Annotated in this window: 37 protein-coding genes and 9 tRNA genes; 4 read left to right on the top strand and 42 right to left on the bottom strand. The window is 40.8% G+C overall.

Going from position 1 to position 41,135, the window contains the following annotated elements; translation table 11 throughout:
* Window positions 1-207: 207 nt before the first annotated feature.
* The 8 genes from spx to QRD39_RS09765 all read right to left on the bottom strand — a co-directional run bounded on the left by spx (window position 208) and on the right by QRD39_RS09765 (window position 7,284).
* Window positions 208-606 carry a transcriptional regulator Spx gene (gene spx / locus QRD39_RS09800; protein WP_008536290.1) on the bottom strand — a complete coding sequence of 133 codons (399 nt, stop codon included), beginning with the start codon at window positions 604-606 and terminating at the stop codon, window positions 208-210.
* A 178-nt stretch (window positions 607-784) separates the two neighbouring features.
* A complete protein-coding gene (recA, locus tag QRD39_RS09795; RefSeq protein WP_008536291.1) occupies window positions 785-1,924 on the bottom strand; it encodes a recombinase RecA in 1,140 nt (379 codons plus the stop codon).
* A 35-nt stretch (window positions 1,925-1,959) separates the two neighbouring features.
* Window positions 1,960-3,231, bottom strand: coding sequence for a competence/damage-inducible protein A (locus tag QRD39_RS09790; RefSeq protein WP_008536293.1), 1,272 nt, complete (start codon window positions 3,229-3,231; stop codon window positions 1,960-1,962).
* 94 nt (window positions 3,232-3,325) lie between these two features.
* Window positions 3,326-3,880 carry a DNA-3-methyladenine glycosylase I gene (locus tag QRD39_RS09785; RefSeq protein WP_008536294.1) on the bottom strand — a complete coding sequence of 185 codons (555 nt, stop codon included), beginning with the start codon at window positions 3,878-3,880 and terminating at the stop codon, window positions 3,326-3,328.
* Window positions 3,881-3,888: 8 nt separating this feature from the next.
* Window positions 3,889-4,479, bottom strand: coding sequence for a Holliday junction branch migration protein RuvA (gene ruvA / locus QRD39_RS09780; RefSeq protein ID WP_008536295.1), 591 nt, complete (start codon window positions 4,477-4,479; stop codon window positions 3,889-3,891).
* A 157-nt stretch (window positions 4,480-4,636) separates the two neighbouring features.
* Window positions 4,637-4,858, bottom strand: a complete 222-nt coding sequence (locus QRD39_RS09775; RefSeq protein ID WP_021151323.1) for a hypothetical protein — start codon at window positions 4,856-4,858, stop codon at window positions 4,637-4,639.
* Window positions 4,859-4,988: 130 nt separating this feature from the next.
* Window positions 4,989-6,932, bottom strand: coding sequence for a DNA mismatch repair endonuclease MutL (gene mutL / locus QRD39_RS09770; RefSeq protein WP_285956367.1), 1,944 nt, complete (start codon window positions 6,930-6,932; stop codon window positions 4,989-4,991).
* Between the two features lie 46 nt (window positions 6,933-6,978).
* A complete protein-coding gene (locus QRD39_RS09765) occupies window positions 6,979-7,284 on the bottom strand; it encodes a hypothetical protein (RefSeq protein WP_285956366.1) in 306 nt (101 codons plus the stop codon).
* A 178-nt stretch (window positions 7,285-7,462) separates the two neighbouring features.
* Between QRD39_RS09765 and QRD39_RS09760 the strand changes: the two genes are divergently transcribed.
* Both QRD39_RS09760 and QRD39_RS09755 read left to right on the top strand, forming a co-directional pair.
* Window positions 7,463-7,900 carry a LytTR family DNA-binding domain-containing protein gene (locus tag QRD39_RS09760; protein ID WP_285956365.1) on the top strand — a complete coding sequence of 146 codons (438 nt, stop codon included), beginning with the start codon at window positions 7,463-7,465 and terminating at the stop codon, window positions 7,898-7,900.
* Window positions 7,897-8,352 (top strand): DUF3021 domain-containing protein, encoded by a 456-nt coding sequence (locus tag QRD39_RS09755; RefSeq protein ID WP_008536303.1) that lies wholly within the window; start codon window positions 7,897-7,899, stop codon window positions 8,350-8,352. Before QRD39_RS09760 ends, QRD39_RS09755 begins: the two co-directional genes overlap by 4 nt.
* Before the next feature lie 33 nt (window positions 8,353-8,385).
* Here QRD39_RS09755 and mutS read toward each other — a convergent pair whose 3' ends face one another.
* From mutS to argR, 3 genes are read right to left on the bottom strand one after another with little or no spacing between them, the layout of a single operon-like run.
* A complete protein-coding gene (gene mutS / locus QRD39_RS09750) occupies window positions 8,386-10,917 on the bottom strand; it encodes a DNA mismatch repair protein MutS (protein WP_434556766.1) in 2,532 nt (843 codons plus the stop codon).
* Window positions 10,918-10,936: 19 nt separating this feature from the next.
* Complete coding sequence (locus QRD39_RS09745) at window positions 10,937-11,296, bottom strand: YlbF family regulator (RefSeq protein ID WP_285956363.1); 360 nt, start codon at window positions 11,294-11,296, stop codon at window positions 10,937-10,939.
* Window positions 11,296-11,724, bottom strand: coding sequence for an arginine repressor (gene argR / locus QRD39_RS09740; RefSeq protein WP_192805705.1), 429 nt, complete (start codon window positions 11,722-11,724; stop codon window positions 11,296-11,298). The genes QRD39_RS09745 and argR overlap by 1 nt, the downstream gene beginning before the upstream one ends.
* 154 nt (window positions 11,725-11,878) lie before the next feature.
* Here argR and argS point away from each other — a divergent pair, with 154 nt between their 5' ends.
* Complete coding sequence (gene argS, locus QRD39_RS09735) at window positions 11,879-13,570, top strand: arginine--tRNA ligase (RefSeq protein WP_285956362.1); 1,692 nt, start codon at window positions 11,879-11,881, stop codon at window positions 13,568-13,570.
* 876 nt (window positions 13,571-14,446) lie between these two features.
* Here argS and purB read toward each other — a convergent pair.
* The 8 genes from purB to purD all read right to left on the bottom strand — a co-directional run bounded on the left by purB (window position 14,447) and on the right by purD (window position 21,438).
* Window positions 14,447-15,745, bottom strand: a complete 1,299-nt coding sequence (gene purB / locus QRD39_RS09730; RefSeq protein ID WP_002886310.1) for an adenylosuccinate lyase — start codon at window positions 15,743-15,745, stop codon at window positions 14,447-14,449.
* A gap of 20 nt (window positions 15,746-15,765) precedes the next feature.
* Window positions 15,766-15,984 (bottom strand): hypothetical protein, encoded by a 219-nt coding sequence (locus QRD39_RS09725; RefSeq protein ID WP_070439566.1) that lies wholly within the window; start codon window positions 15,982-15,984, stop codon window positions 15,766-15,768.
* A 6-nt stretch (window positions 15,985-15,990) separates the two neighbouring features.
* On the bottom strand, window positions 15,991-17,235 hold the full coding sequence (locus tag QRD39_RS09720) for an SNIPE associated domain-containing protein (RefSeq protein WP_070439563.1): 1,245 nt from the start codon (window positions 17,233-17,235) through the stop codon (window positions 15,991-15,993).
* Between the two features lie 9 nt (window positions 17,236-17,244).
* Window positions 17,245-17,472, bottom strand: coding sequence for a hypothetical protein (locus QRD39_RS09715; RefSeq protein WP_002886306.1), 228 nt, complete (start codon window positions 17,470-17,472; stop codon window positions 17,245-17,247).
* Between the two features lie 8 nt (window positions 17,473-17,480).
* Entirely contained in the window at window positions 17,481-18,431 is a 951-nt protein-coding gene (locus tag QRD39_RS09710; protein ID WP_285956361.1) for a ketopantoate reductase family protein, read from the bottom strand.
* Window positions 18,432-19,523: a 5-(carboxyamino)imidazole ribonucleotide synthase gene (gene purK, locus QRD39_RS09705; RefSeq protein WP_285956360.1), complete on the bottom strand. Its 1,092-nt coding sequence runs from the start codon at window positions 19,521-19,523 to the stop codon at window positions 18,432-18,434.
* A complete protein-coding gene (gene purE / locus QRD39_RS09700; RefSeq protein WP_285956359.1) occupies window positions 19,510-19,998 on the bottom strand; it encodes a 5-(carboxyamino)imidazole ribonucleotide mutase in 489 nt (162 codons plus the stop codon). Before purE ends, purK begins: the two co-directional genes overlap by 14 nt.
* A gap of 177 nt (window positions 19,999-20,175) precedes the next feature.
* Entirely contained in the window at window positions 20,176-21,438 is a 1,263-nt protein-coding gene (purD, locus tag QRD39_RS09695) for a phosphoribosylamine--glycine ligase (RefSeq protein ID WP_285956358.1), read from the bottom strand.
* 308 nt (window positions 21,439-21,746) lie between these two features.
* On the opposite strand from purD, the gene QRD39_RS09690 reads away from it, so the two are divergent.
* A complete protein-coding gene (locus QRD39_RS09690) occupies window positions 21,747-22,586 on the top strand; it encodes a CHAP domain-containing protein (RefSeq protein WP_285956357.1) in 840 nt (279 codons plus the stop codon).
* Between the two features lie 187 nt (window positions 22,587-22,773).
* Here the strand turns inward: QRD39_RS09690 and purH are convergent, their stop codons facing one another.
* From purH to QRD39_RS09575, 23 genes are all read right to left on the bottom strand, one after another.
* Window positions 22,774-24,321 (bottom strand): bifunctional phosphoribosylaminoimidazolecarboxamide formyltransferase/IMP cyclohydrolase, encoded by a 1,548-nt coding sequence (purH, locus tag QRD39_RS09685; RefSeq protein ID WP_021151314.1) that lies wholly within the window; start codon window positions 24,319-24,321, stop codon window positions 22,774-22,776.
* A 74-nt stretch (window positions 24,322-24,395) separates the two neighbouring features.
* Window positions 24,396-24,944: a phosphoribosylglycinamide formyltransferase gene (gene purN, locus QRD39_RS09680; protein ID WP_285956356.1), complete on the bottom strand. Its 549-nt coding sequence runs from the start codon at window positions 24,942-24,944 to the stop codon at window positions 24,396-24,398.
* 184 nt (window positions 24,945-25,128) lie between these two features.
* The gene (gene purM / locus QRD39_RS09675) at window positions 25,129-26,151 is read right to left on the bottom strand and encodes a phosphoribosylformylglycinamidine cyclo-ligase (RefSeq protein ID WP_008536319.1); all 1,023 of its coding nucleotides are present in this window, start codon (window positions 26,149-26,151) and stop codon (window positions 25,129-25,131) included.
* Between the two features lie 170 nt (window positions 26,152-26,321).
* A complete protein-coding gene (purF, locus tag QRD39_RS09670; protein ID WP_285956355.1) occupies window positions 26,322-27,761 on the bottom strand; it encodes an amidophosphoribosyltransferase in 1,440 nt (479 codons plus the stop codon).
* Between the two features lie 162 nt (window positions 27,762-27,923).
* Window positions 27,924-31,649: a phosphoribosylformylglycinamidine synthase gene (locus QRD39_RS09665; protein ID WP_285956354.1), complete on the bottom strand. Its 3,726-nt coding sequence runs from the start codon at window positions 31,647-31,649 to the stop codon at window positions 27,924-27,926.
* A gap of 56 nt (window positions 31,650-31,705) precedes the next feature.
* Window positions 31,706-32,413, bottom strand: a complete 708-nt coding sequence (gene purC / locus QRD39_RS09660; protein ID WP_002888608.1) for a phosphoribosylaminoimidazolesuccinocarboxamide synthase — start codon at window positions 32,411-32,413, stop codon at window positions 31,706-31,708.
* Between the two features lie 284 nt (window positions 32,414-32,697).
* On the bottom strand, window positions 32,698-32,943 hold the full coding sequence (locus QRD39_RS09655; protein WP_285956368.1) for a phosphopantetheine-binding protein: 246 nt from the start codon (window positions 32,941-32,943) through the stop codon (window positions 32,698-32,700).
* Window positions 32,943-33,947 carry a phosphate acyltransferase PlsX gene (gene plsX / locus QRD39_RS09650; protein ID WP_285956353.1) on the bottom strand — a complete coding sequence of 335 codons (1,005 nt, stop codon included), beginning with the start codon at window positions 33,945-33,947 and terminating at the stop codon, window positions 32,943-32,945. Before plsX ends, QRD39_RS09655 begins: the two co-directional genes overlap by 1 nt.
* A gap of 215 nt (window positions 33,948-34,162) precedes the next feature.
* The gene (recO, locus tag QRD39_RS09645; RefSeq protein ID WP_285956352.1) at window positions 34,163-34,936 is read right to left on the bottom strand and encodes a DNA repair protein RecO; all 774 of its coding nucleotides are present in this window, start codon (window positions 34,934-34,936) and stop codon (window positions 34,163-34,165) included.
* Window positions 34,923-36,098, bottom strand: a complete 1,176-nt coding sequence (locus QRD39_RS09640) for a pyridoxal phosphate-dependent aminotransferase (RefSeq protein ID WP_285956351.1) — start codon at window positions 36,096-36,098, stop codon at window positions 34,923-34,925. The genes recO and QRD39_RS09640 overlap by 14 nt, the downstream gene beginning before the upstream one ends.
* A 91-nt stretch (window positions 36,099-36,189) precedes the next feature.
* Entirely contained in the window at window positions 36,190-37,155 is a 966-nt protein-coding gene (locus QRD39_RS09635; protein ID WP_008536329.1) for a ribose-phosphate diphosphokinase, read from the bottom strand.
* A 211-nt stretch (window positions 37,156-37,366) separates the two neighbouring features.
* Window positions 37,367-38,836: a PcsB-like coiled-coil domain-containing protein gene (locus QRD39_RS09630; RefSeq protein WP_008536330.1), complete on the bottom strand. Its 1,470-nt coding sequence runs from the start codon at window positions 38,834-38,836 to the stop codon at window positions 37,367-37,369.
* Between the two features lie 84 nt (window positions 38,837-38,920).
* Window positions 38,921-39,448, bottom strand: a complete 528-nt coding sequence (mreD, locus tag QRD39_RS09625; protein ID WP_008536332.1) for a rod shape-determining protein MreD — start codon at window positions 39,446-39,448, stop codon at window positions 38,921-38,923.
* A 1-nt stretch (window position 39,449) separates the two neighbouring features.
* Window positions 39,450-40,280: a rod shape-determining protein MreC gene (mreC, locus tag QRD39_RS09620; RefSeq protein ID WP_285956350.1), complete on the bottom strand. Its 831-nt coding sequence runs from the start codon at window positions 40,278-40,280 to the stop codon at window positions 39,450-39,452.
* A gap of 62 nt (window positions 40,281-40,342) precedes the next feature.
* Window positions 40,343-40,430 (bottom strand) — tRNA-Ser (locus QRD39_RS09615).
* A 4-nt stretch (window positions 40,431-40,434) separates the two neighbouring features.
* A tRNA-Ile gene (locus QRD39_RS09610) sits at window positions 40,435-40,508 on the bottom strand.
* A gap of 33 nt (window positions 40,509-40,541) precedes the next feature.
* Window positions 40,542-40,612 (bottom strand) — tRNA-Gly (locus QRD39_RS09605).
* Between the two features lie 9 nt (window positions 40,613-40,621).
* Window positions 40,622-40,694, bottom strand: a tRNA-Phe gene (locus tag QRD39_RS09600).
* A gap of 3 nt (window positions 40,695-40,697) precedes the next feature.
* Window positions 40,698-40,771: transfer RNA gene (locus QRD39_RS09595), tRNA-Met, on the bottom strand.
* Window positions 40,772-40,781: 10 nt separating this feature from the next.
* A tRNA-Ser gene (locus QRD39_RS09590) sits at window positions 40,782-40,871 on the bottom strand.
* Between the two features lie 19 nt (window positions 40,872-40,890).
* A tRNA-Ile gene (locus tag QRD39_RS09585) sits at window positions 40,891-40,964 on the bottom strand.
* Between the two features lie 19 nt (window positions 40,965-40,983).
* A tRNA-Met gene (locus QRD39_RS09580) sits at window positions 40,984-41,057 on the bottom strand.
* Between the two features lie 5 nt (window positions 41,058-41,062).
* Window positions 41,063-41,135: transfer RNA gene (locus QRD39_RS09575), tRNA-Pro, on the bottom strand.

The following is a 41,135-nucleotide window of genomic DNA, read 5'->3' as shown; positions in this document are numbered from 1 at the left end:
GCTTCATCCTCCGATGTAGCCTATTCATATTATCATCTCTTGCTTACCTTGTCAATAACTTTTTTAAAGTTTTAATTACTTTGTTACTTAGTTGTACGCTTGAGACCTTAATAGTCTATCAAGTTTACGAACTAAAGTCAATACCTTTTCTTTTCTTTATCATGAATTTCATTAAAAAAGAAGATCTAGGCAATCTTCTTTTTTGTTTTAAAGTGCTGCACGCATACGTGCTTGTGAATTTTCGACATTACGTATTGAGCGTGGTAAGAAAGCACGAATATCATCTTCTTTATAACCCACTTGCAATCTTTTATCGTCAATTAGTATTGGACTTTTTAAGATTCTAGGGTTTTCCTGAATCAAATCAATGACTTCACTAACACTTAGCTCATCAATATCACAATTCAGAGCTTTTGCATAACGATTTTTTGATGAAACAATACTTTCAACACCGTTCTCCGTTTTTGAAAGGATATTGAGGATTTCTTTTTTTGTAAGTGGTTCTTTACCAAGGTTTTGTTCTTTATAAGGAAGTTGATGGTTATTCAACCATGTTTTTGCTTTTTTACAACTTGTACAACTTGAAATTGTATAAATTTTAATCATGTTAATTCTCTCTTTCTGTCACATGATACTATAATCTTATCACTGTCCTTTATTTTAGAAATCGGTCTAGCGACCTATTTTATACTTAAGGGATATCTTATTGAGTTATTAAACATCTCTTTTATTTTCAAAAACTACACTTGGACAAAGAAAAAGAGCCTTTCAGCTCTTTTTCGACTTATTCTTCAATTTCGATTGTTGAGTCAAGGTTTAGAACGAGTTCATCTGACGTTTCGTCAACCTGCTTTTCTTCAACAACATCTTCTTCATCTGGCTCAATTAAACCATAGTGCACACGTACCTTATGGTCGATTTCTTCAAAAATTTCTGGGTGGTCTGCTAAATATTTTTTAGCATTTTCAGATCCTTGACCAATCTTCTCACCATTGTATGAGAACCAAGCTCCTGCTTTTTGAATGATACCTAAATCACTAGCAATTTTAACAAGCTCACCTGTTTGTGAAATACCTTCACCATACATAATTTCAACAAAAGCTTCTTTAAATGGTGGAGCAACTTTATTTTTAACAACCTTAATTTTGGTTTCTTTACCAACATTCTGATCTTTCTTATCACCAGTTCCTTTGATTTGTGTATTTCCACGGACATCAAGACGTACTGACGCATAGAATTTTAGGGCACGTCCGCCAGGTGTAGTCTCTGGATTACCAAACATGATACCAACTTTTTCACGCAACTGGTTAATGAAGATAGCAATTGTCTTCGTTTTATTGATAGATGCAGAAAGCTTACGCATAGCTTGACTCATCATACGTGCTTGAAGTCCGACATGACTGTCACCAATATCTCCATCAATTTCTGCACGTGGTACCAAGGCCGCAACTGAATCAACAACAACCAAATCAACTGCACCAGAGTCAATCAGCTTACCTGCAATTTCGAGACCTTGTTCACCTGAATCAGGTTGTGACAAAAGGAGCTCATCGATATTAACACCTAGGGCTGCCGCATAAGCAGGGTCAAGAGCATGTTCGGCATCAATAAAAGCTGCGATGCCACCTTCTTTTTGTGTCTGAGCTACAGCATGAAGGGCCACAGTTGTTTTACCTGATGACTCTGGTCCGTAAATTTCGATAATACGACCTTTAGGATAACCACCTGCACCAAGAGCAATATCCAAAGCTAGTGAGCCTGAGCTCATCACCTGAACCTTTTGCTCTGCACGCTCACCAAGGCGCATTACAGCACCCTTACCAAAATCTTTTTCAATATTTTTCAATGCATCATCAAGGGCCTTACGACGCTCATCACCGAATTTCTTAGTAATTTCTTCTGTTTTTTTTGTTTTCTTAGCCACTTATTTTCCTCTTCTTTCTATAGTTAAAGACAAATTTAAATCAAGTTGTCTTCTTGTAATAAAGCTTGGCGAACTAGGTTAAAGGCATAGAGGGTACTAATATATCTAACATCAGAACGACTTCTTCCACCTATAACAACCTTGATTGATCTTACTTGATTCCTATCAGCAATACCAATAAATACTGTGCCTGCTGGGTGTCCTTCTAATGAATCTGGTCCAGCTACACCGGTAAGTGCAATTCCGTAATCGCTATCTGTTTTAGCTCGAGCACCTTCTGCCATTTTTTCTGCAGTAAAATGACTAACAACACCATGTTCTTCTAATTGAGACAAAGAAATACCCAACATTTTAGATTTTTCTTCAATGCTATAGGTAACAAATCCACCTTTGAACACTTGCGAAGCTCCTGAAAAATCAGCAATACTAGCTTGAAATAAGCCAGCTGTCAAACTTTCAGCTGCAGTAATGGTTTTGCCATATTTCTTAAGCAATTGAAATGCTTCATAAGCTAAACTATTTGATTCTCCATATCCATAAATGAGATCGGATAGGGACTTACCATCTAAAGTTTTAGTAGAACGAATTTGTTTTTCTAAAACATCTAATTTCTGATCTGCTTCTTCTTGCGAGGAAGCCTTGGTTGACAAGCGCAGTGTCACCTCGCCCACTTTAGCGTATGGAGCTATGGTTGGATCTGTTTGGTTAACAATAAAATCCTTCAGGATAGTAACCAATTGACTTTCTCCAACACCAAAAAATCTTAGAACTCTAGAATAAAGAGTAGTATGATTCTCTGTAAGCGCTGGAATAAGCTCTTGGTTCACCATTGGTTTGAGTTCACTTGGTGGACCAGGCAAGACGACATAAGTCACTCCTTTAGCAGTGATAATCCCCCCAACTGCTAAACCTGTGAGATTTTGCAAGGGCACAGACCCCTCAACAATTTGCGCTTGGCGTTCATTATTAGGTGTCCGTGTATGTTTAGGACGAGTAGCAAAGAAACTATCCAGTTTTTTACTTGCCTCCTCGTCAAAGACAAGTTTTTTCCCTAGAAACTTAGCCAGTGTTTGCTTGGTTAAGTCGTCCTCCGTAGGGCCAAGTCCACCACAAAGTATGACTAAGTCACTACGTTTACTAGCTTGATTTAGAACTGAAAGAAGACGGTTTTCATTGTCCCCTACTGCTGTGTGAAAATACACATCAATTCCTAGTTCAGCTAGTTTTTCAGATAAAAATTGGGCATTGGTATTGGTGATTTGCCCTGTAAGAATTTCAGTTCCTACTGCAATCAATTCAGCTTTCATTGGTTCACCTATATTATTATTCGTAAAAAATCTCAAAAATATGTTTGTTTATAAACTAACACGTTTTTGTCATATTGTCAATCAAATATACTCATTATTTAAAGTCGCAATCATTTTCATGATCGTTCACAAATCCTGTAGCTTGTAAAAATGAGTAAATGGTAGTCGGGCCTAAAAATTTAAACCCTCGCTTTTTTAAATCCTTTGCTATTTGTTTAGAAAGGTCTGTTGATGATGGGACGTCCTTATATGTGGGAACGTTATTTATCAAGGGCTTCCCGTCAAAGAAATGCCAAAAATATTGGGATAGGGAGCCAAATGCATCTTGGAGTTTAAGTACTTGTTTGGCATTATTTACAGTTGCTTCTAGTTTAAGTTTGTGACGAATGATATCCGGATTTTGAAGCGCTTCTTCAAGTTCACTTAGGCTAAACTGGGCAACACACTCAATATCATAGTTATGAAAAACACGATTAAAAGCCTGACGCTTATTTAAAACCGTTAACCAGGAAAGCCCTGACTGATAACTTTCTAAGCAAAGAAGCTCAAAAAGTTTTTGATCATCACCAATAGGCTTTCCCCATTCCTTATCATGATAATCACAATAGAGTTTGTTGTCGGTTGGAACCCAACGACATCGATTGACCATTGCTTACCTCACTTCATCAACATTTTAAGAGCTGACTTAATATATTGCTCTGCCGTTTCATTGGTACCATCAAAGAAGGCTTTTACTTTCTTAAGCTCTGTGGCTTTGTAACCAAGAGCAAGCAAGGCTTCCATAGCTTCATCCAACTGATGATTTCCTGCAGGCTGATTTGGTGTGGTTTTGGTCGTTTCTGATGGTAACTCTGCAAATTTTCCTGCCAGATCCAGAACCATTTGTTGAGCAGTCTTTTTACCAATCTTCGGAAACTTCATCAAGTACTTGATGTCACTATTATCAACAGCAGCAACCAAGCCTTGATTATCATCTACGGCAACAATAGCTAGAGCTGTGGTCGGCCCTATTCCAGAAACCGAAATAAGCTTAAGGAAAACTTCTTTTTCATCTTCAGTATGGAAACCAAAAAGAAGGTGGGCATCATCTCTAATAACCTGATGAAGGTAGACTTGGATAGTCTGATTCATTTGGTCAGAAAAACTATATGGATTTGCTACAGTGACAATGTAACCTAGACCGTTTGCTTCTATAACAATATACTTAGCAGTAATTTTTACTAGAGTTCCCTTGATGTAATCATACATAGTGTGTGATTTCCTTTCTCGTTCGTATCTTCAATGGATTACTTTATCATTTTATATTTGTAAGATAATTGTCTTGAGTGTTTATCTTCTCATCTCAAGTACTGCTGTACTATTGTAACAAAAAATCCACTCGAAAGTGGATTCTGTTTGCTCTATTTTAAGGATGACTACTCGTCTTTAAAATATCAATAATCATCTTCAAGCCTAAGAGAACATATGTTGAAATGCCTAAGGTGAGGGCAATGCTAGACACGTTTACTAGAGTATTCTCAAAACTTGGTCGACCTAACCAAGCTAAAATGTAGAAAATCAAGCTAGTCGCTAAAAATGTTAAGCCAACAAGTAAAAAGTATTTATTAGTTTTTGTTAGGTGTCTCATCACTCTACCTCCTAACTTAAAAATCAGGCAATCATCCTACAATGATATGCTAAAACATTAGAAGATTCCTTATCTTCACCACTATTATAAATCTAACATGCCTATTCGTAAAGCAAGACCAAAAAAAGTTTTAATACTTACCTAGGTCACGTAGACTCGTATGATTTTCTTGGATACGACGGAACATTTTTTCCATATCGGACTTTGTAAAGTTGACAAGAACTGGACGTCCATGAGGGCAATTGTAGGGATTTTTACACTGGGCAAGCTGTACTAGTAGGTCACGCGCAGAGTAATCATCCAGAGCATGATTGGCCTTGATTGAACGTTTACAACTCATCATGATGGCTAACTCAGCACGGTAGGTCTTAACAGACACTTTATTCGTCAAAAGAAGCATGTCGCACATCTCATAGACTGCAGATTCAATCTCTTCTTCCTTCATCCAGATAGGATGTTCACGAAGAATGAAGGTGTTATTTCCATAAGGCTCTAGATAGATACCAACCTGGTTAAGAAGGGGCATTTTTTCTTGTAAACTAATGTAATCTGAACCTGAAAATTCAAAGAGATAGGGAACCAAGAGCTGTTGTAAACTACTGTCAACCTCACCAATCTTTTCGCGATAGTACTCATACTTGACACGTTCTTGGGCAGCATGCTGGTCAATGATGTAAAGTCCACCTTGTCCTTGTGCAAAGAGATAGGTTCCATGCATTTGACCAAAAAACTCCAACTCAGGGAAGGTTGATGTTTCCTCATTGTCCAGATTTTCAAGCATACGCTTCATTTTCGACTTATTTTTATAATCGAGTTTTTCGTGTTCGTTATCACCTTCATCTACCGAACGCTGTGCCTGTTTTACAGTTAGCTTCGCCTTGTTTTCATCCGGTGTTGCTGTAGATTTAGACTCTGATACTAGAGGTTTAATATCTTCTTGGACAGTCTCTGGTTTGACAAAGAAATCATTACGACTGCTATCATAATAAAGATTGGTTTGTTTGAGTGGTAAACTCGTTTGAACTGGCTTAGTTGCACCTCTAGTACTAGACTTGGCTAGATTTTCAAGGGCATCAGGAATCAAATCCTGCTCTCTAAGGCTTTGGGCAATGGCAGAGCTGATGAGAGCCATGAGCTCTTTTTCTTTAGAGATACGTACTTCCTGCTTTGTTGGGTGAACATTGACATCAGCCAAATAAGGATCAATTTGAATATCAATAACCGCAATAGGGAAGCGTCCCACCATAAGTTTAGAACCATAACCATCAAAAATAGCACGGTTAAGCAAAAAGTTTTTAATATAACGTCCGTTAATGAGAATCGTGATGTAGTTACGATTCGCACGAGTTAATTCAGGGAGGCTAACATAGCCAGAAACTTCAAAATCAAGGTCAGAATTTGAAATTTCTACCATTTTTTTAGCCGTTGTCAAACCATAAATCCCTGCAATGGCTTGACGGAGGTCTCCGGTACCTGATGTCTGTGTCAACTGACGACCGTCATTAAGCAAGGTGAAGGCTACTTCAGGATGAGCTAAACTCAATCGATTGACAACATCGACAATGTGAGCCAACTCAGCCTGTAAACTTTTCATATACTTGAGACGAGCTGGGGTGTTATAAAATAAGTTTTCAACGGTAATCTTTGTTCCCACTGGGGTTGAAATAGGATCCTGACTCTCAATTTCTCCACCTTTGGCAACCAGTTTAGTCCCGTAGGCTTCTCCATCCGCTGCGGTCACAATAGTTAGGTGACTGATAGAAGCTATAGAGGGGAGGGCCTCACCTCGAAAACCAAGGGTTCGAATACGAAAGAGGTCTCCTTGATTTTTGATTTTACTTGTTGCATGACGGCGCAAACTCATGGCTACATCAGCTTGAGCCATTCCTTCGCCATTGTCTGTGATTTGAATTTTTGAGAGGCCTGATTCTTCAACTTCAATGGTAATCTGGGTGCTACCTGCATCAATAGCATTTTCCACCAACTCTTTGACAACACTGGCTGGGCGCTCTACGACCTCACCAGCAGCAATCTGATTGGCTAGCACCTCAGGCAATTCGATGATTTTTGGCATAATTATTTTCCCTTCTAAAAAGTTGAGAGACTACTGTTTCTAACTGTTACTGATGCTTACTATACAACCATAACTCACACACAACTGTTAGCCAAGATAAGGCTGTGGCTATAACAATCATATCTCCATGACGAAGGTTGAACCAAATGAGTCCAGAAAAAATCAAGAGGTAGATGACTTGGAAAATCCATTGATAGGTTTTAGGAGAGCTTGTCGAATCCAGAAACTGCTTCACGAAGAAATAAAGCAAGAGCAAGTTCAGTGTTAGTGACTTTTCAAAAGGTGTAAAAAAGCTCAAAATTAGACTACAGGCAAGAAAAATTCCTGCTAGCCACTTCATTATAGATTTCATGTGATTACCTCGTCAGTACGTTTTCATTAAGTATAGGGGTTTTCGAAAATATTTTCAACCACTTAGACACCATATAGGACCACATAGACAAGTGCTATTGCTGTGGGATAGTAAATAGTGTTTAATAAAGGTGTGAAAGGGAGGAGGCATCCTCAATTACAAATAAGAAAGGAACGTTATGAAAATAAAAGTTCATATTGACTCAGCATTTCAAGAAGAAATGTTGCAGATTCAGGCTCCTAGTCGGACGCCTAAGATTCAGCAAGTCGTCGAGTTTGTCGAAAGTTTGGATAGTAACCAGCGACTCAAGGGAAAAAGAGATGGCGAAACTTACCTCATCGAACCTAATGCTATTTCCAGAATTTACATCGAAAATCGTCAAGTTCTAGCTGAAACTACTCAAGGAGAGTATCACTTAGGCCTACGTCTCTATCAAGTTTTAGAAAAACTGCCATCACATTTTCTCAAAATCTCACAATCAGAGATTGTCAACCTCAAAGAAATTGAACGTTTCAACATCACCCCTAACGGCCTCGTTGAAATTCACCTTAAAAACAAGGAAACCACCTACTCATCACGCCGTTACCTCAAATCAATAAAGGAGAAATTACAATGAAAAAACAATTTTTTAAATCAGGCACAGTTGGTATCCTTATTGGACTAGTCGTATCCATGGTTATGTCTCTTATCTGGGCGCCAAGCTACATGCCCCTAAATCCTCACTCAGCCATTGGACAATGGATGACCTCACATCAGATTCACGGATCCTTCGTATTGGCCTACTGCCTTATCACTTGGTTTGCTATCGGTATTCTTTTTGAAGTCGCTAGTTATATTTTCCGTAAGGCTGAATGGAGTTTGCTTCGTGCAACCCTCACTCACTATGCCTTGACTTGCCTCGGTTTCATTCCACTAGCTACCCTCAGCGGATGGTTTCCTCTACGTTTGACTTTCTACTTGGAACTCGTCATTGAATTCAGCCTTATCTATCTCATCGTTTGGGTCATCTCTTATTGGAAAATGAAAAAAGAAATTGAGGAACTGAATCAAGAATTAAAACATCTATAAAAGACAAGAAGCCTGTCAATTGACAAGCTTCTTTTATAGTTTCTGTTTTAAATCGGCTACAGCCATCATGACTTGCATCGGTGTCATATTGTAAATGTCTAAATCACGTAACTCTTGAAGAACCGGATTTTCAGTAAAATCATCAAAGAGAGAGATTTGCTCGTTGACATGTGTTTCAGTGATAGTCTTCTCTTGAGGCGATACCTTTTCCTGAGGTTGGATGGTAACTGTCTCGCCCTCTAGTTGTGTCAAGATGGTGTCAGCACGTTCCAGTAAATCTGTTGGTAAACCTGCAATCTTAGCTACATGAATACCATAAGATTTATCGGCTGGGCCATCGACAATCTTGTGAAGGAAAGTCACCTCGCCGTCCTTTTCAAGTGTCGCAACATGGACGTTGACAAGGTGTGTCAAACTGTTTGACAGGGCTGTCAACTCATGATAATGGGTAGCAAACATGGTTTTAGCCCCCACCTTGTCGTGAATAAACTCAATAATAGACTGGGCCAGAGCCATACCATCATAGGTGGCTGTCCCACGTCCCAACTCATCAAAAATAATCAAGGAATTAGGTGTCGCCCGCTTAATAGCCTGGTTAGCCTCCATCATCTCAACCATAAAGGTCGACTGACCCGAAATCAAATCATCTGCAGCACCAATACGTGTATAGATGGCGTCAAAAACTGGCAAATCAATACTATCTGCTGGCACATAAGAACCCATCTGAGCCATAACGACTGACAATGCCAACTGACGCATATAGGTAGATTTACCACTCATATTTGGCCCTGTAATGAGCTGAACATTGGTCTGACTGTCAAAGGTAATCGTGTTTGGAATATATTCCTGAACGCCCATAACTTTCTCAACCACTGCATGACGGCCTTGATCAATAACGATACGATGCTCATCATTGAAAATAGGTCGGACATAATGATTGGTCTCTGCTACAACAGCTAGACTCTGAAGCACATCAACTGTAGCAATAGCCTTAGCCAAAGATTGCAAACGGTCAATATAGCATTCAACCTGCTCACGGACACGTATGAAAATATCATACTCTAGCGTTGATGACTTTTCACGCGCCTCGAGCATTTCACCTTCAATTTTAGCCAACTCAGCAGTTCCAAAGCGCTCTGAATTTTTCAGGGTTGCCTTGCGGAAGAAATGGTCAGGAACCAAGCTAAGGTTAGAGTTGGTCACATGGAAGTAATAACCATCTTTACGGTTATAATCAATCTTTAGTGTTGTAATACCAGACGCTTCACGTTCCTTGGCTTCGATATCCGCGATCCATGACGTCCCCTCGCTCATCACCTTGCGATACTTGTCCAAGGTCTCATCAAAACCAGCACGGATAATGCCACCTTCTGTAATGGTTGCAGGAGCATCTGGATCAATAGCCGACCGAATCAAACTCTCTAATTCTGGCAGAGTATCTAAGTCTTGTAAAAGGGCTGACAAGGCATCGTCATTAAAAGACTCCAAAATCGCCTTAATGACCGGAACCTGAGCTAGGGTATGACCTAGTTGAATCAAATCTTTAGGATTAGCCTTGCCAAAGGAAACACGACTGGCCAGGCGCTCAATGTCATAAACGCCTTTAAGACTCTCGGTCAAGTCACTACGCTCAAAGAAATTGTCCAAGAAAACTTGGATAATGTTCTGACGCTCCATGATGGTGGCTTGATTCACTAAAGGACGGTCAATCCAAGTTCGCAAGAGACGCATTCCCATAGCTGTCTTAGTTTCATTCAAGAGCCAGAAAAGTGAACCATGTTTCTTGCCCGTTCTAGCATTTTCCAGTAAATCCAAACTTGACTTGGTCGCATAGGACATCTGCAAGTAATCCTTAATCTCATAGTGCTGAGCTTTTTGTAAATGACTGAGCTCACGCATCTGAGTACGGTGAACATACTGGAGAAGTTTACCCGCTACACTGCTTTCCAAATCTGTCAAGCTCGTGTCAATCAAGTGGACATCATCGTAAACCTCTGTTTCCTTGGAGAGAAGCAGGTTGAGTTGCTTCACCAAAACTTGTTCGTCAGTTTCAGGTAGATCATATCCAACCACTACTTCACGTGCCTTAAGATTCTGAATTTCACTACAAACTGAACTAAAATCATCCAACTCTGTCGCAAAAAATTCACCCGTTGACACATCCATATAGGCAAGACCAAAACGACTTTCAACCTTGTCAATGGCCACCAAGAAATTGTTGGCATTATCAGGTTTAGAGCTGTCAACAACTGTACCTGGCGTGATAACCTGAACGACCTCACGCTTGACCACACCGACAGCCTGCTTAGGATCCTCCATCTGCTCAGCAATGGCTACCTTGTAGCCCATCTCAACCAAGACATCAATGTAAGCTTGTGCTGAATGATAAGGCACACCTGCCATAGGAATGGGATTATCTGCATTCTTATTACGACTGGTTAGGCTAATTTCCAAAATCTGAGCAGCCTTAACGGCATCATCGTAAAATAATTCGTAAAAATCCCCCATCCGAAACAGCAAAAAAGCATCTGGATAATTTTCCTTGATATCCAAATACTGTTGCATTCCTGGAGATATTTTTTCCTTAGCCATGTCTTAACTCCTCGTTAATCCTTTCTTCGATAGACTTGGTCACATATTGGATCAAGTCACTGGCATCTTGCATCTTTTGTCGGTAGTCCTGAACAATGGGTAAATTTTCCAACTCATGCTGAATTAAATATGCCTGCTCACCTGCCTCCTCATAAGCACGCTGTTTCTCAATTTTTTGAAAAAGCACGGCTTCTTGTTGGTAAGCCTTCATCTGTCCAGCCAGATGACTGATTTGAGGGACCTGCCCGATAGCTTCCTCAGCCTCTTGAAAAGCAAGAACCGCCTCATGGTGTTTGAGGAGGTCAATTAACTCTTCTTTGGCTTTTTGGAGGTCCTGATGAGGAGTCTTCATCAGTGAAACTCGCTTTCCAATTTTTCAGCAACCATAGCGTCCTTACAGATGACTAAAAGGGTATCTGCGCCAGCAACAGTTCCTAAAATTTCAGGATTTCCATCACTGTCAATCAGATTCGCCAAAACATCAGCTTCACCCAACTCTGTGTGAAGGACCAGCATAAACTGGGCACGGGAAACGGATTTGACATAGTCCTTAACTGTAGGGTCTAAACTTGGAAGAACATGTTCAGACAGACTGTAGTAAAGTCTACCTTCCTCATCACGAAGCTTCAAGAGGCCAATCTCACGCAAATCACGTGATAAGGTAGCCTGTGTAACCGTGATACCTTCCGCCTCTAGACGTTGCTTAATTTCCTCTTGTGTCCCAATCTTCTCTCTTGAAATCATCTGTTTGATAACAGCTTGGCGATCTCTCTTCATTATCTTTCCTCTTTTTATGTATATTCCTTGCATATTATAACAGAATTTTTGTATTTTTTCATGGAATACTTCCTAAGAGATAGCTTCTTGTCCCTACCCTATTAACTGAAATAATGGTAAAATAGAAGTTAATGACAAGATTTGAAATGGAGTACCTATGAATACTAAAGAACTCATTGCAGCAGAGATTGCCAAAGTTGTTCCCGAATTGGAACAAGAAAACATTCAAAATCTGCTTGAAACCCCTAAAAACGCTGACATGGGGGACCTCGCCTTTCCTGCCTTCTCATTGGCAAAAGTCTTGCGCAAGGCTCCTCAAATGATTGCAGCAGACATCGCTGAAAAAATCGATGCCTCAAACTTTGAAAAGGTTGAAGCTGTTGGTCCTTACATCAACTTCTTCCTTGATAAATCAAAAATTTCAGCGGACGTTCTTGGACAAGTTATTGCTCAAGGTAACCACTACGCTGACCAAAATATCGGCCACGGACGTAACATTGCCTTTGATATGTCTAGTCCTAACATCGCTAAACCTTTCTCTATCGGTCACTTGCGTTCAACGGTTATCGCTGATGCCCTTGCCAATATCGTGGCTAAACAAGGCTACAAACCAGTCCGCATCAACCACTTGGGTGACTGGGGTAAACAGTTTGGTATGCTGATTGTTGCCTATAAAAAATGGGGTAGTGAGGAAGCTGTCAAAGCCAACCCAATCAACGAACTCCTTCAACTTTATGTACGTATCAATGCTGAAGCTGAAGAAGACCCATCTGTAGACGAAGAAGCTCGTGAATGGTTCCGTAAATTGGAAGCTGGTGACGAGGAAGCAACTGCCCTCTGGCAATGGTTCCGTGACGAAAGCTTAGTAGAATTCAACCGTCTCTATGATGAACTTGGTGTTTCTTTTGATAGCTACAACGGTGAAGCTTTCTACAATGATAAGATGGATGAAGTCGTTGACATCTTGACAGAAAAAGGACTTCTCCAAGAATCTCAAGGTGCCCAAGTGGTTAACCTTGAAAAATACGGTATCGAACACCCAGCCCTCATCAAAAAATCAGATGGTGCGACACTCTACATCACACGTGACTTGGCTGCTGCCCTCTACCGTAAACGTACTTACGACTTTGCCAAAGCCATCTATGTGGTTGGTAATGAACAATCTGCCCACTTCAAACAGTTGAAAGCTGTCCTTAAAGAAATGGGCTACGACTGGTCTGACGACATGACTCACGTTGCCTTTGGTCTTGTCACTAAGAACGGTAAAAAATTGTCAACTCGTAAGGGTAATGTTATCTTGCTTGAGCCAACTATCGCTGAAGCTGTCAACCGTGCCCAAGCTCAAATTGAAGCTAAGAATCCAAACTTACCTAACAAGGAAACTGTTGCTCATGCTGTCGGTGTTGGAGCTATCAAGTTCTACGACCTTAAAACAGACCGTATGAATGGTTACGACTTCGACCTTGATGCTATGGTATCCTTTGAGGGAGAAACTGGACCTTACGTTCAATATGCACACGCTCGTATCCAATCTATCTTGCGCAAGGCTGACTTCACGCCATCTGCAGATGCTACATACAGCCTAAACGACGTTGAAAGCTGGGAAATCATCAAACTCATCCAAGACTTTCCACGCATCATCAACCGTGCATCAGACAACTTTGAACCATCTATCGTTGCTAAATTTGCTATCAGCTTGGCTCAAGCCTTTAACAAATACTATGCGCACACACGTATCTTGGATGAAAGCCCAGAACGTGATAGCCGTTTGGCTCTTTGCTACGCAACAGCAACAGTCCTCAAAGAAGCCCTTCGCCTTCTCGGTGTCGAAGCTCCAGACGAGATGTAAGTCATATTCAAAACGCCTAAGGGCGTTTTTTTAGTGACCAAAAAAAGAACCCAACACATGGTGTTGAGCTCTTTTGGAGATTATGAAAAAGAAAAGTTCGTTGTTCTACAAAAAGTGTAAGCCAACGAGATTCACTGAACTACGTTCAGTAAAAGTTATTTAGGAGACTTAGAGTATAACTTGCCTTCCTTAAAGAAACCTTAAATCGCAGAAAAAAATCCCCTAAGGGATTTTCACAGCAGTTCAAAGACCACTGAAAAGATACGATTGTACAGGCTTCCCAACCTCTTCTTCCTAATCCTCCAAGGTGACCGCTTGTCCAATAGAATCTTTATATAACTATATTACCTTGTTTTGGAAGGGTTTTCAAGTATTTTCTTAAAATTCCCTAATAAAAGCTCAAAAAACAAGAAAAAAGCCTAGATTTCTAGACTTTCTTCGGGGAGATTAGTTATGAAAAAGTTTTTTTTACTACTAGCTCACCAAAGCTAGTTGTTTTATTAGGATGGTTATAATATAAACTAATAAACTTAAAACTTGCTTAAAGTTTTATTCTCTTGCTTCACTTTTTAAAATAATAAGCAAAATAAGTAATAGTAAGGACCCACTAGGGATATCCATATCTAAAAACCAAGAGGGGGCTTTGATACTTCCAAGATCATTCATGATGCGGATGATATTATAGGCAATGCTTACTATTAAGAGGCTAAGTTCCGGTAAATAGTTAAGTCGTCCTTTTAAGATTGCTAACTTCTCCTTTCTGATAGTTTTCTTACGATGACCCTATTATAAGGCTGAAAAAGAAACAAAACTAGTGACATAAATGTCACCATCAAAAAAAGCAGGGCAAACCTGCTTTCTGTTATTTTGTTTAGATTAGTCACCCAAACCAATGCGTTCGAAGATTTCATCAACACGTTTAGTGTAGTAAACTGGGTTGAAGATTTCGTCGATCTCTTCTTGAGTGAGACGAGATGTTACCTCTGGATCTGATTCAAGAAGTGGTTTAAAGTCTACTTGGTTATCCCATGATTGGGCAGTCTTAGGTTGAACAAGGTCGTAAGCTTGCTCACGTGTCATACCTTTTTCAATCAAAGTAAGCATGGCACGTTGGCTGAAGATAAGACCAAATGTAGAGTTCATGTTGCGGATCATGTTTTCTGGGAAGACTGTCAAATTCTTAACGATGTTTCCGAAACGGTTGAGCATGTAGTCAATCAAGATAGTTGTATCTGGTGCGATGATACGCTCAGCTGATGAGTGAGAGATATCACGTTCGTGCCAAAGGGCTACGTTTTCATAAGCTGTTACCATGTGACCACGGATAACACGCGCAAGACCTGTCATATTTTCAGAACCGATTGGGTTACGTTTGTGAGGCATTGCTGAAGATCCTTTTTGACCTTTGGCAAAGAACTCTTCCACTTCACGTTGTTCAGATTTTTGAAGACCACGGATTTCAGTTGCCATACGCTCGATAGAAGTTGCGATGCTAGCAAGAACTGCAAAGTACTCAGCGTGAAGGTCACGAGGAAGGACCTGTGTAGAGATTTCTTGAGCACGGATACCAAGTTTGTCGCAGACGTATTTTTCAACGAATGGTGGGATGTTGGCAAAGTTACCAACCGCACCAGAAATCTTACCAGCCTCCACACCAGCAGCCGCATGCTCGAAACGCTCAATGTTACGTTTCATTTCGCTGTACCAAGTTGCCAATTTAAGACCAAAAGTTGTAGGCTCAGCGTGCACACCGTGCGTACGACCCATCATGATAGTGAACTTGTGTTCTTTCGCTTTGTCAGCGATGATGTTGAGGAAGTTTTCAAGGTCTTTGCGGATGATGTCGTTAGCTTGTTTGTAGAGGTAACCATAGGCAGTATCTACCACGTCAGTAGAAGTCAAACCATAGTGAACCCACTTACGCTCTTCACCAAGCGTTTCAGAAACCGCACGTGTGAAGGCAACGACATCGTGACGTGTTTGCTGCTCAATTTCCAAAATACGGTCGATGTCAAAGTCCGCTTTTTCACGAATCAAAGCCACATCTTCCTTAGGAATTTCTCCCAATTCAGCCCATGCTTCATCGGCCAAGATTTCCACCTCAAGCCAAGCACGGTATTTATTTTCTTCAGTCCAAATGTTCGCCATTTCTGGGCGAGAGTAACGTTCGATCATGTTGTTGTTTCTCCTTTAAATTATCTAAAAAATGCAAATATCAAAAATAAAACTAGAAATACTGCCGTAGCAACTGCCCACTTTAGCCTTTCTTCCTTAGAGGTCTGAGGTTTTTCTGCAGAAGTTACATTTGAATAAAATGTTTCGTTTTCATCTAATTCATCTTCATTATCATCAGAAGATAAACCTAATGCATTTACCCCACACCCAATAAATAATACTAAAAATAACCACTTCATCTATAGCTACCCCTTCAGTAGAGTCTGTCTATATTCGAATGCTTCCGCGTTCTCATTTAATTCTATAGTTAACTCTTCGTGTTTATCCAAAAGTGCCTTAATTTTTTCAAATGGAACCTTGAAGTATTCTTTACGGTTATTTACTTTATTAACCTTATACTCACTTAGTTGATTATGTAATTCAGTCTCTAATGCAAAGGCTTCCTCACTAAAAATCAAAGCATGAACATCAAATTGAAAAGGTACAGACGCACTACTTAATTCCCTGATGCGTTCGAGAGGTTCTAAACGACGAGTAACTCCAATTTTATAAACATCTTCACCAAAAGAACCAATGTTAGAGATTACATATACGTAGCCGGCAGTTGCATGACCTTCACGATAATCAATATCTTCTTCGATTTCATCTAATTCAGATAATTTATCTTGGTACTCAGATAACTGTCTCTGAAGTTCTTCAAACTCTTCACCAGTAGCATTTTTCAAAAGTTCCTCAACCTTAGAAACCATATTTTTAAAGTGAGTTCTATCTTTTTCCAATTGCTTTCGGCGTGCTTTAATTTCAGCCTGAAGTTTTTTGTCCTCACGCTCTTTTGCTCTTTGCTCTCGAAGTAATTCTTTTTCTTCTTGCTTCTGTAGCTCAAACTCAGCAGCTAGACGTAATTCTTCAATTTTCAAATTTAGATAGGGTATCGTAATTTCAATTTGATTACGTGAATACATTCTATTCAGTTGTTGGAATGCTTTCTTCAATGCCTGAATTTTCTTTTCAACATTCGAAACAGAAACTTTTACTAACAAGGCATCCGCTTCACCATTAAAGCCACGAATAGCTGCTTTAATAAGCTGATTCTGCATTGCCCTTCCCTTGCTTTGATTATTATCTAAAAGCATAGGTACTATAATTCTACCAGCCTGACCAGATTTAACTAAGTCTTTCTGCTGTTTTCTCAAATTATCTAAAGCTTCCTTATATTTTGTGCTATCAGAAAACTTATACTGTCTTTCAAAAAATCCAAACTCTTGTAATCCAAGTGTGTCATTAGCTAAGGAAATCTCGTTCTGAATAGCAAATAATTCTGACCGTTTCTGAGATAACTCAGTATTTAACGAGACTATATCGTCTGCTATCTTTATTTGAGCTTTTAAATCTGTCAATTTTGCTTTTTGAATTGCAATCTCTTGATTTAATCTCTGAATTTTATTTTCTAAAGCTTCATCTTTGGGTTTTCCAAAATTAAATATCGCCATTAAGGTCTCCTATTCAAACTCCTCTTTCCCAATCCACACTGATGGATAGTGATCGAGTGTATTCAAATCAGTATCCATCGGCAAATCATAGATAGCTAAATAGTTTTCAGGATATTGAGCAACCAACTCTTCATACTTAGCTCTCACTTTTTCGTGATTGCTACTAGCATACAAGACTTCGACGACTGCTCCAGTCTTATCTTTTTCAACAAATGCGTTGACGATGAGTTGAATCATAAAACCTCCTAAATCGAAATTCCCTTCATATTTGCTTCAAGAATGGGCATTTCAACACCTAATTCCTGACCGGTCTGATAGACACTTTGACAACAGTAGAAAATATCCTGTTTATCATTGTGTAAGGTCATGATTTTTCGGGTTAGCTCATTTTTCGCAAACATGACTTTCATAGCTTTTCCTGCAATCCATGCGGGAATTTTGTAAGGTAAGAGCTCTGCTTTGTAAAGCTTCAAATTAACACCACGCGCTTCTACGACTTTCAAAGCCTCTCGAATGGCCTGGATGGCCAATGATAATTCCGAAGAACTATTCATCAAGTTCAGAGCCAGCTCTTCTGGATTTTCCAGATTTCCTGAACGTGCAGCTGTCGAAGTGACACCTGCGTTAATCGCCATGTGAATCCAAATCCACTCGACCATATCATGAGGAACTTCCCACTTCAAATCTGCAGAAGTCAGTAAAACCGTCAGATCAGCATAGTTAGAAATCTGTGCTCTTTGCTCACCTTCTAGCATTAAATGGTCAAACAAGACACCATCTAAATGGTCCTCCTGCATATGACCACCCGCTGTCGGAAAAGCCAGAATATAGTCGTAATCTCCTGCCCACTCTTGGACCTCTTTTCGAGTATTCCAGAAATTACAGAAGAAAACGAGAGTGCCTTTGATATTATTTTTTCGCAAGGTTTCCACAGCTTCTTTGACAAAGCCATGACGCACACTGAGAAAAATAAAATCATATTCCGAATCAGCTTCCGCCAGACGAACCTCATAGGTGTCGTGTTTGTTCTCACCTTTGGAATGATAGCGACCATCTAGCAAATCAACCGAGAGGGATTTTGGAGCATTGTTTCGCTTACTGTCTCTAAGTACGTGTTCTATTTGATGACCTGCTTTTTGAAAAGCGTAGGCGTAAGTGGTCCCGATAACTCCGAGTCCTAGGATTGCTATTCTCACCTAAAAATCAATTCCTTTTCCAAACTCAACCACATTGTCTGGTTCATCACTAAATAAAGTCACATGCCCCATTTTGCGGTTGTGCTTCGCTTCTAGTTTACCATACATGTGGAGGTGGGCGCTTGGATTTTCTGTGACATAACGCTCAGCTACTTCGACGTGTTGACCGAGGACGTTGAGCATGACAGCAGATGTATGGAGGTGAATTGCTGGGAGCGGCGCTCCGAGAACACCCAAGATATGTGTGTCAAACTGTGAAAAGTCACAGGCTTCGATTGAGTAGTGCCCTGAATTGTGTGGGCGTGGTGCGATTTCGTTGACGATGATGTCATCAGCTGTCGCAAACATTTCCACACAGAGGGTACCAGAGAGGTTAAGTTGCTCAGCAATCTTCACTGCCATAGCTTTCGCTTTCTCAGCTAGACTGTCAGAAATGCGAGCAGGAACGATAGTTTTAGATAGGATGTTGTTGCGGTGGATATTTTCCTGAACTGGGAAAACTGTCACATCCTTGCCATTACCAGACACGATGACTGAAATTTCAAGGTCGAAGTTAACGAACTCTTCCAAGACACATTCGGCTGAGTTAGCAAGGGCATTTGCCTCTTCCAAATCGTCGGCTGATGTGATGACTTTTTGACCGTGTCCATCGTAACCACCGGTCGCAGTCTTGAGGACATATTTTTTAGAAAGGTCAATATCTTCCAAATCAAGACTAGATGTCACGACCTTGTAAGGAGCAACTCTCACTTGAGCCTTGTTTGAGAGAAAGTCCTTTTCAAAGATACGGTTTTGTGAAATACGAAGCAGGTCTGTCCCTTGTGGAAGCTGACCGTCTTTGATAACAGCGTCAAGGCCGTCAGCGTCGACATTTTCAAATTCATAGGTAAGAACATCACAGCGGTCTGACAACTGACGAAGGGCATCTACGTCGTCGTAAGGTGCCACGATAACCTCAGACACACGAGAAGATGGACAATCTGCTGTAGGATCAAGGGTGATAACCTTGTGGCCCATGTAAATAGCTGAGATAGCCATCATTTGACCGAGTTGGCCACCACCGATGATACCAATGGTTTTAGTTGAGCTCATTTGTAGACTCCTCTGCGATTTTTCCTTGTTCTTCAGCAAAGTTAGCAAGTGCCTCTGCAATGGCCTTGTCTTCTACTGATAGGAGACGGAGGGCAAAGAGGGCAGCATTGGTAGCTCCTGATTCACCGATAGCCATGGTTGCGACGGGAACCCCACCAGGCATCTGAACGATAGAATAGAGCGAATCTACACCGCTAAGAGCACGTGATTTGACTGGCACACCGATGACTGGAAGGGTTGTTTTAGCAGCAACCATACCTGGCAAGTGAGCAGCGCCACCTGCACCAGCGATGATGACCTTGATGCCACGACTACGTGCTTCTTCGGCATGTTTGAACATGAGGTCTGGTGTACGGTGTGCAGAAACAACTTTCTTTTCGTAAGAGACACCGAAGTTGTCGAGGACTTCAGCGGCTTTTTGCATGGTTGCCCAGTCAGATTTTGAGCCCATGATAATGGAAATTACTGGTTTCATTTTTTCTCCTTTTTTGATAATTGTCTTAGGTGGTGGGGACGGAAGTAAACCTTCGGTTTCATTCCTAAACTTTGAGCCTAGGGTCTCAAAGTTTCCCTCGACCAGAACAGAGACTGTTCTGGTCTTTTCACCACGGCGACCATTATCGGATTTGGCGACTTGGTCGCTTTTAAAATTTTATTTATTTGCTTTGCTACCAATATCATTTCGGTAGAAGAGGCCTTCTGTGTTTTGTTTGTCGAGTTCGTTGTAGATGATGTTTTGGCCGTCTTTGACGGTGTCTGCTGTTGTGACCAACATGTAAACACGTCCTCCGTTTGAGAGGAGGTCTTGACCATTTTCAGCAAATTTAGCTCCAGCATAGTAAGTGATGATATCTCCCTCTGTCTTGGCTGGAAGCTTGACACCCTTCTCATAAGCGAGTGGGTAGCCGTTTGAAGCTACAACCACACCAAGTGTCACACCCTTATCCGTCCAAGTAATAGCAGGCTCTTTGCCATCCAAAATGTCAGTGATATTTTGCGCAAAGTCAGATGTCAAACGAGGCAAGATAATTTGCGTTTCAGGATCGCCAAAACGTGAGTTGAACTCGATGACTTTAGGGCCGTCAGCTGTCAAAATAAGACCAGCGTAAAGGACACCAGTGTAAGGACGACCTTCTTTAATCATACCTTCAAGGACTGGCTTGACAATAGCGTCAACCGCTGTGTCAACCACGCTCTGTGGCAAGTGAGGAACCGGCGCATAGGCACCCATCCCACCAGTGTTGGGACCCTTGTCACCATCATAGGCACGTTTGTGGTCCTGAGCCGTTGGCATAATGTAGAACTTGTCACCATTAACAAAGGCAAAGAGAGAGAACTCTTCCCCGTCAAGAAATTCCTCGATGACCACACGCGCACCTGAGTCACCAAATTTATTGTCCAATAGCATCTCGTGAGCCGCTTCTACTGCTTGCTCGACTGTCTCAGCAACGACGACACCTTTACCAAGGGCCAAGCCGTCTGCTTTGACGACGATTGGAGCGCCTTTTTCCTCAATGTAGGCCTTAGCTTCCTCGAAATCTGAAAATGTGCCATAGGCTGCTGTCGGAACGTCGTATTTGACCATGATTTCCTTAGCAAAATCCTTAGACCACTCCAGCTCAGCCGCAGCCTTGGTCGGACCAAAGGCTTTGAGTCCTGCCACATTGAAATCATCCACGATACCAGCCGCAAGGGCATCATCTGGACCGATAAAGGTCCAAGCAATATCGTTCGCTTTTGCGAAGTCAATCAGCTTAGAATGTTCGGAAATTCCGATATTGATCAAATCAAGACCGTCCAATGTCATCCCGTCATTACCAGGAGCCACGAAAACTTGCTCAACATCCTTAGACTCCAATAATTTCTTGGCAATCGCATGTTCACGACCACCAGAACCAACAACCAAAAGTTTCATTTGAAAGATACCTCAATATCAAATAAGACTAGGGGCAAATGCCCGTTAACGACAATCATTCGGAAAAAACTTGCAATTTTCACGAATTATACATAACCATTATAACATATTTGTTCGGAGATATGGGTGTGTAGCCAAATTTGAACACAAAAAAGGCGGCCACTTGGACCACCTCTTGGGAGATTATGAAAATGAAAAAAGTTATTTAGGATTGATGATAGTATAGCTTTAGCAGCTTAAGAGAGGCTTAAAATAAAAAATCATCTCCATTTTCCTGAAAAACTGCGAATAGGTAGGTGGAGGTTAAAATGAAGAAAAAAATCGTTAAATGTCTTTTATCACTAACCGGCTTAGCTACGGTGCTAATTTCTTGGGGTGCTCCCACACAGGCGGCTGTCCTCGGAGATGACTATCCTTCCTCTTGGAAATATGGGGGCTTCGGTATTGATCCTTGGACCATGTACTGGCGCCAGTGTACATCCTTTGCAGCCTATCGCCTCAGCAATACCAATGGATTCACCTTGCCTGTAGGTTATGGGAATGCTATCACTTGGGGACCAATTGCACGATCGAATGGACATCGTGTAGACATGAATCCTGCTGTTGGAAGCATCGCTTGGTTTTCAGACGGTGTCAACGGAGCTGGATACATGGGACATGTGGCTTGGGTAGCCGAGGTGAATGGCGATCAGGTCACTATTGAAGAATACAACTATAATGCTGGGCAAGGGCCTGAGAAATACCATAAACGCAGTTTTCATAAGAGTCAAGTGTCTGGTTATATCCACTTTAAAGACCTCGAAGCAGGAGCTCAAACTAGTAATCCAACCAACTCTTCTATCAAAGTTGGCGATACTATCCGATTTACAGGTACTTTCCGTGTCACATCAATCGTAGGAAGTAATATCACTAGCCAAGACCTAGCTGGAGGTACACCAACCAAACACAATATTGTAGATCCTGGACCCGTTCTTGAAGTTGATGGACGAGGTAATCCAACATCAGACCAATACCTCAATCCTGGTGAGACGTTTACCATTCCAGGTAACTTCAAAGTGCTTGCCATTGACCCACCAAGCGATGGCGTCCTCGTCCAAATCGGAAATCGCAAGACTTGGGTAACCCAATCTGTCCTTGAAAAGGTTTAAATCTATTGAACAATCGTGAAAACGGTTGTTTTTTCATACCCTGAAAAAAAGCCCAGCGGATACTGAGCTCTTAGGAGATTTATGAAAAAGAAAAGTTTTTTAGGATGGTATTAGTATAGCTTGGGTAGCTTAAAGGAAGCTTAAGGCATCTAAAAAACATCCAATTGCTTGGATGCTTCGTAAATTCTTAATGACGGAAATGTCTTACGCCTGTAAAAATCATGGTCAAACCATGTTTATCAGCCGCTTCGATTGACTCTTGGTCACGTACTGATCCACCCGGTTGGATGATAGCTTTAATACCTGCTTTAGCGATTTCTTCCACGTTATCTGCAAATGGGAAGAAGGCATCTGAAGCAAGAACAGCGCCGTCAAGACGGTCTTTAGCTTGATCAATGGCGATACGGACTGAAGCCACACGGTTAGTTTGACCAGGGCCAACACCAAGTGTCATGTGGTCGTTAGTCACGATGATTCCGTTTGATTTGACGTACTTGATAGCTTTCCAAGCAAACTCAAGAGCTGTCGCTTCTGTCTCAGTTGGTTGGCGTTTCGTAACCACTTGCCAGTCAGCTGGACTTTCTTTAACAACGTCTTGGTTTTGAACGAGAAGTCCACCGACAACACCAGTGTATTCTGCTTCTGCTTCGCTGGCATCTTGAGCGTCAAATGGCAACTCAAGGATACGCAAATTTTTCTTCTTGGTTGTCAAGATTTCAAGTGCTTCATCTGTATAGCTTGGTGCTATGATGATTTCAAGGAAAACACCGTGCATTTTCTTAGCTGTCGCAGCATCCACTTCACGGTTGAGGACTACAATACCACCAAAGATTGACACTGGGTCAGCTTCATAAGCATAGTCCCAAGCTGTTTCAATGTCGTCAGCTTGACCGATACCACATGGGTTCATGTGTTTGAGAGCCACAACTGTTGGACGGTCTTTGAAATCACGGATGATACGGATAGCGGCATCAGCGTCACGGATATTGTTGAATGACAATTCTTTACCGTTAAGCTGTTTAGCTGAAGCAATGGAGTAAGCCGTTGGCAAACCTTTTTGGTAGAAGTCAGCGTCTTGTTGAGGGTTTTCACCGTAACGCATTGGTTGCTTAAGGTCATAAGTCAAAGTGAGTTTTTCAGGTTTTGTTTCACCCACTTGAGCTGTGAAGTATTCTGCAATCAAAGCGTCGTAAGAAGCTGTGTGACGGTATACTTTCGCTGCCAAACGTTGGCGAGTTTCGTAACTTGTTTCGCCGTTTGCTGCCAATTCGTCAAGAACAACAGCATAGTCAGCAGGGTCTACCACAACTGTTACGCTAGCGTGGTTTTTAGCTGCTGAACGAAGCATTGATGGACCACCGATATCGATGTTTTCAACTGCGTCAGCGTAAGTCACGTCTGGTTTGAGAATGGTTTCCTTGAATGGGTAAAGGTTTACCACAACAAGGTCAATCAATTCGATATTATTGTCCTTAGCCGCTTGAAGGTGGCTATCGAGGTCACGACGAGCGAGGAGACCACCGTGGATATTTGGGTGAAGGGTCTTCACACGACCGTCCATCATTTCTGGAAAACCAGTCACATCATCAATAGCGATAGTGTCTACCCCCGCATTGTCAAGGACAACTTTAGTACCACCTGTTGAGATGATGTCCCAACCGAGTTTTTTGAGTTCTTGGGCAAATTCAACAATGCCCGCTTTATCTGAGACTGAAATAAGTGCTCGTTTTGTCATTTTCTTTCTTTTCCTTTTTAAAAAAGTTCTTTATCTGCTACAGTCGAAAATTTTCTTTCAACTCTAGCACTTTCTTATTTTCGTGCAACGCCCAAACTATCCAAGACTTCTGGATAGAGCTTGTACTCTGTTTCGTGGATGCGAGTCTCGAAAGTATCAAGGGTATCACCTTCAAGGCGTGGAACACGGACTTGTTTGATGACCTTACCAGTATCAACGCCAGAATCCACCCAGTGAATAGTCACGCCAGACTGGTCGACACCGGCATTCCAAGCATCCTCAATACCATGAGCACCGGGAAATTCTGGAAGGTAAGCAGGGTGAATATTGATGATACGGCCTTCATAAGCTGCTAGCAAGGTTGGACCGACAATTTTCATATAACCCGCCAAACAAACTAGGTCAATCTGGTACTCATCCAAAAGTTTGACAATAGCTTCTTCATAAGCTGCTTTATTGTCAAATTCCTTGAGTTCAAAGGCATGGCTAACCACATTAAGATTTTTGGCACGTTCTAAGACATAGGCATCACGGTGATCTGAAAAGATAAATTCTACTGGAAATTGTTCCGCAATCACCTGAAAGTTTGAGCCGTTGCCAGAGGCAAAAACAGCAATCTTCATATTCGATACAAAGGGACGTTTCGGCTAGCCGAACAGTTTCGTAGAAAAATAGGAAATCATTGCTGGGTGCTTGCACGCAAAATGATTTCTCTTTTTTCCTAGAAAATGAGTCCCGTGTTCAGTTAGGCTTACTAACCAAACACTCCTTTCTACAATTTCTCCGTACAAAATGGTGATAGCACCATTATTTAATCACCACACTTGCGCCATCTTTCTTCACAATACGACCGATTTCATAAACAGGTTCGTCAAGAAGTTCTTTGACGCGTTCAACATTTTCTGGTTTAACCGCAAGCATGAGACCAATACCCATGTTGAAGATTTCAAACATTTCTTCGTGTTTGATTTGGCCATACTTTTCAAGGGCTTTGAAAATTGGAAGGACTGGCACTTTGCTTTCGTCAATTTCAGCAGCCAAGTCATCTGAGAACATACGTGGTACATTTTCAATGAAACCACCACCTGTGATGTGGGCAATACCGTTAACCAATTCTTCTTTAATCAATGGCAAAGCTGCTTTGACGTAGATACGAGTTGGTTCAAGAAGAACGTCTTTAAGTTTTTTACCTTCAAGTTCTGGGAGAACTTCTTCACCTGTGTAATCAGCAAAGACACGACGCACGAGTGAGTAACCATTTGAGTGGATACCGCTTGAAGCAAGTCCAAGAAGCACATCACCCTCAGCCACTTTTGAACCGTCGATGATTTGTGATTTTTCAGCGATACCTACTGCGAAACCAGCCAAGTCATAGTCGTCTTCACCGTACATACCAGGCATTTCAGCAGTTTCACCACCGATGAGGGCTGCACCAGCTTGCACACAACCTTCAGCCACACCGGCAACAACTTGTTCTAATTTAGCTGGTTCATTTTTACCAGTCGCTACGTAGTCAAGGAAGTAAAGGGGCTCAGCACCTGCAGCGATGATATCGTTGACACACATAGCCACACAGTCTTGACCGATAGTATCGTGTTTGTCGTACTTGATAGCAAGCATGAGCTTAGTACCGACACCATCTGTACCTGAAATCAAAACGGGCTCTTTGACTCCTGTTTTTGAAAGATCAAACATACCACCGAAGCCACCGAGAGCTCCCATGACACCTGCACGCTCTGTACGGGCAACATGTTTTTTGATACGTTCAACAACTTCATAACCTGCTTCAACGTCCACACCCGATTGGGCATACGCATTTTTATTTGTCATTTGTTTATTCCTTTTCTTTTTTCGAGAAAAATACTAGTCAGGTCTCCAGCTTTGGCTCCATAGGGCAAAGCGTCTACTGACAAATGCTTTAGCTTTTAGTCATTAGTGAGACGTGGAGCGTAAGCATTTTTAGACATAATTTTTTACTCTTTTTTCCTTCTAGACTACTCTTAATAGAAAGAAGTGTGTTCTTTCAAACTTTCCAAATAGCGTTCTTCGTAATCGTACAATGGTGTTGGATATTTACCATCGAAGTAAGCCACACAAAGGCCACCGTTTGGTGCATCTGTGTCAATTCCAATAGAATCAATCAAGCCATCAATTGACAAGTAAGTCAAGCTATCCGCACCGATGATTTCTCGTGTTTCCTCAACTGTATGATTGGCCGCAATCAATTCCTTACGTGTTTGAATATCAATACCGTAGAAACATGGATAGGCAAGGGCTGGACTACCGATTGCCACGTGAACCTCTGTTGCTCCCGCTTCTTTTAGCAAATTAACGATACGGCGTGATGTTGTCCCACGTACAATAGAGTCGTCAATCATAACCACACGTTTGCCTTTAACAACACCTGATACGGCAGAGAGTTTCATACGAACCCCTTGCTCACGTAACTCTTGTGTTGGTTGGATAAAGGTACGTTGAGTGTATTGGTTTTTAATCAAGCCCATTTCATTTGGCAAGCCTGATTCTTCCGCAAATCCCATGGCTGCACTAAGTGATGAATTAGGCACACCAACGACAATATCTGCTTCATGTTTGAATTCACGTGCCAGTTGCGCCCCCATACGTTTACGAGCTGTATGGACATTCACGCCTTGGATATTTGAATCAGGACGAGCAAAGTAAATATACTCCATTGAACAAACAGCTAATTGTGTGTCCGTTGTATAGTTATCGTAAGTGATGCCATTATCATCGATGATAACAACTTCACCTGGATTTACATCGCGAATCCACTCTGCTCCAACCACTTCAAAAGCGCAAGTTTCAGATGAAACCACGATAGCACCGTTGGCCATCTTACCAATAGAAAGTGGACGGAACCCATTTGGATCCAAGGCTGCAATGAGCTTATCCTCAACCATAAGAAGATAAGCAAATCCACCTTTAACAGTATTCAAAGCTTCTTTAACTTTACCCATAAATGATGGGTTGTGGCTACGACGAATCAAGTGAGCTAAGATTTCTGAATCAGAAGTTGAGCTAAAAATAGCCCCATTCTTTTCCAACTCTCGTCTAAGTGACTCTGCATTAGTCAAGTTTCCATTATGAGCAAGACCCAATTGTCCATCGTGAAACTTAAACATGAAAGGTTGAATATTATCTACAGAAGCCTCACCAGCAGTCGCATAGCGGACATGACCGATAGCAGCTGTACCAGTCAACTTGTCCAAATTGGCTGGATTACGAAAAACTTCTGAGAGAAGCCCCATATCACGATGACGCTTCAATTGGCCCGCACCATTAGAGAGAATTCCTGCTCCCTCTTGACCACGGTGTTGGAGACTGTGAAGTCCGAAATAAGTTAATTTGGCAGCATCTGGGTGACCCCAGATACCAAAAACACCACATTCTTCATTAAGAGATTTAACTTCGTATGTCATTTTTTATACCTTTTATTTTTGATATTTTCCTTAGTAGCCTAAACAAAAGCAGACATTTCTAACATCTTTTTCTAAGTGTTGAACTCAAAAATGCATCATTTTCAAGCCCTCTAAGACTACTGCTGTAGTGAAAAATATCCCTAATGAGCTCACCACGCTCAATTATTTTCCAGTAAAGTATTTAACCGCTGACGCAAAGAGATGTTGGTCTTTGCTTCCTGGAATATTTTGGAAGAGTCCGTCTTCAAAACGTTCTGAGTGACCCATCTTACCAATGATTTGACCGTTCTTGCTTGTGATACCTTCAATAGCATTAACAGATCCGTTAGGATTGTATTTAGAATCCATGCTTGGTTTTCCTTCGAAGTCAACATATTGGGTAAAGATTTGACCATTGTCACGTAGCTCAGCAAACTCTTCGGCTGTTACGACAAACTTCCCTTCACCGTGTGATACTGGAATGGCATGGATGTCACCAACTTTCACGCCTGCAAGCCATGGTGAGTTCGTGTTGGCAATCCGTGTTTCAACCATCTTAGCCACGTGTTGGTTGGCATCATTGTAGAAGAGGGTTGGACTCGTACTGCTTGCATCTTCAAAGTTACCATATGGAAGAAGACCTGATTTGACAAGAGCTTGGAACCCGTTACAGATACCAATGATTAAACCACCACGTTCGATGAAGCTATCAATAGCAGCACGCACTTTTTCATTGAGCAAGATATTTACGATGAATTTGGCTGATCCATCTGGTTCATCTGCCGCTGAGAAGCCACCTGCAAAGAAGATAATATTGGCTTTTTCGATATTGTCAACCATAGTGTCAACAGACTTGACAATTGCTTCTTCGTTAAGTGTTACAAATGGCACCAAGTTGACTTTTGCACCTTCTTTTTCAAAGGCCTTAGCTGAATCGTACTCAGAGTTAGTACCTGGGAATACCGGGATGTAAACCACTGGTGTATCAATTGTTTCTTTGGCTTTAATTACAGCATCTGATGCTACAGCAGGCACTTCTTCAAGTTCAGTTGCTTGTGTAAATTCAGTTGGGTAAACCTCTTCTAATTTACCTTGGAAGGCACTGTCAAGTTTATGTCCATCAAGGGTTACGCCATTGACAACTAGTGTAAAGTCATCCACTGTTTGTCCAATCTTGGCAACACCTGCAATGTCTTCAGGGGATGTGAAGACAAATCCACCCAATTGAGCTGTCAAGCTGGTGTCAAGGTCAGCTAATTCAACAGTAGCTCCAATATGGTTCCCAAATGTTGCAAGTGCAAGAGCTTCAAGAACACCCCCATATTTGACAGCTGATGCAGATGTGACTTTATGATTGGCTTGGATGGCTTCAAATTGAGTAAAGTTAGACTTGATAAGATTGAAGTCAATTTCTTGTGCCAAAGCTTGACCTGGAATATAGTAAATATTTTCACCAGCAGCTTTAAACTCCGGAGAAAGGACCTTACGGCTATCTGCTGTTGTGACACCAAAAGCAACCAAGGTTGATGGTACTGTCAATTCTTCAAAGGTACCAGACATAGAGTCTTTACCACCGATAGATGGCAAACCAAGTTGAATCTGAGCTTCGATTGATCCAAGAAGAGCTGATACTGGTTGACCAAAACGGTCTGCTTGTTTATCCATACGCTCGAAGTATTCTTGATAAGAGAAACGAGCCTTAGACCAGTTTGCACCAGCAGCAACCAAACGAGCAGTTGCTTCGATGACAGCATAAGCAGCTCCATGATATGGAGACCATTCTGCCACATAAGGGTTGAATCCTTGCGCCATGACAGAGGCAGTTGTTGTCACGCCATGTTGAACTGGCAATTTCTGTACAGAAGCTTCAGTTGGTGTGATTTGGTAGCGACCACCAAGTGGGTGATTGACTGTTGAACGACCAACCGAGCTATCAAAGATAGTTTGCAAACCTTTTTGACTTGCATGGTTAAGGTTAGCCAAGACTTCAAGAGTATCTGCTTCAAGGGTTTCAGCAGAGGTTTGGCGTTCTTCTGGAAGCTTGACATCCTTGTCAACCACCTTAACATCTACGACTACACGCACACCATTTGTGTCAAGGAAACGACGTTCCAAATCAACGATTGTCTCACCATTCCAGTGCATGACAAGATTTGGTTTTTCCGTCACGGTTGCAACGACGACTGCATCAATATTTTCTTTGTTACATTCAGCAACGAAGGCATCTACATCTTCCGGACGAACCACCACGGCCATACGTTCTTGAGATTCAGAGATGGCAATTTCTGTACCGTTCAAACCTTGGTATTTCAATGGCACTTTGTCTAGATCAATTTCAAGACCATCTGCCAATTCACCGATAGCCACACAGACACCACCAGCACCAAAGTCATTTGATTTCTTGATCAGACGTGTCACATCACCATTACGGAAAAGACGTTGAATCTTACGTTCTTCGATGGCATTCCCTTTTTGAACCTCGGCACCAGCTGTTTCAACAGATTCAACCGTTTGAACTTTAGAAGAACCCGTCGCTCCACCGACACCGTCACGTCCAGTCTTACCACCGAGTAAGATAATCACATCACCTGCTTCTGGTTTTTCACGGACAACATTTTCCTTAGGAGCCGCACCAACAACGGCACCTAGCTCCATACGCTTAGCAACGAAACCTGGGTGGAAGTATTCACGAACATAAGTTGTTGCAAGACCAATTTGGTTACCGTATGAAGAATAACCGTGAGCCGCTGTTTTAGAAATCACTTGTTGTGGCAATTTACCAGCACGAGTTTCAGCAATTGGTGTTGTGATATCACCAGCACCTGAGATACGCATGGCTTGGTAAACGTATGAACGACCTGACAATGGGTCACGAATGGCACCACCGATACAAGTAGCCGCTCCACCAAATGGTTCGATTTCCGTTGGGTGGTTGTGAGTTTCGTTCTTGAACATAAGAAGCCATGGTTCTTTCACACCATTGACATCCACTTCAATTTCAACTGAGCAGGCATTGATTTCATCAGACACTTCCATGTCATCCAAACGACCATTGGCACGCTCATAACGACCAAAAATAGTCGCCATATCCATCAAAGTTTGAGGTTTTTCTGTACGTCCCAACTCATCACGCATGGCGATATATTTATCATAAGTCGCTTGCAATTGTTTTTGGAATTTAGAAGCTGAGAAGTCGATGTTTTTCAACTCAGTCTCGAAAGTTGTATGACGGCAGTGGTCAGACCAGTAAGTATCCAAAACCTTCAACTCAGTCTCAGTTGGCACACGTCCAATAGACTTGAAGTAATCTTGAATGAAGAGAAGGTCATCCACTTCCATTGCCAATCCTTGCTCTGCCTTATACTTAGCAAAATCTTCAGCCGTATAAGTTTCAAAGAAATCCAAGTTTGGAATAGTCTTGTCGGACTCAGAGAAATCCTGTTTCGCAATGCCAACAGTGATATCTTTGAAACGAGAGTCCACTGGGTTCAATAGGTAGTTTTTGACAGCTTCCAATTCATTAGTAGCAATATCCTTGTTAACCAAGTACAACTGAGCAGTATTCACCGTTACATCATTTGAACTACCCAGCAAAAGCAAAGCTTCTTGTGAAGAGGCTGCACGTTGATCAAATTGACCAGGCAAACTTTCAATGGCAAAGAAAGCATACTTCTCAAGATCAGCCTTCACTGCAGCTTCATCCAAAACAGTATCTGTCACTTGTTCAGAGAAGATATGTTTTTCTGCACGCGCAAACAAATCCTCTGCCAAATTAAAGACATCGTAAACCTGTACAATACGAAGGTCCTTCAAGGTTTTCAACTGAAGATTATGCTGTAATTCCTTTACTAAAGAGTGAGATTTCACACGAAAATCAGCTTTTTTCTCAACGAAAATACGTTTATCCATTTTATTTCCTTTATTTATTTCTACTTAAAAACTGCATTGGAGAGGAATTCAAAAAATTACTTCAAGCCTTGTAATTTTTCCAATACAACTTCATAAACATCTGTCAAGCTACCGAGATCACGACGGAAAACATCCTTATCCATGTGGTGACCTTTAGCATCCCAAAGACGGCAGTTATCTGGTGAAAATTCATCTGCCAAGATAATCTTGCCGTCCTTATCAAAGCCAAACTCCAATTTGAAGTCGATCAAACGAAGACCAATTTGTGCAAACCAATCTTTCAACAATTCATTGATACGACGTGTTTCTTCCTTGATATAAGCAATTTGTTCATCATTTGCAACACCCAAAAATTTCACGTGTTCGTCGTTGATAAACGGATCATCCAAATCATCGTTTTTATAATAAAACTCAACAATAGGTGTATCCAAGTTTATTCCTTCTTCAACACCAAAACGCTTTGAAAATGAACCTGCAGTCACGTTACGAAGAACAACCTCCAAAGGAATGATTTTCACCTTTTTATTGAGTTGTTCTGTGTCAGAAATACGTTCGATAAAGTGTGTTGCCACACCGGCAGCATTTAATTTTTCAAAAATAAGAGACGAAATCTGATTATTCAGCACACCTTTACCCTTAATAGTCTCCTTACGAGCACCATTAAGCATGGTTGCTTGGTCCTTATAGACCGACTTAATCACATTTTCGTCTTCTGTACTATAAATATCTTTAGCTTTCCCAGTATAAATCAGTTGGTTTGACATGGAATTGTTCGCCTTTCAAGTTTTTTCTTCTTCATTATACCATACAAAAAACCAAAAACCAACATATAACAAACTTTGTTACTTAGGTAAAATTAAATCGTTCGTGTTTAGTGGGTTATTTAGATTTTTTTAATAAATAATGTATAGAAAAAAAGGAGCCTGACAGAACTAAATCAAGGTAACATTTAGTTTCTTGTCCCACTCCTATAAGATATGAACTATAAATGCTGGCAGAACTGCAGTACTAGATTCACTTGAAATCTAGAAACTAAAGTTTAACTAGCTTATCTGTTATTCAATTGCTCAGACAAATAGTCCAACAAATCGGCTACCTTATCCATATGATCAATAGTATCATCAGAAATTTCAAGAGCAAACTCATCTTCCAAATTAATAATGAATTCCATAAGTTCTATTGAATCCACACCCAAGTCATATAATTTAGTGTCTTCGGTTAAAACAATGTCTTTATTCCCCATCTGATCCTGAATAACAAGTTGCATTTTATGAAGAATTTCTACTCTACTCATCATTCAGCCTCCTCTTTCGGACTAAAGGCTTCAACTAGTTGGTCAACTACCTTAGTATCAAGCATCGTACGAACCTGCTTAATGGTGTAATAAACTGCCTTAGCATCACTAGATCCATGACATTTTACTACGGGAGCTTTAAGACCAAAGAGAACCGCACCTCCGGCGCTAGAGTAATCCATAGTCTTTTTCATACCTTGTAGACTATCCTTCAAGAGAAGAGCACCTAACTTAGCTTTAAGCCCACCATTCATGATGGCCGACTTAAGAGTCTTCATAGCACCAAGTCCCGTTCCTTCGATTGCTTTAAGAACCGCATTTCCTGTGAAGCCATCAGACACAACAACGTCAGCAGCACCAGACATGATTTCACGCGCCTCAACATTTCCGACGAAGTTAATACTGGGCTCCTGAGACAAGAGTTCGAAAGCTTCCTTACGAAGACTATCACCCTTGGTTTCCTCAGTCCCATTATTAAGTAGACCTACACGAGGGTTGGCAATTCCACGAACATTTTTTGCATAGAAGGATCCTAAAATCGCATATTGATGCAAGTGACTAGCTGTATTTTCTGCATTAGCACCTAAATCAAGCATATCAAAGGGTTGACCTGTAAAACTTGGCATTGTTGACATCAGACCTGGACGCTCAACTCCCTTAATACGTCCAACCACAAAGAGACCTGCTGCCAGGAGAGCACCTGTATTCCCTGCAGAAATCACTGCATCTGCCGTTTTCTCCTTAACAGCTTGTGCACCCAAAACCATAGATGCTTTCTTTTTCTTGCGAATGGCTTTAGCTGGCTCGTCATCTGAATTTATCTTTTCATCGGTATGTACAATGCTCACACGTTCAGACGCTGTCAAATAGGTCTTAATTTTAGTTTCATCACCATAAAGCTGGATTTCAATATCTTTGAAATCTGACAAAGCCTGATTGACTCCTTCTACAATTGCTTGTGGCGCATTATCGCCACCCATAGCATCAACTGCAATTACATGCATAGCATCCTCCCTCTCATCCTCTGCTCTAAAAAATAGACTCGAATTTTCATCAATCAAACAATCTATAATTAAAATAGATATATCCAATTTTCTATTTTAAGCAGAGTCTTTCAGCTTATTATCTTCTTATTATAGCACGAACTGACCTGCATTTTAACCCCTGAGCCTGAAAACCTTTGATTCACTGTTTCACGTGAAACAAAAAAAGACAATGCCTAATCAGCACTATCTTCCTTATCCATGATATGAGCCCATGAATTTAGATTATCAATAAACTTCTTACTTTTAAGATGTATCCCAACATAATTATCATAGAGCTCATCAATAAATTGTCGCAACTTTCGTTTCATGTCATCCTTCACAGATATGCTTCTCAATTCTTTAAACGAAAGTCCCTGAAAGCGATCTAAAAGATAAGGCACATTAGGGTCCAAGTGACTACGCCTTTCATCCTCTGCATAGTGATTTGGACAAAGTAAACCTGAGTACTTATACGAGAAATCAAAAGGAAGCCCTACACGATGACAAAAGACACACTCGTGAAAATTCAATTTTACACCAAAACGGTCCAAAACCTGAACCTCAAAAATATTAGTCAGAATTTCGTAATCTAGACCTTCTTCCATTAATTCAAGTGTCTTCTCCAAAAATGCAAATAATTGCTCATCCACCATACCATCAGCAATAGCGGCATCCGTCAATCCAGCCAAATAAGTCGCATAAGACAACTTGAAAATATCGCTTGTAATTTTCTTGAAGGACTCTGCCTGGCTATAATCTTCTATGAAAGATAGACCTTCATCATTTACAGTCATCATGAATTCAGCGATGGTCAAAGGTTGAATGACAGCACTTAATTTACCTGCCCCACCACCTCTAACAAAAAACATCCGTTTACCAGCTTGTTCAGTAAAAATCTTAACCAGCTTATCATTCTCACGATAATTACGATTGAAGAGGACAAGTCCTCTACTCTCAAGCTTCTGCATGTTCTTCCATAAACTCTTTCAAACGAGTCATAGCTGTTTCAATAGTATCCATGCTAGCTGCATATGACAAGCGAACATAGCCTTCACCATACTTCCCAAAGGCAACACCAGGGATAATCGCAATAGCCTTTTCACGTGCAAAGTCTTGGCAGAACTTAAAGGAATCTTGAATATAGCCTTCTGGAATCTTAGCAAAAATGTAGAAAGCACCATCAGGTTTAATAATCTTGAAACCAAGTTCAGACATTTTTTCAAGAATATAATCACGACGTTTCAAATACTCAACTTTCATTGGTTGTGCATCATCCTTACCAGCAGATAAGGCTTCAATAGCTGCAAATTGTGCCATTGTTGCTGCAGCTGTTACCAAATATTGGTGACTCTTAATCAACTGAGCCGTCAAGACTGCAGGTGCGAAAATCAAACCAATACGCCAGCCTGTCATCGCATGAGATTTAGACAAACCATTAATCAAAATCGTTTGTTCCGGTAAATACTCAGCAATAGATACATGATGATCCACATAAGTTAGCTCAGAGTAAACTTCATCACTAACAACAAAAATATCGTATTTTTTCAAGACTTCAGCCAAATCTGCAATCTGTTGACGCGAATAGGTCACACCAGTTGGGTTGGTTGGATAGTTAAGCAAAACTGCTTTAAGATTATCTCCCTGCTCCAAAATTGCCTTTTCTAACATCTCTGGAGTCAAAACAAAATCATTAGCAGTTGTATCAATTTCAACAATTTCAGCACCAACTAGATTAGCAATAGGTTCGTATCCAGGATATGCTGGTGCAGGAAGAAGAACTGTATCACCAGGTTCTAAGATAGCTGTCAACGTCGCAGAAAGGGCTTCTGTTGCCCCAATAGTCACCAAAATCTCATTATCTGGGTTATAAGTAAGATTATATTTTTCCTTAACAAAATCCGCAGCTGCTTGACGTAAGACAGGAAGACCTGCCATACCTGTATAGTGCGACTGGTTAGCATCGATAGCAGCTTTAGCAGCTTCTTTTACATGATCTGGAGTTGTAAAATCAGGTTCACCAAGTGTCAACTTTTTGATCCCTGGTACATCTGAAATTGATTGGTCAAACTGACGAATCATTGAAACTTCAATCTTATCTAAATTTTTATTAAAACGTTGTGTTAAATCCATCACGGTCACCTCTTTGCAATTATGCCTTACATTATATCAAAAACTCAAACGCATTTAAACACCAAAAAAGCTAGCCTAGGCTAGCTTTAGTCTATTTATGTCCCATTTCAAACAATGGTGACAATGGACGTTTTTCATGAATACGAATGATTGCCTCAGAAATTAAATCAGCAATAGAAATTTGCTCAATCTTATCAATCAAACGTTCTTCTGGAAGATAAATCGTGTCAAGCACGACAAGTTTTTCAATAGCAGATTTTTGAATATTATCAAGTGCTGGACCTGACAATACAGGGTGTGTACATGATGCAAAGACATGAGTTGCACCAGCCTCAGCAAGCGCATCTGCCGCATGACAGATAGTACCTGCAGTATCAATCATATCATCAATCAAGATACATGTTTTACCTTCAACATTACCAATGATATTCATAACTTCAGAAGTGTTCATTTTATCAACACTACGACGTTTGTCAATGATAGCGATTGGCGTTTTCAAACATTGTGCCAATTTACGCGCACGAGTCACACCACCATGGTCCGGAGAAACAACAACTACATCATCTCCAGTAAGACCAGCACGATCAAAGTAATCAGCAATAAGAGGAGCACCCATCAAATGGTCTACAGGAATATCAAAGAATCCTTGAATTTGGGCAGCATGAAGGTCCACAGTCAAAAGACGATCAACACCAGCCACCTCAAGCATATTAGCAACCAATTTAGATGTGATTGGTTCACGTGAACGAGCCTTACGGTCTTGACGTGCATAACCATAGTAAGGCATGACAACACTAACTGTCTCAGCACTCGCACGTTTTAGCGCATCAACCATGATCAAGATTTCCATCAAATTATCATTTACAGGAGAGCTTGTAGATTGAAGAATAAAGACGTGATGACCACGGATAGACTCTTCAATATTAACTTGAATCTCGCCATCTGAAAACTCACGAACACTTGATTTTCCAAGTTCAATACCCATTTTATCAGCAACTTTTGCTGCCAATTCCTGGTTAGACGACAAAGCGAACAACTTTAAATTCGTATAAGACATGATTTCCTCCAAAATATTTACTACTCCATTCTACCTTTTTTTAAACTGATTTTCAACGTCAAATAAATGGTGTCATAGGAACTTAACAAGTATCATAAGATACAATTATTAATAACAGTAATTTGCTATCTAAATGTCTATATCAATCATAACACCCATTTTGGAAAACAAAAAACGATTCGAAAACGTTCGAATCGCATCTTTAATATCATTATGGATAAATATAGTATACAGAACCACCGTGAGCTGATGATGTAGGATCAAATGTACCACGGTAATTACCAATTGACATGTTACCAGCGTAGTTTGATTCCATAACTTGAATTGAGTTTGCACCTGATGCTGATGTAACGTAAGCTACGTGACCGTAACCACCACCATCATTTGGCCAAACTGCAATTGCACCGGCTACAGGAGTTGTACCTACTGAGTGACCAGCTGCTTGCGCACTAGCAATCCAGTTTTTAGCATTACCCCAGTTATTACCAGCCCATGAAGCCAATGATTTTGCACCCCAAGTACATTGTCCAACTGGATATGTATTAGGTGTCGCAGCGGCTTCAACTTTAGCTGTTTCAGCTGGTGCTGCAGGAGCCGGAGCTTCTGATGCAGCTGGTGCTTCACTAGCTGGTGCCTCTGAAGTAGAGGCAGGAGCAGCTTCTGAAGTTGCAGGAGCAGCCGACTCTGGTTGTTCTTGACTAGCTGGCGCTGCAGGTGCTTGTGCTGCTTCTGATGTTTCTGTCGCTTGACTTGCTGGTGCTTCTGAAGTAGAAGCTGCAGGTGCTTGTGCTTCTGATGTTTCTGATGAAGCTGGTGCTTGTGCAGCCTCTGAAGCTGTCGATGTTTCAGAAGCTGGTGCCTCTGAAGGCTGAGCTACAGCTTGTGAAGTTGCTGCCGCTTCTGATTGTGCTACTGATGCTGCCGCTTCTGAAGAAGCCACAGCTTGTGCAGCTGCCTCTGATTCAGCAACTGCTTGAGATTGTGCTACTGATGCGGCAGTTGAAGCTGCTGCAGATTCAGCAGTTGATTTAGCAGAAACAAGTGATGTTTTCTCATTTTGAGCTGTTGTCAATTCAGCAGCCAAAGCAACTTGTGCTGCTTCAAGTTCTGCTTGTTGAGTTGTCAAACCAGCTTCTGTTGTTTCAAGTTCTGACTTATTAGCTGCGATAGTATTAATTGCAGCTTGATTTTCTTCTTGCTTAGCAGCAAGCTCTTTTTGATCAGACTCTTGTTTTGTCAACATATCATTATTCGCTGTTACCACTTTTGAAATAGCTGTAATGCGAGTAATCGCTTCAGAGATTGACTTAGAATTCAAAATAGAGTTAATGTAGCTAGTCGCAGTATTATTTTGTTGAGCACTACGAGCTTGTTTAGCCAAAGAATCTTGGCGAGCCACAATTTTACTTGATAATTCTTGAATCTCAGATTCTAATCCTGCTGATACTTTTTCAAGTTCCGCATTTTTAGCTTCTAATTCTGATTTCTGAGTTCTAAGAGTTGATACTTGTGATTGAATTGTAGTAACTTGAGCCTGTGCAGTCTCTTGTTGAGAAGCAAGGTTACTAATTGTGTTATCTGCAGCAGCGATTTGCGAATCATAATCCTCTGCATGTACAGTTGCAGCTGCTGAAAGGGTTACACCACTTACCAGCACTGCTGAAAGAATACGTTTTTTCATAATATAAAATACTACTCCTTTTCGATAAGACCTTATAATTGTATCAAAAAATGACGCAAACTTTGTTACGTCAATATTACAGTTCTATTTAAATCTATCAACTGACAGATACAAAAATAATTTTTCAATAATAGGTTTAGTTAAAATAAACATTAAAAGATTAAAAAACAAACTAGGGCTTAATTGATAAATAATAAAATCAGTTATGGACTCGTTTGAGTAACCATATAATAATACAAACCCAAAATTGATAATGTCAAAAATAAATAAGGATAAGAAGACTAATAGTAAATCAACGTAAGCGTTTCGTTTAACAAATCGAGATAACTGGGTCAATAGAAAACATAAAATGGGAAGAGTAAGGATGACTATACCAATTGTTTTAAAATAGTAAGTGTCATAAATAAAGCCAAGAAAAATGAGATAAAGGTATGACAATCTACTAGTAGATAAGTTTAAAGTCATTAAAAAGACATATATAATAAAAAGGTGAGATGATAGAAAAAATTCTGGAGACAAATAATGATTAAGTATCATCGAAATATGACCATCCCATAGAAAAGGAATGAAACTAAGTAAAAAAGGAACAAAAGAATACTTAGAGAAATTCATATTATTTACCATCTCCAACTAAAGTAACATAAGAAATTTTATCAAAATCTGCATAAGGTTTTATAAAAATAGTTCGATTTCCTTCATAATCACTCACAGATTCAACAGTTCCAATTGGAACACCCTTTACAGAGACATCATCGAGACCGCTAGTAACCACTTCTGTACCCTTCTTAATACTTTCTGAAGAGTTAAGTTGTGTCATTTTTAAAAGCTTCTTTTTATTATCATAATTTGAAATGATGCCAAAAACCTGATTTCCATCCTCAGAAATAACACTAGAAGCTAAATAAGTATCACTAAGACTACCTGAGAGTAAAGAAATGGTAGTACTATCATCATAAACTTTTGTCACAAAACCAATGACACCACCATTAGATGTTGCTAACATAGACTTGCTAACATTCTTAGATTTACCAACATTAATCGTTAACTCTTTTAACCAATTAACTGAAGGTCGCATAGAAACTTCGGCTGTTATAACATTATCTCGACTAAGCTTATCTGAAAGATTCAAAGAAGCCCTTAGAGAATCATTTTCTTCTTGTAAATTGGAAATGATTGCAGATTGATTCTGAAGTGAGGATAAGGACTTTTTTAAATCCCTGTTCTCAGAATAAGTTGATAACAAATCAGAGATGACATTATGCGATTTAGTTAAAGCGACAAAAGGAATTGAGACCACAGAATCCACCTTAGAAATAACTCCCGAAACATTAGAAGATAAATCCTTCGTCAACTTTTTATTTGTAAAAAGAAAAGAAAAAAACATAACAAAAAATAGAAAAGTAATAAATCCATAGAGAAGAAATTTGTAAAAACTATTTTTCATTTTGTCACCTCTGTAAACAGTAAAAGAAAACGAATTATCTTACTAGATAATTCGTCATAATACGGAGAATGGGGGATTCGAACCCCCGCGCCAGTTACCCGACCTAACGATTTAGCAAACCGTCCTCTTCAGCCTCTTGAGTAATTCTCCAATATGGGCACGAGTGGAATCGAACCACCGACCTCACGCTTATCAGGCGTGCGCTCTAACCATCTGAGCTACGCGCCCAAGCTAAATGCTTGGTTATTTGTTTCCAAATAAAGCGGGTGACGAGAATCGAACTCGCGACAACAGCTTGGAAGGCTGTAGTTTTACCACTAAACTACACCCGCTAAACAAAATGGCGCGAGACGGAATCGAACCGCCGACACATGGAGCTTCAATCCATTGCTCTACCAACTGAGCTACCGAGCCAAATTGCGGGAGCAGGATTTGAACCTACGACCTTCGGGTTATGAGCCCGACGAGCTACCTAGCTGCTCCATCCCGCGATAAAAATTAAGGAGGATGTGGGATTCGAACCCACGCACGCTTTTACACGCCTGACGGTTTTCAAGACCGTTCCCTTCAGCCGGACTTGGGTAATCCTCCAAATAATATAAACAATATATGGACCTTGTAGGACTCGAACCTACGACCGCTCGGTTATGAGCCGAGTGCTCTAACCAGTTGAGCTAAAGGTCCAAGTAATCCATATATGATATAGCGGCGAAGGGGATCGAACCCCCGACCTCCCGGGTATGAACCGGACGCTCTAGCCAGCTGAGCTACACCGCCATAAATCGGGAAGACAGGATTCGAACCTGCGACCCCTTGGTCCCAAACCAAGTGCTCTACCAAGCTGAGCTACTTCCC

It is taken from the genome of Streptococcus raffinosi (genome assembly GCF_030284685.1).
GTDB lineage: Bacteria > Bacillota > Bacilli > Lactobacillales > Streptococcaceae > Streptococcus > Streptococcus raffinosi.
Note: the sequence above shows the minus strand (reverse complement) of the source record. Positions and strands in the feature narration are given on the sequence as shown.

Coding starts and splice junctions, on each gene's coding strand:
- QRD39_RS09790 (WP_008536293.1), bottom strand. CDS start 3,231: ATGAAAGCTGAATTGATTGCAGTAGGAACTGAAATTCTTACAGGGCAA.
- QRD39_RS09715 (WP_002886306.1), bottom strand. CDS start 17,472: ATGATTCAACTCATCGTCAACGCATTTGTTGAAAAAGATAAGACTGGA.
- recO (WP_285956352.1), bottom strand. CDS start 34,936: ATGCAGAAGCTTGAGAGTAGAGGACTTGTCCTCTTCAATCGTAATTAT.
- QRD39_RS09690 (WP_285956357.1), top strand. CDS start 21,747: ATGAAGAAAAAAATCGTTAAATGTCTTTTATCACTAACCGGCTTAGCT.
- mutL (WP_285956367.1), bottom strand. CDS start 6,932: ATGCCAAAAATCATCGAATTGCCTGAGGTGCTAGCCAATCAGATTGCT.
- QRD39_RS09765 (WP_285956366.1), bottom strand. CDS start 7,284: ATGAAATCTATAATGAAGTGGCTAGCAGGAATTTTTCTTGCCTGTAGT.
- QRD39_RS09725 (WP_070439566.1), bottom strand. CDS start 15,984: ATGAAGTGGTTATTTTTAGTATTATTTATTGGGTGTGGGGTAAATGCA.
- purM (WP_008536319.1), bottom strand. CDS start 26,151: ATGACAAATAAAAATGCGTATGCCCAATCGGGTGTGGACGTTGAAGCA.
- purE (WP_285956359.1), bottom strand. CDS start 19,998: ATGAAACCAGTAATTTCCATTATCATGGGCTCAAAATCTGACTGGGCA.
- QRD39_RS09760 (WP_285956365.1), top strand. CDS start 7,463: ATGAAAATAAAAGTTCATATTGACTCAGCATTTCAAGAAGAAATGTTG.
- mreD (WP_008536332.1), bottom strand. CDS start 39,448: ATGAATTTCTCTAAGTATTCTTTTGTTCCTTTTTTACTTAGTTTCATT.
- purC (WP_002888608.1), bottom strand. CDS start 32,413: ATGTCAAACCAACTGATTTATACTGGGAAAGCTAAAGATATTTATAGT.
- purF (WP_285956355.1), bottom strand. CDS start 27,761: ATGACATACGAAGTTAAATCTCTTAATGAAGAATGTGGTGTTTTTGGT.
- QRD39_RS09745 (WP_285956363.1), bottom strand. CDS start 11,296: ATGAAGACTCCTCATCAGGACCTCCAAAAAGCCAAAGAAGAGTTAATT.
- QRD39_RS09775 (WP_021151323.1), bottom strand. CDS start 4,858: ATGAGACACCTAACAAAAACTAATAAATACTTTTTACTTGTTGGCTTA.
- purB (WP_002886310.1), bottom strand. CDS start 15,745: ATGATCGAACGTTACTCTCGCCCAGAAATGGCGAACATTTGGACTGAA.
- QRD39_RS09720 (WP_070439563.1), bottom strand. CDS start 17,235: ATGGCGATATTTAATTTTGGAAAACCCAAAGATGAAGCTTTAGAAAAT.
- argS (WP_285956362.1), top strand. CDS start 11,879: ATGAATACTAAAGAACTCATTGCAGCAGAGATTGCCAAAGTTGTTCCC.
- QRD39_RS09640 (WP_285956351.1), bottom strand. CDS start 36,098: ATGGATTTAACACAACGTTTTAATAAAAATTTAGATAAGATTGAAGTT.
- spx (WP_008536290.1), bottom strand. CDS start 606: ATGATTAAAATTTATACAATTTCAAGTTGTACAAGTTGTAAAAAAGCA.
- purD (WP_285956358.1), bottom strand. CDS start 21,438: ATGAAACTTTTGGTTGTTGGTTCTGGTGGTCGTGAACATGCGATTGCC.
- QRD39_RS09635 (WP_008536329.1), bottom strand. CDS start 37,155: ATGTCTTATACGAATTTAAAGTTGTTCGCTTTGTCGTCTAACCAGGAA.
- ruvA (WP_008536295.1), bottom strand. CDS start 4,479: ATGTATGATTACATCAAGGGAACTCTAGTAAAAATTACTGCTAAGTAT.
- QRD39_RS09665 (WP_285956354.1), bottom strand. CDS start 31,649: ATGGATAAACGTATTTTCGTTGAGAAAAAAGCTGATTTTCGTGTGAAA.
- purK (WP_285956360.1), bottom strand. CDS start 19,523: ATGAGCTCAACTAAAACCATTGGTATCATCGGTGGTGGCCAACTCGGT.
- QRD39_RS09655 (WP_285956368.1), bottom strand. CDS start 32,943: ATGAGTAGAGTAGAAATTCTTCATAAAATGCAACTTGTTATTCAGGAT.
- QRD39_RS09630 (WP_008536330.1), bottom strand. CDS start 38,836: ATGAAAAAACGTATTCTTTCAGCAGTGCTGGTAAGTGGTGTAACCCTT.
- QRD39_RS09755 (WP_008536303.1), top strand. CDS start 7,897: ATGAAAAAACAATTTTTTAAATCAGGCACAGTTGGTATCCTTATTGGA.
- mutS (WP_434556766.1), bottom strand. CDS start 10,917: ATGCAACAGTATTTGGATATCAAGGAAAATTATCCAGATGCTTTTTTG.
- purN (WP_285956356.1), bottom strand. CDS start 24,944: ATGAAGATTGCTGTTTTTGCCTCTGGCAACGGCTCAAACTTTCAGGTG.
- mreC (WP_285956350.1), bottom strand. CDS start 40,280: ATGAAAAATAGTTTTTACAAATTTCTTCTCTATGGATTTATTACTTTT.
- plsX (WP_285956353.1), bottom strand. CDS start 33,947: ATGCATGTAATTGCAGTTGATGCTATGGGTGGCGATAATGCGCCACAA.
- purH (WP_021151314.1), bottom strand. CDS start 24,321: ATGACAAAACGAGCACTTATTTCAGTCTCAGATAAAGCGGGCATTGTT.
- QRD39_RS09785 (WP_008536294.1), bottom strand. CDS start 3,880: ATGGTCAATCGATGTCGTTGGGTTCCAACCGACAACAAACTCTATTGT.